The following is a 54839-nucleotide window of genomic DNA, read 5'->3' as shown; positions in this document are numbered from 1 at the left end:
ACGTCACGCTGTTTGCCGGCATCTCGGCGATCCTGCTGATGGTGCTTTACGCCTACTACATCCAGGCCAAGCGCGCCCGCGATGCCGATTCGGTCTTTGCGGAATCGAACCTGCGGGTCGAGACGGCGCTCTCGCGCGGGCGTTGCGGCCTCTGGGATTTCGACCTTGCCAACCGTCGGCTGTTCTGGTCGCGCTCGATGTACGAGATGCTCGGCATGCCCGGTGAAAGCAGCGTGCTCTCCTTCGGCGACGCCGCAAGACTGATGCATCCGGATGATCACGGCATCTACAGCGTGGCCCGCACGATCGCGCGCGGCGACGCGCGCCAGATCGACCAGGTGTTCCGCATGCGGCATGCGGACGGTCACTATGTGTGGCTACGGGCCCGCGCCGAGATCATCCGCACGGCCTCGGGCCGGGCGCATCTGATCGGCATCGCCATGGATGTGACCGAACAGCATCGTCTTGCGCAGCGCTATGCAGAGGCCGACCAGCGGCTCGCCGACGCCATCGAATGTACCTCCGAAGCCTTCGTACTCTGGGACAAGCACGACCGCCTCGTCATGTGCAACACCCACTTCCAGGAGGCCTACAAGCTTCCGGATCACGTCCTGGTGCCCGGCACCGAACGCATAGCCGTGCATACGGCGGCAGCACGGCCGGTGGTCGAGCGGCGGATCGCCGACCCGGATCACAGCAACCAATCGCAGACGAGCGAAGTCCAGCTTGCGGACGAGCGCTGGCTGCAGATCAACGAGCGGCGCACACGCGACGGCGGCCTTGTCTCCGTCGGCACCGACATCACGCTTCTGAAGCGGCACCAGGTGCGCCTGCGCGAATCCGAGCGGCGGCTGATGGCGACGATCGGCGACCTCTCGGCCTCGCGCATGACGCTGGAGCGGCAGAAGACCGAGCTCTCGGTCGCCAATTCGAACTATCAGGCGGAGAAGGACCGTGCGGAGGCGGCCAACCGCGCCAAGTCCGAGTTCCTGGCAAACATGTCACATGAGCTGCGCACGCCGCTCAACGCCATCCTCGGCTTCTCGGAAATCCTGCAGAACCAGATGTTCGGGCCCCTCGGCTCCGAGAAGTACAACGAGTATTCACGCGACATCCATGAGAGCGGCAAGCATCTCTTGAACGTCATCAACGACATCCTGGACATGTCGAAGATCGAGGCCGGGCACATGCGCATCAGCCGCGAGACGATCGACCTTGCGCCATTGATCGAGGAGACGCTGCGCTTCACCACCATACCGGCGGAGCAGAAGAACATTCACGTCGTGCAGCAGATCTCGTCGGGCCTCACCATGGTCGCCGATCGCCGCGCCATGAAGCAGGTGCTGCTCAACCTGCTTTCGAACGCGGTCAAGTTCACCAATGAGGGCGGGCGGATTTCGCTTCGGGCACGCAAGGTGACGGGCGCGGTGACGCTCACGATCGCCGATTCCGGCATCGGCATTCCGCGCGACGCATTGCAGAAGATCGGTCAGCCCTTCGAACAGGTGCAGAGCCAGTACGCCAAGAGCAAGGGCGGATCCGGCCTCGGGCTCGCGATCTCGCGCTCACTCACCCGCCTGCACGGCGGCAGCATGAGAATACACTCGACCGAGAATGTCGGGACCATCATCTCGGTCAGGATTCCGGACCGCACCTAAAGCAGCGACCCAAGCAGCGCGCGGACGTGCGCGCGCCTCCGGCTTTCCCCGCTACCCTCCCTCACCCTGAAACGACCGATTGGAACACACGGCGCACGGCTTTGGAGAGCCTGCGAACGTCCCCCTCCAAGGTTTTCAGGTCCGGATAATCCCCTGCCCGGCAGACGAGATCGATCAGGCCCGCCGGCGCTTCCTTCGGCTCGAACTCGCCCTCGATGCAGAGCCGCACGATCTGGGACAATTCGGTGAAAAGATGCAGCGCTTCCAGCGCAACATCGAGATCGTTCGGGTTCATCAGCGCATCACCAAGCAGCTTCAACGCGTCGGCGGTGTTGGTGCCTGATGTCAGCGGCTGAACGCCCTTGGCCGGCGCTACGAGCGCCAGATACTGGGTGATGAACTCGATATCGACGAGACCGCCCGGGATCAGCTTGAAGTCCCAGATGTCGCTCGGCGGTTTCTCGCTATCGATCATCTCGCGCATGGAGATCACGTCGGCGCTGACTTTGGAAACATCGCGCTTGCGCTCGAGGATCTCGGCGAAGATCCCGTTGGCCTCGGCCATCAGCCGGTCATCGCCGCAGATGCAGCGCGCCCGGGTCAGAGCCAGATGCTCCCACGTCCAGGCCTCTTCGCGCTGATATTTGGCAAAGGCGTTGATCCTGGTTGCGACCGGCCCCTTGTTGCCGGAGGGACGAAGCCGCATATCGACCTCGTAAAGGATGCCTTCCGCCGTCGGCGCGGAAAGTGCGGCGATCAGGCGCTGCGTCACCCGCGTAAAGTATCGCGTCGGATCAAGCGGCTTGGCGCCGTCGGACTCGGTTGCCGTCTCGTCGTAATCGTAGAGCAGGATCAGATCGACGTCGGATCCCGCCGTCAGCTCGTGGCTGCCGAGCTTGCCCATGCCGACAACGGCGATACGGCCTCCAGGGAAATCGCCGTGAACGGAGCGAACTTCATCCTCAACCGCCTTTACCGCCGCGGCGATGATGAGGTCGGCAAGATCGGTAAAGGCGCGGCCGGCTTGCGCGCCCGAGATCGCGCCGGTCAGGAGCCGAATGCCGATCAGGAAACGCTGCTCGGCGGCTATGATCCTCAGGCGATCGAGCACCTCCTCGTAATGGCGAGCACCGCCGACGAAGTTGGCGATGCGTGGCGCCAGATACTCCCGCGTCGGCAATTCGGCGAGCAGGCCGGGATCGAGCATGCCGTCGAAGACATGCGGGCGCGCGGCAATGATTTCGGCAAGCCTTGGGGCCGACGACATGACATTGACGATCAGCGACAGGAGGCCCGGATTGTTGCCGAGCAGAGAAAACAGCTGAATGCCGGCAGGCAGGCCGGAGATGAAATTGTCGAAACGCAGCAGCGCTTCGTCGGCGCGGCGGCTTTCGCCAAAAACCCGCAGCAGCTCCGGCGCCAGCTCTGTCAGCCGCTCGCGCGCCTCCACCGACTGTGTCGCGCGGTAGCGGCCATAGTGCCAGGTGCGGATCGTGTGGGAGATGTCCGACGGCCGCTGGAAGCCGAGTTTCTTCAGCGTCTCCAGCGTGTCCGGGTCGTCGCGCTGGCCAGTGAAGACGAGGTTGCCGGTCTCGGTCGAGAGCTTGGCTTCCTGTTCGAAAAGCTGAGCGTAGCGACGCTCGACGGTCTTCAGCACGCGCGAGAGGGCCTTGGAAAAGGCGGCTGTATCCTCGAAGCCGAGCATATAGGCGATGCGCTTCAGTTCCGCTTCGGTCTCGGGCAGGACGTGCGTCTGCTCGTCGCGCACCATCTGGATCCGGTGCTCGACATCGCGCAGGAACCAATAGGCTTCGACGAGTTCGTCAGCCGTCTCCTCGTCGATCCAGCCGGCCTTGACGAGCGCCCGCAGCATCGGCTCCGTCGCTCGCTGGCGCAGGTCCGGCATGCGGCCACCAGCAATCAGCTGCTGGGTCTGAACGAAGAACTCGATCTCGCGGATTCCGCCGCGGCCGAGCTTGATGTTGTGGCCCTTGACCGCGATCTCGCCGTGCCCCTTGTGGGCATGGATCTGGCGCTTGATCGAATGAATGTCGGCGATCGCCGCATAGTCGAGATACTTGCGGAAGACGAAGGGGACCAGATCCTTGAGGAAGTGCTCGCCAGCCTCGATGTCGCCGGCGACCGGCCGCGCCTTGATGAAGGCGGCGCGCTCCCAGTTCTGCCCCCTGCCCTCGTAGTAGAGCATCGCCGCTTCGACCGGGATCGCCAGCGGCGTCGAGCCCGGATCCGGGCGCAGGCGCAGGTCGGTTCGGAAGACGTATCCGTCGCCGCTGCGCTCCTGCAGGATGCGGATCAGGCGGCGCAACAGCCGGCCGAAAGTTTCCGAGGCATCGTCGCGATCGACGATGATGCCGGATTGCGGATCGTAGAAGACAACGAGGTCGATATCGGAGGAATAGTTGAGCTCGAAGGCGCCGAGCTTGCCCATGCCGAGCACGACGACGCCGGAACCGACGCTCGGGTTTGCGGCATCCTTGACCTTCAACTTGCCGCTCTCATGCGCGCTCAGGAGCAGGTGATCGATCGTCGCCGACACGGCCGCACCGGCGAATTCGCTGAGCCAACGGGTGGTCTCGCGCCCGTCGAAATGGCGGGAGAGATCGGCGAGAGCGACGGCGAAGGCAAGTTCGCGCTTGGCCCTTCTGAGCCGCGCCATGATCTCGGTATCCGGCAATGCCGCGCCGCCTTCATTCGGCTTCCAGGCATCGCGGGCTCCGCGCACGCGCTCGCTCAGGAAAGCCGTGAGATCGGTCGAGAGAAGCTCTTCGAGAATGGCGGGGCGACTGTCGCCGGTGTCGCGAAGAAAAGGCGAAAGGGCAAAGGCCGAGACGATGAAGGTCTTGAACTGCGTTTCGGACGCAAGCAGGCTTGCGACCTTTTCATGACCCTTGGCCATATCCTTCAAGACCGAAAGCGCTGTCTTGGCATCGGCTTGTGTCGCCGGACGGATCGGCGTCGTCTCGATCGCCCAGCACTGCTGCACCTGTTCCTGCATGCCGTCTCCCTCTGGCCGGAGCGGACGGCGCGGAACAACTGCGCGCTGCCTCACTCCACCTCGTTCTCCCAAAACCGGTCTATCAGGTTGCAGTCATCGGGAAAACCATCTGAACCGTCAGCCCCTTGGCGCCATCTTCGGCGGAAGGAACGGTGTCGGCGAGATGCAGCGCGCCGTGATGCATTTCCATGACGGCCTCGACCAGCGACAGGCCAAGGCCGGTGCCAGGCTTGGACCGGCTCTCATCCAGGCGAACGAAACGCTTGATCACCTCGTCGCGCATCGCTGCGGGGATGCCCGATCCATGATCGGCAACCGACAGCAACACATTCCCCTCACGTTTTTCGAGCGAGACTTTGATCAGAGGGTTCCCGGCGCCATCGGCATACTTGACCGCGTTGTCGATGAGGTTGCCGAGGGCCTGGCCGACCAGTTCGCGGTTGCCTGAAATCACGAGATCCTGGGCGACTTCGGCTTCAAGTTTCAGACCGCCATCTTCGGCCACCGGTTCGTAGAGCTCGACGCAATCGGCGACGATCTGCGAAAGGTCGATGTCGCTCATCTCGGCGACGGACGAGCCGGCCTCGACGCGCGAAATCATCAGAAGCGCGTTGAAGGTGCGGATCAACTGATCGGATTCGCCGATGATCTCCTCGAGCGCACCGCGCTGGCTCGTGCCCTTGCGGGAAAGTGCGGCTTCCGCCTTGTTGCGCAGCCGCGTCAGCGGCGTCTTCAGATCGTGAGCGATGTTGTCGGAGACCTGCCGCAGCCCTTCGTTCAGCTTCTCGATGCGGCTGAGCATGGCGTTTAGCGATTCCGACAGCCGGTCGAACTCGTCGCCGGAGCCGCTCATCGGCAGACGCTGCGACAGATCGCCTGCCATGATCTTGGTGCTGGCCTCCGACATGCGATCGATGCGCTTCAAAGCGTTGCGGCCGATGCCGAACCAGATGACGAGCGCGCCAAGCCCCATGACGCCGAGCGCCACCATCAGCGCCTGGCGCACAAGGGCGCGGAACTTCTGCGGCTCCTGCAGGTCGCGGCCAACAAGAATGCGCAGACCATTGTCGAGCACCAGCACATGGGCAAGCGCCACGTGGGTGTCCTTCTTGCTCTCGTCCGTATAGCGCTGATAGGCGAAGGGACGTTCGGTCCAGCCTTCGCTGTCGAGCAGGCCCGGCTCCAGGCTCGCAACGTTGCCGGCGAGGATTTCGCCGCTCGGTCCCGCAATCACGTAGAGATTGGCTCCCGGCTGGCGTGCCCGCCGCTCGAGCGAGCGCAACAGGCCGTTCATGCCGGCGCGGCTATAGACCTGCTCGATCTGCGCCACCTCGGCGGTGACCGCGTCACGGGTCTGCTGCTGCAGCAGCCGCTCCGACATGCCGGTGACGTAGAAGACGAGAAAGGCAGCACAGAGAGAAAAAAGAATGAGGTAGAGGGCGGAAAGCCGGACTGCGGTCGTTCTGAAGAGAACGCGAAGCTTGCTCATGCGGACGCCCGGTCATCCTTGATCATGTAGCCGGCACCGCGCACCGTGCGCAGCAGCGGCACATCGAAATCCTTCTCGATCTTCGAGCGCAACCGCGAGACATGCACGTCGATGACGTTGGTCTGCGGGTCGAAGTGGTAGTCCCAGACGTTTTCCAGCAGCATGGTGCGGGTGACGACCTGGCCGGCGTTCTTCATGAGATATTCGAGCAGGCGGAATTCGCGCGGCTGCAGGGGAATTTCCTTTCCCTGCCGGCGCACGGAATGCGACAGGCGGTCGAGTTCCAGATCGCCCACGCGGTAAACCATGTCCTGATCGGGCGTGCCCTTGCGGCGCCCAAGCACCTCGACACGGGCGAGCAACTCATTGAAGGCGTAGGGCTTCGGCAGATAATCGTCGCCGCCGGCGCGTAAACCCGTGACCCGGTCATCCACCTGGCCGAGCGCCGACAGGATCAGCACCGGCGTGTGGATGTCCTTGCGCCGAAGCTCGGTGATGACAGAGAGACCGTCTCGACGCGGCAGCATGCGGTCCACCACGAGAACGTCGTAATTGTTCTCGCTGGCCATGAACAGGCCACTCTCGCCATCGCTGGCGTGATCGGACACGATGCCCGCCTCGCGGAAGGCTTTCGCCAGATAGGCTGCCGCCTCGAGATCGTCTTCAATGATGAGAATCTTCATACGCGCGACCATAGTCCCGGACCCCTGTCTGTCTCAACCGGTTTCGACTTTCGACAACCGGGTTGGCGAGTGCTCTCGTGAGGGAATAGCGGGATGCGGGCGGAGAACCGCACACACCTTTTCACATCCCGCTCCAAACGGCGAGCGCCGCGACATCACTTGGAAATCGCGGCGCTCCGGTCAATCATTTGACTGCCGCGATCAGCCCTTGTCGATCGGAAGGGCCACGAAGCGGCTGCCGTTGTCGGCCTCGATCTGGAAAAGCGCCTTGCTACGGCCGTCCTTCTTGGCAGTGTTGATGACCTTCAGGATGTCGTCGGCGGACTTCACCTCCTGATTGTTCACCGAGACGATCTTTTCACCCTGCTTCAGGCCGCGATCGCTGGCATCAGAGTCTTCGTCGACCGAGGCGATGGTGACGCCCTTGCCATCATCAGACGGCACGACAGAGACGCCAAGGTCGGCCAGTGCCTGCTCGCTCGACGGCTGGGCTTCTTCGGACTGGTCGTCCTGGCTCTTGGCAGCGTCCTTGTCGTCCTTGGGCAGCGTGCCGATTTCGAGTTTGACGGTTTCCGCCTTGCCATCGCGCCACAGGGCCAGATCGACCGTGGTGCCCGGGCGGATTGCCGCAACCTTGCGGGCAAGGTCACGCGGATCCTTGACCGTGTCGCCGTTCAGCGCGGTTACGACGTCACCCTTCTTGATGCCTGCCTTTTCACCCGGCGAGCCGGTCTGCGGTTCGACGACGAGCGCGCCGCTTGCTTCCGAAAGGCCGAGCGATTCGGCGATGTCCTTGGTAACGGGCTGGATCTGCACGCCGAGCCAGCCGCGGGAAACCGAGCCGTCCTTGATCAGGTCGGCGACGACATCCTTGGCAACGGTCGACGGGATGGCAAAGGCGATACCGACGTTGCCGCCGCCCCTCGGCGAGAAGATCGCGGTATTGATGCCGACGACTTCACCGGAGAGGTTGAAGGTCGGGCCGCCCGAGTTACCGCGGTTCACCGCCGCATCAACCTGCAGGTAATCGTCATAGGGGCCGGAGCCGATATCGCGGCCACGCGCCGAAACGATGCCGGAGGTCACCGTGCCGCCGAGACCGAACGGGTTGCCGACGGCAACGACCCAGTCACCGACGCGGACCTTGCTGTCATCGGCCCAGCCGACATAGGTGAACTTGCGCTTGTCATCGACCTTGAGCACGGCGAGATCCGTTCGGCTATCCTTGCCGACCAGCTTGGCATCGAGTTCGGTGCCGTCGTTGAGGATGACCGTGAAGGCCGAACCGTCGGAAACGACGTGGTTGTTGGTGACGAGGTAGCCGTCTTCGGAGATGAAGAAGCCGGAGCCCTGAGCGGTCGGACGCAGGCGGCCTTCGCCATGCGGGCCACGGCGGTTGGGGCCGCGGTCGGCACGGTCATCGCCGCGCGGACCGAATTCCTTGAAGAAGCGCTTCAGCGGGTGATCGTCGGGCAGATCGTCGAAACCGCGACCGTTGAAATCGAAGCTGAAGTCGCCGCCATCTTCGGCCACCGGGTTGACGCGCGACTGGACGCGCACCGAAACGACGGCCGGCGAAACGGCATCAACGACATTGGCAAAGCTCGGCACCGACGGCGCTTCCACCTTCACCGGATCGGCAAAGGATTGCGAGATGCTTGCCGGCAGACCCGAGGTCAGCATGACGGCGGCAAGGCCGGCGATGGTCGAGGTTTTCAGAACGGTCTTGAGGGAGGGACGCAGGGATTTGGTCGTAAACATCCGTTTTGCCTTTTCTCTTCCTAGATGCCATCGGAGACGGCACCGAAACCTGGTTGCGAAGCCGCCTCAGGGAAGGCGGAATTCGTTTTGACTGACTGGAGGAACAGCCTATGACGAAAGATGTAACGGATGGGACCTTACTGAGTTCTGTCCGGAAAATGAATTTTTGGTAATGTTGTGAAGAGCTGGCCCGGGCTCGGCCAAAGGCCTGCCGGGGACTGCGCGTTGGCGCGAACGGCATTGCCCGCCACCGGCAGGGATCTCAAGCGATATCAAGAGATTAGTACTGAAGCCGGTCCAACGAATGCGCGTTCGGCGAGCGCTGCATTAAGGCTGAAGCAGCTTCTTCAGCTTTTCCTTCTCGTCCTCGGAAAGCGGCGTCCCTTTTGGCTGGGCGCCGCGACGGCGAGAGGCGATGACGAGGGTAATCGCCCCGACGAGAAGCAGGGTCGCCGGCATGCCCCAGAGGATCAGGGTCTTCGTCTCGAAGCGCGGCTTCAGCAGTACGAATTCGCCATAGCGGGACACGACGTAATCGATGACGGCCTTGTCGCTGTCGCCGTTCGCCAGCCGCTCGCGTACAAGCACGCGCAGGTCCTTGGCAAGCTCGGCGTTGGAATCGTCGATCGACTGGTTCTGGCAGACCATGCAGCGCAGTTCCGCCGAGATCGCCCGCGCCCGCGCTTCAAGCGCGGGATCGGCAAGCACTTCATCCGGGTTGACGGCAAAGGCCGAGCCGACAGGCGCGAGCAACAGCAGGAGTGCCAGGAGCAGACGGTTCATTCCGCAGCTCCCATAGGCACCGCCTTCGGTCGCTTGGCCTTGGCCGGCGCGCCGACGCGCAGGCGGCGGTCGCTCAAGGAGACGAAACCACCCGCCATCATGAACAGGGTACCGCCCCAGATGCACAGGATCATCGGCTTCCACCAGATGCGCACGACGATGCCGCCTTCGCTGATCTGATCGCCGAGTGAGACGTAGAGTTGGCTCAAGCCGAAGGTGCGAATGCCCGCCTCGGTCGTCGGCATGCGGCGCGCCTGGTAGAGACGCTTCGAAGACCAGACGTCGTCAATCGCAGCGCCACCGCGGCTGATGGTGAAGTGGCCGGACTCCTCGGAATAGTTCGGGCCGCTGCCATTGCGCATGCCGTCGAAGCGCAGGGTGTAGCCACCGGCATCCACCGTCATGCCGGGCTTCATCTCGACCACGGTTTCGGTCTCGAAGGCCGTGACGGCGACGATGCCGATCAGGGTGACGCCGAGGCCGATATGCGCAAGCGCCGTGCCGAAAGCCGAACGCGGCAGGCCGGAGAAGCGCCGCCAGACGACGTTGCCTGCGACCTTGCCGAGGCCGGAGCGCAGCGCCAGGTCCGTCAACGAACCGACAATCACGTAGACGCCAAGGGCAATGCCGAAGAGCGCCAGAACCGGGCCGCCATTCATGAAGTAATAATAGGTGACGCCGAAGAGCAGGCCGATGGCAACCGCTGCGAAGAGCCGCTGCGAAACGCCAGCAAGGTCGCCGCGCTTCCAGGCAAGCAGCGGGCCGAAAGGCACCGCAAAGAGCAGCGGCAGCATCAACAGGCCGAAGGTCATGTTGAAGAAGGGCGGCCCGACGGAGATCTTGTCGCCGGTCAGCGCTTCGAGCACCAACGGATAGAGCGTGCCGGTCAGGACCGTCGCGGTCGCCGTCGTCAGGATGAGATTGTTGAAGACCAGCGCACCCTCACGCGAGATCGGCGCGAAGATGCCGCCGGCTTTCAGGTGCGAGGCGCGCAGGGCGAAGAGCGTGAACGCACCGCCGATGAAGAAGACGAGAATGGCGAGGATGAAGATGCCGCGCGTCGGGTCGGTGGCGAAGGCGTGGACCGAAGTCAGGACACCCGAACGCACGAGGAAGGTGCCGAGCAGCGACAGCGAGAAGGTCATGATCGCAAGCAGCACGGTCCAGATCTTCAGCGCCTCGCGCTTTTCCATGACCAGCGCCGAATGCAAAAGCGCCGTACCCGCGAGCCACGGCATGAAGGAGGCGTTTTCGACCGGATCCCAGAACCACCAGCCACCCCAGCCGAGCTCGTAATAGGCCCAGTACGAACCCATGGAGATCCCGGCGGTGAGAAAGGTCCAGGCGGCAAGCGTCCAGGGACGGACCCAGCGAGCCCAGGCGGCGTCGATGCGGCCCTCGATCAAGGCCGCGATGGCAAAGGAGAAGCAGACCGAGAAACCGACATAGCCGAGGTAGAGCAACGGCGGATGAATGGCGAGGCCGACGTCCTGCAGGATCGGGTTCAGGTCCTTGCCCTCGCCCGGCGCGGGCATCAGCCGAGCGAACGGATTGGACGTCAGCAGGATGAAGAGCGCGAAGGCCATCGCGATCCAAGCCTGCACGGCGAGTACGTTTGCCTTCAAAGTCTCCGGCAGGTTGCGCCCAAAGGCGGCAACCAGCGCCGAAAAGAACGTCAGGATCAACAGCCACAGCAGCATCGAGCCTTCATGGTTCCCCCAGACGCCCGAGATCTTGTAGATCAGCGGCTTCAGCGAATGGGAGTTTTCCCAGACGTTGCGGACCGAGAAATCCGAGGTCACATAGGCGAAGGTGAGGACGGCAAAAGCGAAAGCGACGAGCAGAAAGCAGGCGACGGCGGCGCTGGATGCGAGTTCCATCAGGCCGCGATCGTTCAATCGTGCGCCAAGGATCGGTAAGGCGGCCTGAATGACCGCCGTCGCCAACGCCAGAACCAGAGCGTAGTGTCCGAGCTCGATGATCACTTGATGGTTTCCTTCCCGCTGAGCTCGACGCCCTGCGCCTTCAAACGGTCGGCGACATCCTTGGGCATATAGGTCTCGTCATGCTTGGCAAGAACGGAATCGGCCACGAAGACCGAGCTTCCGGCAACGAAGGTTCCCTCCGTCACCACACCCTGCCCTTCGCGGAACAGGTCAGGCAGGATGCCGGTATAGGTGACCGGCACACCGCTCAGCGTATCGGTGACGGTGAAGGTCACCGTCTTACCGTCACCGCGCTTGACGGAGCCGGTTTCGACGACACCGCCGAGGCGGATGCGGGTTCCCGGCGGTACGTTGGCCTTTTCGAGGTCGCTCGGCACATAGAAATAGGCGATCGCCTGGCTGAAGGCGAACATCACGAGGAAGGCTGCAAGCACCAGGAAGCCGACACCGCCGCCGATGATCGCCAGTCTTTTTTGTTTGCGCGTCATTGCGTTACTCCGTCGGTGGCAATCCCGAGCTCACGCGCCAGCGCCAGCAGCTGCTTGCCGCCGTCGCCATCGGCCGGGAAGGTTTTCAGGCCCTCCCTTAGCGCGGCCAGTGCCTTGTCTCGTTGATCAAGGACAACATGGGAGCGGATCAGACGCGCCCAGCCTTCGAGATTATCCGGATTTTCCTTCAGCCGGCTTTCGAGGCTGCCGACCATGTCCCGGATCATTTCCTGGCGATCGCCGGCGCTCATGCTTTCGGCGGCGGCCACGTCATCGGCACTTGGATTGCCGGGCGCTGCAGCGCTGGTGGCGCCGGCGCCCCCCAGTTCTGCCACGTGCTGCTTGACGAGCGGCAGCCAGGGCGCGTCGGCGGGTGATGTCGCGACCAGTCGGTTGAAGGCAGTCAGCGCTTCCGCGCTCTTGCCTTCCTGCTTGAGGCCGAGGGCAAGATAGAATTCCGAGCGCGGGTCATTGGGATCGAGCGTCAGCGCCTGCTTCAGCGCGTCCTGCGCCTTGCTCGTCACGACGCCGTCGGACTGCACGACCATCGCCTCGGCATAGCCGCCGAGACGTGCCGGCGTCGGGCCAAGCAGGCGGATCGCCCGGTCATAGGCATCGACCGCATCTTCGACACGGCCGTTGCGCATGTAGATCGGCGCAAGGAGGTCCCAGCCGGCGCCATCATTCGGGTTTACCGCCAGATGGTTCTCAGCCTTGGCAATCAGGATGTTGATGTCGCCATTGGGATCGGCCAGGCGTGCGGCCAGCGGCTGCGCCGGCATGCCCGGGCTGCCCGTCAGCAAGTAAAGACAGAGGCCGACGGCCGGAAGACAGAGAAGCACGAAGGCCTGGGCCAGGCGGCTGACACCGCGGCGCGGCGCGGCAGCCGCAGTCGCCTCACTGTCGCTCTCGCCAGCGGCCAGCAGCCGGCGCGCAACTTCGGCGCGCGCAAGCTCGGCGTCGTCGCCGCCGATCAGGCCGCTATCCTGGTCCCGCTTCAACTCTTCGAGCTGGTCGCGATAGACCTCGACATCATGGCTGTGGGGAGACGACGGGGCTTCCCCCGCCCGCAGCAGCGGAAGGATGAGCACGACAGCGACAGCCGCCGTCAGAGTGGCGACGAGGATCCAGAACAACATGGAAGCTCAATACTATGGCCCCCATGCCATTCCAACTCGAAAACCCCTTATGACGGAGATTTGAGGCGTTTCGCCGCAACGGCGGCTCGATCCGCCTGAGCACATCCGGGAGAGCCCGGCCGGCTACGCCTTAGGTCAGCGGTGTCCAGCTGCCGTCCGGGTTGCGGCAGGCAGCACCCCGCGCCGTCTTCGGCTGTCCCTTGACGGTAACCGTGTGGCTATACTGGCGGCAGTTCTGCGACCCGACCTGATAGGGAGCGGCCGCAACGACCGAACCGTTGACGCCGCGCCCGTCCCAGGTCACCGGCTGCCCACCGGGGGCCGCTTCAAGTGCGCGGTACTCCGCTTCCAGAGCGCGCTGACGGTCGGATGTCCCGATGTCGAGATCGGTGAGACGCGCGATCACCCCACCCTGGAGTGCCGCGATGTAATTGGTCGAGGTGGCACCACGCGTTGCCGTCGAGCCGAGGCCGGCGGCCGCGCCCTTGCTGCCCGTCGTGCCGCATCCGGCAAGCGCGACGGCCGAGGCGATCACAACGATCCTGCCGCCGACGACAATAGCCCGTGTCATTTCTGCCTGGTTCCTCATGATCCGCGACACTCAATCATCCTATCCGAAGCCGCATTCTTAAGCTCGTTCCATTCGAGCACGATGACGACTAGTCCTTGATTTTCTTTTGGCATTCCCCGCGTGCCGAGGCAACGGCGAGCCCTGCGGGTGTGACATTTTCAAGCACGGGTGTGACCCCTAAATCACGATGGATTCGCAAGCGAGCGACGCCGGACCCGCGCATTTCCTCATCACCCTCTAAACGGCCGCCGGCAAAACCAGTTCCGCACGCAACCCTCCCTCGTCCCGTCGCGACAGGGTGATGGTGCCCTGATACTCCCGGACGATCTCGCTGACGATCGAAAGACCGAGCCCGGTTCCGGGCTTGCTTTCGTCGAGCCGCTTGCCGCGCTTCATTGCCACGGCGATCTGGTCGGGATTGAGCCCCGGCCCGTCGTCGTCGATGTCGAGAACGATCCACTGCCGGCCGGGCTCCTTGGCATGAACCTCGCTCGGTGCCGGCCTGACATTCAGCCACACCTCGCCACGGGCGTGGCGGGCGGCATTTTCGAGCAGGTTGCCAACGGTCTCCTCGACGTCCTGCAGCTCCATGGCAAGAACCAGTCCCGGCGGGTTGATCGACAGATGGACCTGCTTTTCCGGATTGAGCTTGCGCATGACGCGCACGAGGCGTTCGAGCGCCGGCTGCGCTTCGGTCCGCGCCAGCACGGACTCGCGCTGCGCCGCAATCCGGGCGCGGCTCAGATAGGATTGAACCTGGGTCTGCATTGCATCGACCTGAGTGCGCACCAACTCGCCATGCGATGCCTCGAGCACCCGGGCCTCGTTGAGCAGGACCGCGATCGGTGTCTTCAGCGAATGGGCAAGATTGCCGACCTGCATGCGGGCGCGCTCGACGATGCGGCGGTTGCTGTCGATCAGGGCATTGACCTCGTTGGCGAGCGGCTGGATCTCACGCGGGAAAGCGCCGTCCAACCGTTCGCTTTCGCCGGCGCGGATCTTCTCCATCGAGCGCCGGACCTCATCGAGCGGCCTCAGGCCGAAGAGAATGGTGAGCGCGTTGACCCCGAGCCCGCCCAGACCGAAGATGGAGAGCGCGATCGTCAGGTTGCGGGTGAAGCGGTTGATATCGGCTTCGAGCACGTCGCGGTTGCCCGCCACGCGAAAGCGCGCCGTATGGCCCTGGATGTCGAGAACGACCTCGGTCTCGGAGACCTCGACCTCGTTCCCGAAGGGATCCTTGGTGGTGTAGAAGCGAACATAGCCGGTATCGAACGGCACCTCGTCGACGCTGGCGATCGGTAGCTTGCCGTTGCCGAGCGAGGTCGAGATCAGGGGCGGCGTATCGAACTCACCGATCGGATCGACGATCCAGTACCAGCCGGTCTGCGGCTGCGAAAACCGGAGGTCGCCAAGCTGCGGACTGCCCGACAGCACCGTCCTCTCGTTGACGGAGATCGAGTTGACGACGTTGAAGAGCTGGGCGCGCAGCAGGTCTTTGAAACCGCGCTCGGAGCCCTGGCGATAAAGCTCGGAAATCACTACGCCGATCACGACGAGAGCCACCACCGCCCAGACGGTGGAAACCACCAGAACGCGTGCGGTGAGCGATCTAATTGCCATTGCCCGGCGCTTGCATTCGGTATCCGAGACCGCGCACCGTTTCGATCAGATCGTTGCCGATCTTCTTGCGCAGCCGGCCGATGAACACTTCGATCGTATTGGAATCGCGATCGAAATCCTGATCGTACATATGCTCGACCAATTCTGTGCGCGAAACGACCTGGCCCATGTGGTGCATGAGATAGGAGAGCAGCCGGAACTCGTGCGACGTCAGCTTCAATGCGATGCCATCGACCGTTGCCTTGGAACCCTTGGTGTCGAGGCGGACCGGGCCGCAGACGATCTCCGAGCTCGCATGGCCGGCGGCGCGCCGGATCAGGGCGCGGATGCGGGCAAGAACTTCTTCGACGTGGAAGGGCTTGGCAACATAGTCGTCAGCGCCGGCATCGATGCCGGCCACCTTGTCGCTCCAGCGATCACGCGCCGTCAGGATCAGGACCGGCATAGTCTTGCCGTCGCCGCGCCATTTCTCAAGCACGGTGATGCCGTCCATTTCCGGCAGGCCGATATCGAGGATCACGGCATCATAGGGCTCGGCGTCGCCGAGATAGTGCCCCTCCTCGCCATCATAGGCCTGGTCAACGACGTAGCCGGCCTCCTTCAGCACCTCGGCGAGCTGCCGGTTCAGGTTGGCGTCGTCCTCGACAATCAGAATGCGCATCCGTCTTTACTTCCTCTCGCGGCCATCCTGCTGCATGCTTCGCCAAATCTGGCTGATTTAAGGATAAGAACACGCAGCCATTCAAAGTGCTACAGCGACCTTCGTACGCCTGATACGGCACGCGGCGCTGCAGGGATAGCCTACATCGGCACCTTGACGGTGACCTTCTTCGGCCTACCGCCATTGCCAGGAACAAGCACGGTGATCACGCACTGGCCATCGGACGTCGGCTGTGCCGACAGCAACTCGCCACCAGTGTCGGCAACGACCTGCGCTGCAGCCGCGCTGCAATCGCCGGACACACGAACGACAATATCCGACGGCACGCTGATCGCAGGCGGGCTGAAGCCGGCGAGGCCTGCAGCAAGCGCGGCTATGATCACTGGTGAAGACATGAACGCACTTTCGACTTGGGAAGCATCATGGCAGAAGCAATAACCGAACGAGGCTGAATGGCAAATGAATGTCGGCCATTTGGACCGGCAGGCACTACCGGGAAACGCATTACCTTCCCCGAATTCCGACCTTAGATTGCGGCGATTCTTCCCTGGTGGAAACCCGCATTGCTCATTCCCTTGCCAAGCCATAGCCGCTTCCTGCGACAGTTTTAGCGACGCGATCACGCGAGGAACACGGCCCGGAACCCAAGGCCGCCCGACGACGCCGGACAACGGTCAGCTTTCGTTAAGCATGTTTCGTTAGCATCTCTTCGCCGGCATGCGCTAACGCGAAAGAGCCCGTTCCCGATCAAGCGCGGCATGGCTGCGCACGCATTTTCTCGATTCTTTTGAATCCTTTGGCGGCTGTCGCTCGCAGCGTGAATCAAACATCTCAGAAATTGATTCAGGTCGTCGGCGCCGCTCCCGAACAAGGCTCAGCCATCGCGTCCTTCGAACCTGCCGACGCAATCCGTCATGACGGCACCGATCACGCCGCAGCACCGTTTCTCTGTTAATAAAGGGCCGCGAACCGGCTGGCCCTTTGCCGCAATCTATGCGCGCAAATTACTTCAAAAATACCTGCAACTTAAACCTGTTGACGTCCTGGCGCGATGCGTGCTGTGTATAAACGAAAAATTAATCGATTTAAAGATTTTTCAATCGTTTAAATGATTTAAGCCACTGATTTACAAAGCCTTTGCGATGTGAAATTGTCCGCCACACCATACATCATGAAACCGTCACAGAACCCGGGAGGATCGCATGCAGACGCTCGCAAACAACCAGCCCGCATCTCAGCAGTCCAAAGTACCGCAATCGTTGCTCGACCGTTTCGAGAGCGAATGGCGTGAGATGCGCGCCGCGAGCGAGGCAACGCCGAAGCCGGTCGCACCGGCCGAATGAGGCCTGCCTGATTGGCGCGCCTAGGCGTCACCGGGCCTGCACTTCCATTTCCAAAGATTGTCGTCGGACAGCGCCTGTTTTAGGCGTTTTTCGACATTCCGTAGCGAACCGGCGGTGAGCCTACCACCGCCGGTCGCGGCGTTTCCGGCCCTATGCCGCGGGTGATCGACCACTGACCGCAAAGGCCATAAAGGCAGCCCGATCAGGCTCCGCCAGCGCCCTTCTCGAGCCCGCGCTTCAAGGACACCCCTTGCATTTTTTGTAGTGATTTTCAGCCTTTTTGCCATTCGGCAAAAGCATGTTAATCTTTCTTCATGCTGACGGAAGAGATCGAAAGACTCGCGCTGAGCCTGCCTGGAACGGAGGAAAATGCGCATTTCGGAACGCGAGATTTCCGCGTTGGGAAGCGTATTTTCATGAGCCTGCCGGAAGCCGGGCGCGCCGTTTTCAAGTTCACACCGGATCAGCAGCGCATGCTTCTGGAGATGGAACCCGGCGTCTGCGCCGCGGTGCCTGGCGGCTGGGGCGACCGTGGCTGGACCTCGCTCTATTTCGTCCAGGCCGACGAGGATCTCGTGCGGCAGTCGATGGAGACGGCGTGGCGCAACGTTGCGCCGAAGAGCCTCGTCAAGAAGAACGGCGGCAGCCATTAGAGGCGTCGCGGCCGACACACTGCCAAAACGATTCCGCCGTCTCGACTAACCCCTTGTCACTCCACGTTTTCTTGCCCCACTTCCAGCGGCCAGGTGACGAGATAATCCTCATAGTCGTCGACGTCGATGCCGTCTTCCGCAACGGTGCGGCCACGGACGGAAATGCCCGCGGCGTGAACCGTTTCCGGATCGGCCGAAATCAACGGATGCCACCAGTAGAGATCGCGCCCTTCAGCCACCAGCCGGTAGCCGCAGGTCGGCGGCAGCCAGGTGATCTCGCGCACGGCCTTCGGCGTCAGCTGGATGCAGTCGGGCACCGTCGCCTGGCGGTTGGGATAGTCCTTGCAGCGACAGCTCTCGCCATCGAGAAGCGTGCAGCGGATCGAGGTCCAGGCGATCTCGCCGGTGTCCCAATCCTCGAGCTTGTTGAGACAACAGAGGCCGCAGCCGTCACAGAGGCTTTCCCACTCGGTATCGGTCATGTCTTCAAGGCTTTTCGCCTTCCAGAAAGGCATTTCGCCCATCGTCATCACACTTTCGTCAAATCGCTCGCGATACAGAAATTTCGCAGAAAATTGCCGGTTTTTTAAGGCCGGCGGCGCGATATGCAAGTAGATTGGAATTTGACGCCGTGCAAATATTACATGGCGCCGGCATGATGCCGTAGAGCCTTCAGGTGGTTGAGACCGTGCGGGAACCGAGGAAAGACGATAATCGGCCGAAGAAACGGCACATCTTTCTCAGGATCGACTCCTGGATCGATTCCTCAGTCTGGAATGCCGGTTTCAAGCTGGGGCAATGGTGGGAAGACACTACCATCTTCTTCCGCCGCTTCCGCGTCACGGGCTGGAAAAAAGCCGTCTTCGAGGTGCTCGGCGAAGGCATGAACTGGGGCACTGTCGGTTCGGTGCTGATGCTGGCGCTCGCCCTTCCTGCCTTCGAGGAAACCAAGGGCAACTGGCGTGCCCAGAGCGATTTCGCCGTCACCTTCCTCGATCGTTACGGCAACGAGATCGGCCATCGTGGCATCATCCACGAAGATTCCGTGCCGATCGACGAGCTGCCCGATCATCTGATCAAGGCGGTGCTGGCGACCGAAGACCGGCGCTTCTTTGACCACTGGGGCATCGACTTCCTCGGCCTTGCCCGCGCCATGACCGAAAATGCGCGCGCCGGTGGAGTCGTCCAGGGCGGTTCGACACTGACGCAGCAGCTCGCCAAGAACCTCTTTCTGTCGAACGAGCGGACGATCGAACGCAAGATCAAGGAAGCTTTCCTCGCCGTCTGGCTCGAATGCAACCTGTCGAAGAAGGAAATCCTCCGGCTCTATCTCGACCGCGCCTATATGGGCGGCGGCACCTTCGGTGCGGCAGCCGCGGCGCAGTTCTATTTCGGCAAGTCGATCACCGACGTGAGCCTTGCCGAGTCGGCGATGCTTGCCGGCCTCTTCAAGGCGCCAGCCCGCTACGCCCCGCACGTCAACCTGCCGGCCGCACGCGGACGCGCCAACGAGGTTCTGACCAACCTCGTCCAGGGCGGCCTGATGACCGAAGGCCAGGTGATCGCCGCACGCCTCAACCCGGCGACGGTCATCGACCGCGCCCAGGTGAAGGCGCCCGACTTCTTCCTCGACTGGGCTTTCGACGAAGTCCAGCGCATCGCCCGCCCCTTCGCACAGCATTCGCTGATCGTGCGCACCACGATCGACATGGGCCTGCAGAATGCCGCTGAAGATTCGGTGGAATCGAGCCTGCGCCAATATGGCGAGAGCTTCCGCGTGAAGCAGGGTGCGCTGGTGATGGTCGAAAACGGCGGCGCCGTGCGGGCCATGGTCGGCGGCCGCGATTATGGCGAGAGCCAGTTCAACCGTGCGACACGGGCCCTGCGTCAGCCGGGCTCTTCCTTCAAGGTCTATACCTACGCGGCAGCGATGGAAAAGGGCATGACGCCGGAAACGGTTGTCGTCGACGCGCCGATCACCTGGCGCGGATGGTCGCCGCAGAATTATGGCCGCAGCTATGCCGGCCGCATCACCATCCTGACGGCCATCGCCAAGTCGATCAACACCATTCCCGTGCGCCTCGCCAAGGACAAGCTCGGCACTGACCTGATCGCCCAGACGGCCAAGGACATGGGCATCGAGACGCCGATCCGCACGGACAAGACCATGCCGCTCGGCACCTCGGAAGTAACCGTGCTCGACCAGGCGACGGCGTACGCGGTCTTCCCAGCCGGTGGCATGCAGTCACGCCGGCACGGGATCAGCCAGGTCCTCAACTATGACGGCGACATTCTCTACGATTTCGGACGTGACGAGCCGCCGGCCCGGCGCATCCTCTCCGAAACCGCCAATACGTCGATGAACTCCATGCTGACGCAGATCCCGGTCATCGGTACGGCGCGCAAGGCCGCGCTCGACAACGGCATCGTCGTCGGCGGCAAAACCGGCACAACACAGGCCTATCGCGACGCCTGGTTCGTGGGCTTCACCGGCGACTATACGACCGCGGTCTGGTTCGGCAACGACGACTACACCTCGACCAACAACATGACCGGCGGCTCGTTGCCGGCGATGACCTTCAAGCGGCTGATGGACTACGCCGAACAGGGCATCGAACACCGGACGATCCCGGGGATCACCGCGCCGACGGCGCCGGCGAAGCAGCCGCCGCAGGTGGCAACCGCGAAGCCGGACGAAAACGCGTTGCCGCCGCTGGTGCGGCCACGCTCGCTTTCGACCGATGTCACCCGGCTGCTGCGCAGCATCGGCGAGACCTTCGAAAAGGCCCCCGCACTGAAGGCGCCCGAGAAGGCCGGCGGCAAGCTTGCCTCTCTCGGCGCGGATGAAGAACCACGGTCCGCACAGGCGCAGCCCGATGCCGCCAGCAACTGACGTTTCGGGCATGTCCACTCTTCTTCCGCTTCGCGGTTGCGGTGTCGGGTTCGGGACCGGCGACGCGGTCGCCGTTGCGCCGGGCGCGGATTTCGGCGACATAGGGTGTCAACGCGGCGGTGCTGAGCCGCAGGACCATATCCGGTAGAGTCGCCCTTGTTTCGAATCCCCTTCCTCGTCGCGCTTACCCTTGCCATCGCCTTCGGCGGCGGCATCGCCTCGGCGGTATGGGCGTTGAAAGCGACCGTCGGCTTCGGCTCGATCGCGATCGGCCCCTGGGTCGCCTTTCCCGAGGCGCAGACGGCCAATGCCGACCCCTATGCCAAGGCACATCGGGCGCGCGCCGGCGAACTGCTCTATGGCGGCGCTGAAGGGCTGATGTTCAGTGCCCAGGTCGATAGCAAGGGCGAGAAGCTTCAGGCGGCCTGCTCCTATGATGTTGCGGGGCTGACGCCGCAGGCCCGGTTCTGGACGCTTTACGCCGCAAATGCCGAAGGCCTGCCACTGAGGCCCGGTTCCGACCTCCCCTCGGCGCTCAATTCCTGGAGCGTTCTGCGCGGCGAAAACAGCAACTTCAGCATCCATGTGTCGCCGAATGCGAGGCCCGACAACTGGCTGGCCGTGCGCCACTCGGGCACGTTCCGGCTGGTGCTGACGCTGCTCGATACGCCGACGGCCGGCTCGTCCGGCCTGATCGATCTCGCCATGCCGGTTATCACCAAGACGGGTTGCGGCGATGCGTAGCGTGCTCTTCGCCACAGTTCTCGGCCTGGTCGGCGCCGCCCTGCTGCACATCATCATCGTGCTGGCGCTGCCGCAGTTCACCGGCCGCGATGCCTATACCCGCATCCTCGGGCTTTTGGAGATGGACAGCTTCTTTGCGCTGACCAGCACACCAGGGCCGACTGGCCTTGCCAATGACGATCCTTATCTGAGAACCGCGGTCTGCAGCTTCTCGATCTCGGATGGACCGGCGCGTTTCCTCGCAAGCGGCAACGTGCCGTTCTGGTCGCTCGCCGTCTTCGACGGCAATTCGAACGAGGTCTTCAGCATGAACGACCACACGGCGGTCAACGGCAAACTGGACCTTGTCGTCGCAACGCCAATCCAGTTGGTCGAGTTGCGAAAATCTCCGCCACAGGCGCTTGCACAATCGATCATGGTCGAGATGAAGGAACAGGATGGCTTTGCCGTGCTGAGAGCGATGGCGCCGGTCGACAGCTTTGAAGAGCAGGTCCGGAACTTCCTTGCGGAATCGACCTGCGAACCGTTCCGTCGCTAGACCATCCGCTATGGTCGTCGAGCAACAGGGGCAAGCTAAGAAAATCCACGCCGAGATGCGCGGCGATGATTCGATTCCGCGTCGGGCGCAGCAGTGCATGGGGGATGGGCCCGCAGAACCGGGCAAGGACAGTGTCTTGAACGCGACCGTTTGTGTCGCCTAATACGCAGGAGTGCCGCGGCTCACTGCTTCTTGATGCGGCGTCCGTCCGGCGCTGTCGGCTGCGGGTCGCGATCGAGGCGCTCGTAGCGGATGCCGGTGAACAGCAGCACTTTCGCTCCACCCGAAATGGCCGGAGGCCGGTGCGGAGGTATACGAACCTTGCGGTCCTGAATTCTGATAACGTCTGCCATGCTCGTCTCCACAAAGTCTTGAGACGGATGAACTACCGTACAGATTTCACCCTGCCCTTCTCGGGCCAGCGCATTTTCCCAGATCTTTCCTGGACAGGCGCGCCTTTCTCGTTTGCTCCTTCTTCCGGTCGCCCGGATGTTGCTGTTCTGGTTCACGACGCGACCCGATGATACCGGGTCCACTTCGATTGAGCCACAGGTTGGTTAACAGATTACTAATAAACGATCTGCAACCCCAACCTGCGTTCAGTATGTCTGTCGAACGGTCCCGGCGATGTATCCAAGGTAACAACGGCAATCCGGGCGAAGACCCGCCTCACCCGCTAGCGCCGGGACATCAAACCGAACAGGAAGGACACGCCCACAACGGCAACCAGGGTCGACAGAGGCTCTTCGCGCACACGCTCGCGCACGCGCTCAGCCAGAAGATCCGCCTCGCCCTGCACAACCGCTTTCGTGCTCGTTCCGATCGCCGTGACCGCTTCCGTCAGGCGGGCGATTTCCGCGCGCAGCTCGGCGATCTGTGCGTCAACCTCGGCGCGGGCGTCCGATTCGGCTTCACTCACGGCAACTTTTTCCACCGCTTGCAGTTTCTTTTCGACCATTACAACGCTCCCTTGTCTGCGCGGGCTCAACGCGCCGGCTGGCGTTTGGTTCCGCCAAAAACCGTTGAAAGCAGGTTCGCGAAACGCAAAACGGGCGACCAGGGCCGCCCGTTTTTTTCCCATCAGACAAGGCGCGCCGACGCGCCGTGTGCGGATCAGTTCTCGCAGTAGGGATCGTCGATCTGGCAGCGAACCATCGGAGCCGGACGGGCGCGCTCATAGACGGCGCCGTCGTCCTGCCGCACGCGCACGCCGTCGTCGCGGCGTTCCCAATCACGCCGATCCTCGCGTTCCGTGCGCTGACGGCGCCATTCGTCGTCGCGCCACTTGTCCTCGTCGCGCTGCCGGCGCTCCCAGTCGCGCTGATTGCTGCGCCGCTCACGCTCCCAGTCACGGCGGTCGCGCTCGCGCTGCCGCTCCCAATCTCGGCGATCACGCCGGTCATCGACCCAATCCGGTCCGCGGCGCCAGCGATCGCGTTCACGATAGAAATCGCGGCCGCGGTAGTTGCGGTCCCAATAGTTGTCGAACTGGAAGACAACCGTCGGAATGCCGAGCGGGCGATAATAACGCGGTTCGACATAGACGCGGTTGCGGCGATAGTCGGCCTGGACATAACGGCCGGCAACCCAGCCACGGCCGCCGTAGAACGACACGTCGCACCACGGCAGATCCGCAAGGCAGCCATGGATTTCGACTGATTCGCCCACCGGGATCATCGACACCGCCGGGTAGCGCGTGCTCGGACCCGAGCGCATGTTGACGTTGGCGGTAGCAAAACCCTCCGCAGCCTGCGCAATCGCCGGAGCCACAAGGAGCGCGCAGACCGCCGCTGCGCGCAGAATAAATTTCTTCACAGTTCCATATCTCCCATGGAGAGGCCCCTCTTCACACGGCCCCAAACGTCGGCGGGCGTCCGGGCCCTTCACCGTCGCCGCGATAACTCATGACAGCATGTGGATTTTTTATGGCTACGGCCGCGGATGTCCCCGAGATTTGCCGTGCCGGCGCGGCGATCCGTAGGCGCTCCGCCCGCCCTCGCTGTGCCGCAAGCCTGAATAAAGCTCCAACATCCATAGTTAACAGTACGCTAACGCTTTTCTTCTAATTTTTGCGACGTGTGCCGTTCCGGATCGCCGGCAATGGCGATCATGTTTTGCGTGCAGGGAATTATCGTGACGGATCGCTTTCGTGAGTTGGAAAGGCCACAGACTGGCCGCTTGAAGGACGTCGTCCTGATGGCGACCGTCACCGGTTTCGAAAGCCTGCGTTTTCCCCGCAAGTCGGACATGAAGCAATTTGCCGAGCTGTTCGAGCCGCTCTTCCTTGGTTCCAGCAACGAAGCCCGCCGGCAGGCTGCAGCCGCCCTTTCGCAATGCCAGCAAATTCCAGAGACAGTCGCAGCGCTGATCGGCGGTATGCCGATCGCCATCGCGGCAATTTTCCTGACCCGTTCGAAGGCGATCGCGGACCGGACGCTGATAACGATCATCCGTGAGCGCGGGCCGGAACATGCCGCCGCCATTGGCCGCCGCCCGAACCTCTCTCCGCTCGTCGTCGATGCGCTCGTCGAACATCACAACCCGCCGGGACTGGCAGCGCGCAGCAGCGCCGTGAAAGCGGCAGCAGCAGAGCAAGCGAGCCAGGAAGACGAAGCCGCTTCATTGCGTACAGCGCGCGAAGAGGCGCTTCGCCGCGAGATCAAGGCGCTCGCTGGCGCCCGCCCGCAAAATATTCCACAGACGCCGTCGTCCGCGGCGATGACAGACGTACATGCCGCTCTGCTCGTGCGTTTTGCGAGGAGCGGCGAGATTATCCTGTTCTCGCGTGTCCTCGGTCAGGCGCTCGGCACCAGGGATGCGCAGGTCGAGCGCATCCTGCTCGATATTTCCGGACAGATGCTGGCAACGAGCCTGGTCGCACTCGACGTCGATGTGGCCGATGCCGGCTTCGTGCTTCAGGCCCTCTATCCACATCTTCGCGAGCCCTTTGGCGAAACCAGCCATGCCGCCGCCTTGATTGGCGCCATGGACCGCACCGCCTGTCGCGCGCAGCTCGATGCCTGGCTCGAGGCGGAAGCCGAAGACGCGGCGCCCGCGGCAAGGCACGAAGCCTATTTTGCCGAAAATACTGCAAACGACACGCGCCACGTCGGCCCGCGCAAAGTTGCAGCAACGTCCGTCAACGGCCAGCCGCAGCGACTATTTGGCCGCCGCCGCGGCTGACACATGCTGCCGTTCATGCGGGCATGTCTCGCAACTTCGGCGATGGAGCCGACCTCCCCGCCCTAGAAAAGCTGCTTCATCGCGTCGATGATCCAGCTCCACTCACGACCGGTCGGAGCCTGCGGCGCCTGCCCCTGCAACACCGCCATCAATTCCTGGTAACGCGCCGAACGGGCGTGGTGCTTGCGGTACTGTTCGAGCTGCCAATCCAGGAAAACCTGATCCGGAGCCCGCTTCATCGCCCTTGCCGACTGCGCCAGCCAATCGGCAGCGATCTCTCTGCCGACGGCTGATTGTGGAGCAAGGTTGTTTTCGATCGCCGCCCTCACCCGCGCAAAGGTGGCTTCGGCGGCTTGAGCGTAGGCGGCGGGATCGAACTCTTCGGTCCACAGATCCGACATGTAGGCGCGCATCTCGGCGGCATAGGCCTTGTCCGACAGCATCTCCATCAGTTCAGCCCAGGCGTCGACCTGTTCGGCTGTCGGGTCGTCCGGCAGGTCCGGCGCACCGGCATCAATCATTTTCGTCTTCCACGCCGCATCCATCGGCGCGCCGCCGGCGACGTCATCATAGAAACGCTCGAGCGCGGCACGAAATTCCGTCTTTGAAATCCTGGTCACGGTCCACAATCTCCTGAGATCCGTTGGGGAGGGTTCATGGATCCTCAAAGCCATTCTCAAGGCCGTGGCGATCCGGCGCTTTGACCGGATTTCCGTTTCGAGCGTTCGAAGCCGCAAAGCCAGAACGTCGGTAAACGAGGTTCGGTTGGCCAGGATCTTGCTGATGTCCGCGAGGCTCACGCCCGCTTCACGCAGGGCAAGAACGAGGTCCAGCCGCGCCAGGTCGGCCCCGGAATACATACGGTAACCGCTCTCCGTCCGTGTGGACGGTGGCAGCAACCCCTTGTCCGAGTAAAACCGAAGCCGCCGGACCGGTATGCCGCTCAGCTTCGAAACTTCGCCTATCGAAAAGATTTGATCGCCCATAAACGCGTCCTACGGCCTCCACTAAGTGGAGAGTCAAGCAGGTCGGCGCATTCGGCACGACGGCGTCAGGGCCGGCCTTTTCCATCTTCGGCAACGACCTCGAACAGATCGCCGCGGTCGTCCAGTTCGATCTCCACGATCCAGCAATCCGGATCGAAGCGGATCTCGCTTGCAAGCGCCGCGTCGACCTGCTCGGCGTCGCTGTCGCTGAGCCGCACTTCGAACTTGCGGCCGAGATCAATCTCGTCGGCGAAGAAATTCTGCGGCGCCGGGGCAAAGAGCGTCTCGGTGCCCAAACGCGTCCGCTGGCGAATGAAGATCGCGCCGGCGTCCTCTGCTCCCTTGCGCAGCACCGCGGCATAGCCGCCAAGCGAAAACGCACGACGCAGCAGGGACGAGACGAAGATGTGGGACTTCAGGCGCATGGGAGGCTGATACACGCGCGGAGCGAAGGAGGCAAACCGCAGCTGAGCGACGACAGGCGCGGGGCGTGCATTAAATGCGTCAGAGCGCGCCGATTTCCTTGAGCTTCTTCAGCACCTGGGGATTGGGTTCGCCGGTCTGTGGCAGGCGGTAGTGCTTTTCGAAGTGGCGAATGGCTGCCCGCGTCTGTTCTCCGGCAACACCGTCGACCGCCACGTCCGCATAGGCGAGGTTGCTGAGACCCTTCTGGATGTTCAGCACCAGTTCGCTCGATACCGGAATTTCCGCGCGCGGAACGAAGGTGCTTTCCTTCTCGGCCGAGCGGATGGCCGCAGCGACCGGATCGATTTCCACGCCCCCGCCCTTCGTTTCGGAAAGCGGCCGTCCAGCCGGAACCGCGGCGGCCTTTTCAGCCGGTGCAGACTTCAAGGCCTGCAGCAGCTCGACGCTCGCCGCGCCGGTTCCCGTGCGACCCGCCCGCTCCTCGAACCGCAGGATCGCTGCTGCCGTGCGCGGACCGCTCCGTCCGTCCGGCGCGCCGTCATAAAGGCCGATCCGGCCCAATTCCTTCTGGATCTCGGAGACAAGCTTCGACTGCGCCGGATCCGGCACGCTCGCGACCCGTTCGGGCGACGGCTTTTCCGACGCCACGTCCGCGGAGGCAGACGCGATCACATCCTCGACGTTTTCAGCCTTTGCCTCACCCTCGCGCTCGATAACGAAGGTGGTCACCTTTCGCGGCTCGATCTCCTCGCCCTTGGCGATGGCGATTCGCTGCGCCGTTTCGGCGCTGACGAGCGGGACGCGGGTGCGCAACAGCGGCGACGGGTGCGTGCCGTGCTGATACCACATGGCATTGGCCGCAACGAAGGAGAACACGACGAGGAAGGCGGCCGAGCCACCGGACACCAACGGATGGCGCGCCATCAGACGACCGGCAAGCCCAGCACCCCGTCCGGCAAGGACCAGCCCGCGCACGGCCAGGCCGGGCGTTTGCCGCGCAGCCTTTTTCCGGTCAGGCTGTTTTCGCTTGCGCGGTGCCATATCCCCGTTCCTCGTTCAAGCTTTTCCCCTCGAACCGCCCCCCTTCGGCGGCCGGGGCGACATCACAATCCTTCAGGCGCGGCGGAAATTCCACCGTCACCGGCGTACGCGCTTCTTCCTGCTCCGCGCAGGCGATACCGGAGCCATCACGCGGCAGCGTGACGACGATGACGGTACCCTCGCCTTCGCGGCTACGGATGGAAAGCTCTCCGCCGTGCAACGCCACCAGACCCTTGACCAGCGAGAGGCCAAGGCCGGTGCCTTCGTAGCGGCGAGTATAATCGTTCTGGATCTGGACAAAAGGTTGACCAAGCAGCGCCAGCTTGTCGGCCGCAATCCCGATGCCGGTATCGCTGACGGAAAGCTTCAGCATCGCGCCGTCGGCCTCCGCATCGATCGTGACGACGCCGCCCTGATCGGTGAACTTGATGGCATTGCCGACCAGATTGATGAGGATCTGCTGGAAGGCGCGCTGGTCTGCGTTGATCTCGCCGATGCCGCGGGTGATGCGGCTTGCAAGCTTCACGCCCTTTTCCGTGGCCTGGTGCGACAACATCGCCTCGCAGGCGGAGACGGCTTCGGCCACACCGAAGCGCTCGGGCATCAGCTCGTAGCGACCGGCTTCGATCTTGCTCATGTCGAGCATGGTGTTGACGACGGAAAGCAGGTGCTCACCGGACTTATGGATCAGGCCCACATATTCGCGCTGGCGATCGTTCTCGAGCTTGCCGAAATACTCGCCGGCAAGCACGTCGGAAAAGCCGAGAATGGCATTGAGCGGCGTGCGCAGTTCGTGGCTGACGGCGGCAAGGAAGCGCGTCTTGGCATCGTTTGCCGATACCGCCTCGGCCGTTCTGGCCGCAGCTTCGGCGCGCAGGCCCGCTTCTTGCGAGACATCACGCGACTGGGCGAGGATCGCGACCAGCCGGCCGTTGTCGTCCCGCAGCGGCGCCAGCTCACAGGACATATAGACGAACTGTTCGCCTTCGATCGGCAGCGTGCGCCGCTCGATGCGGATGTCGACCGTCGCCCGGTCGCCGCCCTGGCGAAGAATGTCGATCGCGCTCAGGAAGGTGATGCGATCGGATATGTGGATCTGCTCGATGAAACCGCGGCCCGCTGGATCGCGCATCAGGGTCAGATGCTCGGCCGCGTCGCGGCCGTGCACGGAAAGCACGTTGCCGCGCAGATCATGCACAGTCACCAGACCCGCAAAGAGGTCATAGGCGGCAGACAGATCCGGAACGACCGGCTCCAATGGCGGCGCCACCTCTTCCGGCGCGCGGCCGCGAACAATCGCGCCGGCAGCCGCAAGCAGCGAGGCCGAGGCCCAAAGAGCGGTGCCCAAAGGAAGAGCCGAAGACACGGGCATGGCGAGCGACAGGGCAAGCGGCACCACCGGCAGGGCCGTCAGGGAAACCGCTGCCAGCGTGCGCAAACGCTTCGCATGGCGGAGATCGGCCGGCGAAGACGCCTCACGACGGGGAAGCCACAGGGCCGCGACCTCGTCCACACGGGACGTCCATCTGCCAGCCATGTTACGCAATACGCTCACGCTTTACCCTGCTACATTTGTTGTTCTTGCGAGGCCGACGCTCTCTGTTTTCACGACCCTTTGGATCGAGACTCAAGCCGCCTCGTGACATGTCGGAATCTCGCATCCCCGGCTTAATGAAAGAATAAACGCGGCCGTGCCGGAACCGTGCGAAACGGTCGAAAAATCCCGTTTTGAGCCAAATCGGGCGACCTTCATTTCTTGTGGTTAATGGGGCGTAAGCAACGGATTTCTGTGCATTTTCTGCACTGTGTTAACGATTGTGGCGCGGCTTTTGGCGTGCGATTGCCGCTGCGTTCGGGGTTGCCGCGCCCGGCTCTGCCACGAACCTTAACGGCGAACGCTAAAATGCGACACAAATGCCCTGCAAATCGCCGGACACCGGCATTTCATTAAAATTTGAAGCAAATGCCGCTCGATTTCGAAAAGCCGTCTTGTGATTCCCGCCGTAATGTCGATCTCAACAAGGGGCCGGGCACCAAGAGAACGCCGGCAGGCTCCAAGGATTAGAAGGTGGCGTGAACGGGTATCAGGGGATACCACGGCGCTGCGGGATGTCGAAGGTGCAAAAGCCGGCTACAAGACTGGCGGGCCGCGGCAGCCGAACGAAGGATGGGCAGAACATGTGGTTTCTCATCAAGGCGACATTCTGGTTTTCGCTGGTACTGGTGTTGCTGCCGTTCCTCGACCCTTCGAGCGCGCAGAAACTCGAACACGCCCCGAAAGTAGAACTCGGCGACACCTTCTCTGCTGCCAATGAGGCGTTCCAATACATCAGCGCCATCTGCATCCAGAAGCCGGATGTCTGCCAGAAGGGTGCCGAAACCTTCGTTGCCCTCGGCCACCGAGCCCGCGAAGGCGCCCGCATCGCCTACGAATTCCTCGACACACAGTTTGCCGAAACCGATGCCACGACGCCGGATGCCAAGGTGACGACCGGTACGGTCACGCCGGCTGCCGACGTGGCAGCTCCGGCGACCGAGGTCAGCACCCTCGACGCCGAACCCGTCTTCAAGCGCACCCCGGTTCCGGAAAAGCGCCTCGACCCCAAGGCTGCCGTTATCCAGTGACCGCGCCGCATCCTGCACATTCCTGACTTACTGCCTGACTTGCCGTCCCGTTGCGGCCGCCGCGAGGATCCCATCCCCTCGCGGCGTTTTCTTTTTTGCACCCGCAACCGCTGATTTTCTCGCCGCACAGCCACACGCAAGCCCTGCCTGCTTAGGTCCGCCGCACCGACGGCTGGAGGCAGACAATGCAGATTTATGGGCTTTTCTCGAACGCCAGCGTGACACGCCCGGCGGCGTCCGGCGCCGCCCCCGGCGCAGTTGGCGAAAGCAAGAGCCCTGCCTCGACCGCCCTGCTTCTTGGCCGCGATGACGAAAGTGCTGCGAACCGCGCCGCTGCCGCTAAAAAGAAGCTCGACGAAGTCAAGGAGCAGCTCCGCATGCTCCGGTTCTTCGCATCGGACCCGGAAACGCTTGCAAGGCTCGCCAAGCAGCTTGCACAACAGCTCGGCACGGCCGCCCAACAGCTGGCCGGCGCCGGCGGCGGGGGAGCGGCAAGCGGCGTCGCATCCGCCTCGGCCGCAGCCGTGCTTGCCGATGCCGGCACCGTGCAAGCAGATGCGTCCAGCGCGCAAACCGATGCCCCCGTGGCCGGCGGTGAGGCTGAGCCCTCTTCGGAACGGACAAGCTTTGCCGAGCGTGCCTATCGCGAATTCGGCGGGGATGACGGCGGCTCCGATCCCCTGGCGAAGGTGGCAGCCGAACTCAAATCCGTTGCCGAACAAGTGAAGCAACTGCTGCGCAAGGCGGAGCAGGAATTACGCGCCAAGGGATCCGGCCGCGATGCGGATGAGGCCCGGACCGCCGGCCAGTCGCTTTCGGCCGCCACCGGCAATATCGAGGGCGCTGGCGGCAACGTGACCGTTTCAATCAGTATCCCGACAAGCATCTCGGTCTGACCAAGAGATAGGTGCTCCGCATCCGTCGTATATTTGCCGGTTCTCAATGGCTCTGCCATCGCCTATATGAAGGCTGAAAGCTCGAGCGCGTGAAAGCGGCGGGCAAGAACAGGAATGAAAGTGTTCGCGGCAAGGACCGGCGAGCCTATAATCTCCCGACGAATGGACCGGACCATGACGACGCTCGACCAGATCATCGACGATTTCGCCTTTCTTGAAGAATGGGAGGATCGCTATCGCTATGTGATCGAGCTCGGCAAAGCGCTGCCGGAAATGCCCGAGGCCAAGCGCACGCAGGAAAACAAGGTTCAGGGTTGTGCCAGCCAAGTCTGGCTCGTCACCAATGCGGCCGGCAATCCCGAGGATCCCGTCCTTAATTTCGAGGGCGAGTCCGACGCCCATATCGTGCGCGGGCTCGTCGCCATCGTGCTTGCCATCTACTCCGGCAAACATGCCTCCGACATCGCCCGGATCGATGCGATCGACACCTTCGGCAAGATCGGCCTGATCGAGCATCTGTCGACCCAGCGCGCCAACGGTCTGCGCTCGATGATCCGCCGCATCAAGAACGAGGCGGAGCTTCGCCTGGCGGCTTGAACAGCGCGGGGCCGGACGCACGACCTTCTCCATTGCCATCGAAACACAAAGGCCGGACACTCTGGTCCGGCCTTTGTGAACATGCCCATATCCGTCATGCGCGGGGCAATTGGGCCCGCGGGACGACCAGTCTTACTTGCCGCGACGCTTGCGGCGCTGGCCGAGACCCATTTCCTTGGCGAGGCGCGAACGTGCTTCCGCATAGGCGGGCGCGACCATCGGGTAATCGGTCGGCAGGTCCCACTTCTCGCGGTATTCTTCCGGCGACAGATTGTGGTGGGTCATCAGGTGGCGCTTCAGCGACTTGAAGGTGCCGCCGCATTCGAGGCAGGTGATCTGGTCGTCCTGAACGGACTTGCGGACCGATACGGCCGGCTTCGGCTTTTCGACGGGGATGACGACCGGCGCGGGAGCCGCCGTGTTGTTCAGCGCCGAATGCACATCTGCGATCAGCGTGGAAAGCTCGGCGACCGGAACCACATGATTGCTGACGTAAGCGGCAACGATTTCCGCCGTCAGCTCAACCAGAAGTTCATGGCTCGCGCCAAGCGCTGTTTCAGTCATTTCTTTCTCCTATCGGACTTAAGCACAACCCGAAACGGCGTTTCGGGGGAGGAACGCTTGCAAGAGCCGTCAGGAAGCCTTGGCTGCCTTGGGATGGACCATCAACGCGGCAAGGAGAAACACCGGCCGCGATATCAAGAGCTGGAATTTGATTACAAAACCTGCTGCCGAGTCACCGGTGACGACCGAACTCTCAAAGCAACAATCAGCATTCACAACTCAAGCTGGAATTTCAGATCAAAGTATTTTCCACGACGACACTTTACATTTACTCGATTAACATCGATGCGCGAAAAATCCAAACATAAATTTAGCGACACTTAGCAAGTTTATCTCCAAATTGCTAAAATGGCCACACTCGATCGTAATGTTCTGAAATACAGTTTCAGAACTGTCGTCGATCAGTCGCGACGCGGCTCTTCCTTTTGCGGAAGCTGATCTATGACAGACAGCTTTGTCAGCCTGTAACCTACCTGATGTGCGGCTTTTGCCAGGAGATGAGCCGAGATCGGCGCAGTCAGAACGAAGAAAAAGAAGCCTGCGAGCGCGCGAATCAAGATGGCTGGATCGAGAGAATGCACGCCTGCGGCCAGAAGCAACAGGCCCGATCCGATCGTGCCGGCCTTGGAGGCCGCATGCATGCGCGTATAGAGATCGGGGAAACGGATGATGCCGATCGCCGCCAGCAGCGAAAAGATCGCGCCGACAACCAACAGAACGGCGACCAGCAGGGTGACGGCAATCTCGAGGACCGGGCTCATCGGCGCGCCCCCTTGCGCTTGCGCTGCGTCGATTTGCCTCTCGTCGCCGACGCGCGTTTGACCTGCACTCCGCCCCCTTCGACAGCCGCCCTCTCCGGCGACAGGCCGCGCGCGAGGACGAAGCGGGCAAAGGCGACCGTTGCCAGGAAACCGACAAGGCCGAGCGCGATGGCTATGTCGATGTAAAGGTTGAAGCCGGTGCGGATGGCAACGACAGCGATGAGGCCGATGGCGATCGCCACCAGCATATCGAGGCCGAGCACCCGATCCGGCAATGTCGGGCCGCGGATGATGCGCCAGACCGTTATCAGAAGCGCTGCGGACAGGACGACAAACGCAAAGCCGGTGGCAAGGGCGAGAATCTGCGCCGACAGGGTCATTCGAAAGCCTCCTTGATCCGGCGCTCGAAGCCATTGGCGATATCGCGCCTGAGGCCACCCGGATCGGCGCAGTCGAGCGCATGAACATAGAGCGTGCGGCGGTCGTCGGAGACGTCGACCGACAGCGTTCCCGGCGTCAGCGTGATGAGATTGGCCAGCAGCGCGATTTCGAAGTCGCTCTTGACCGTCAGCGGATAGGCGAAGATGCCGGGCTTCAACACCATCTTCGGCTGAATGACCAGCAAGGCGACCTTGGTCGCCGAAATTGCCAGTTCCTTGAAGAACAGCGCCGTCAGCAGGAAAAGCTTGATCGGGCGCACAGGGTAGGCAACCGGCTGAAGCTCGCGCCGGATGAGAAAGAGCGACAGTGCTCCGACGGCAAAACCGAGGATCAGGTTGGCCGGCGAGAAGCTGGCGCTGATGGCGCCCCAGATCGCCGTGAACACGAGATTGATGGTCAGGAACTTGGTCACGGGGCACCTCCCGGGAAGACCGAGTCCAGGTAGGCCGACGGCTCGGAAAGGCCCGCCGCTGCACTCTGAACCATGGCAAGCAACGGCTCCGGATAAAGACCGATCGCGAGCGCCAGCACAGTCAAGGCTGCAAGCGGCAGAAGTGCCGCCGGCGCGATCGTCGCAGACGCAGCGCCGCCCTCACCAGAGGCCGCATCACGCCAATAGGCGAGCAGGAAGAAGCGGCCGGTGACGATGGTCGTCAGGAAGCCGGTCAGAAGCAGGACCGCCGCCAGCCACCAGGCGCCGATATCGAGCGCCGCCTTGACCAGCATCACCTTGGGCCAGAAGCCGGAGAACGGCGGCAGGCCGGAGACGGCGAAGGCAAGCATGAGCGTCAGCGCCGCGAAACCGGCATGGCGGCGATAGAGGCCCGCCAGAGAGACAAGCGAGAAGCTGCCGCCGAGCCTCGCCGCGACACCGGACGCGAGATAAAGCGCGGTCATGACGAGCATCGAATGCAGCGCGTAGAAGATCGCGCCGCCGATGCCGCCCGGGCCGCCGACAGCGACACCCGCAAGGATCGAGCCGATGCCGGAGACGACGAGATAGCCGAGCATGCGGCGGAAATCCGTCTGCGCCAACGCGCCCAGAACGCCGACGAGCATCGTCAGCGCGCCGGCAATGGCGATGACGAAGCTCAGTTCTTCACGCTCGACCGGCAGCAGCATGACGGTAACGCGGATCAAGGCGTAGATCCCGACCTTGGTAAGCAGACCGGCAAAGAGCGCCGACACGACCACGCGCGGCGTATGATAGGACGCCGGCAGCCAGAAGTTCACCGGAAAGGCAGCAGCCTTCATGCCGAAGGCAAGCACGAACAGCGCCGTCAGCGTCATCAGCGGCGCCGTACCCGCGAGCCCCTCGGCCTTGCGGGCAATGTCGGCCATGTTGAGCGTGCCGAAGCTCGCATAGAGATAGCCGGTCGTGATCAGGAACAGGGTCGTCGCGACCAGGTTGAGGAAGCCGTATTTCACCGCTCCGTCGATCTGTTCGCGTTCGGAGCCGAGCACGATCAGGCCGAAGGACGAGATCAGCAACACCTCGAACCAGACATAGAGATTGAAGATATCGCCGGTCAGAAAGGCGCCGGAGACGCCGGCCATCAGCAGCATCAGGAACGGATAGAAGCCGTAGCGCCGGCCGCTGTCGTTGATGTCGGCGAGCGAAGAGATGCCGCCGGCAAGCGCCACGACGGAGGCCGTCAAAGCAAAGAGCGCGCCGGTCAGGTCGACGGTGAAGGCGATGCCGAAAGGCGGCAGCCAGCGCCCCATGACCATCGTTACCGGTCCGCTTGCAAGGACATGGCGAAGTAGGAGCGCGTCGATGATGACGAGCCCGGCCAGGCCGGCAACCGCGATGTAGGGATGCCAATCAATTTTCCGGCGCAGCATCACGAGCAGCGCGCCGATTGCGAGGCACCAGGCAACTGGCAGGATGACCAGCCAGTCGGCAGACGCGACGGGCTCGAGCACGAGCGCGGCGGAGAGATCTGCGGGGGGAGAGGTTGTAGCGGCCATGGGTCGGTCAGTATCCAAGCGGCGCGGCCGGCTCGTCCTTCGGCTCGGCAACGCGCATCTCGTCGGTATTGTCGGTTTGCAGCTGCTCGTATGCCCGCCACGCAAGAACCAGCAGGAACGCGAAAAAGGAGAAGGAGATGACGATCGCCGTCAGGATCAGCGCCTGCGGCAGGGCGTTGGCGGCGGGGCCGACGAGCGCATCCTTGTGGCTGGGAACGACCGGCGGGATGCCACGCGTGAGCCGGCCACCGGTAAAGATCAGGAGGTTGACGGCATTTCCGAGGATGGCAACGCCAAGCAGCACCCGGATGACATACTTCGACAGGAGCAGATAGACGGCGACCGTGAAGAAGATGCCGACGAGCAGAGCGAACCAGGCTTCCATCATTCGCCTCCCCGCTCTTCGAGCGAAAGCGCAATCGAACTGATCGCGCCGACGACCACGAGATAAACGCCGCAATCAAACAGCATCACCGTCGAGAGCGGCACTTCCAGGCCGAGCACCGAGGGATAGACCCAAAGGCCGGTCATGAAGGGAACGCGGGCGGCGATCGAGATCAGGCCGGCGACCGTCGCGGCCAGGAGGCCTGCCCCGGCAATCGCCATCGGGTGGAAATAGATCGCACGGCGCACCGTCTCGACACCGCAGGCGATGCCGTAGATCGCCAGCGCCGACACCGCGATCAAGCCGCCGATGAAACCGCCGCCCGGCTCGTTGTGGCCGCGCAACAGGACGAAGATCGAAAAAAGCACCATGAGGCTCGTCAGGAACGGCGCGACGGCGCGGAAAATCACCGACTTCATGCGCGTTCCTCCGCATCCGGATCGTTATCGGCGACGCGTCGAAGCGAACCCGCCCTCAAGCGAACCAAGGACAGGATCGCAAGACCCGTGACCATCACCACTGCGATCTCGCCCAGCGTGTCCGTGCCGCGGAAATCGACGATGATGACGTTCACCACATTGGCGCCGTGGGCGATCGACTTCGAGTAGAGATTGAAGAAGTCGGTGAGCGTCGCATCGAAGGGTACACCCGTCACCTTCAACAGCATCAGCCCGAAGCCGAGACCGCAGGCAAGGGCGATCGCGACATCCGGGATTTTTTGCGCAAGCGGACGATGGTCCGATGGCGACAACCGGAGCCGCGTCATCACAAGCGCAAGGACGACGACCGAAAGCGTCTCGATCATGAACTGGGTGAAGGCCAGATCCGGCGCGCCATAGAGCAGGAAGATGACCGCGACGGCAAAGCCCTGGATGCCGAGCGAAACGATGGCGGTCAACCGGTCGGCAGCAAGCACCACGGCGATGAGGCCGATGACCGCGATCGCCATGATCGCCAATTCATGCAGCGGCACGTCGGCGGCAAAGAACGGCGCGCGCGGGAACTCGCCATAGGCGATCGGCACGACCAAAAGCACGAAGGCAATGAGGATGAAGGTCGCGGTCATGTAGACTTCGAGGCGCCCGGATTGCAGCCGGCGGGTCAGTGTGACGGAGAAACGAACGAGCCCGCGGATGAACTGGTCGAAGCCACGATCCGGACCCCAGCCGATATCGGCAAGGATCGTCGCCATGAAGGCACGCACACGGTCGAGCTTCAGATGAAAGCCGATGCCGATGACTGCGGTCACGATCGACATGATCAAGGGCAAGCCGACGTGAGGAACGACCGAAATCGTGACCGCACGGGGTTCGCCCGCGATCGCCGACGCCATCGGCGTCGATACCAGTTCATGCGTCAGTCCGGAAAGCAGCGCCGCGGAGAGCCCCTTGGCGGCAAGCAGCGCCGGCCCGAGCCAGAGCAAGATCGGAGCCTCGTGGGCCGCCTTCGGCGTCTCGATCTTTGCACCGACGAACGGCTTGAGCGCGACGGCAAAGGCCACCGCGAACATCAGTGCATTGCCGAGGATCGCAATCGCGGCAAAGACCAGGGAACGGCGATCGAAGCCTGAGAGTGCGTAGTAGATCTCCTCCTTGGCGATGAAGCCGAAGAAGGGAAACAGCCCGCCCATCGAGAATGCCGCGGCAAGCGCTATGACGAAGGTGAGCGGCATGGCGGAGCGAAGCCCCCCGAGCCTCGTCACGTCGCGCGTGCCGGTCTCGTGGTCGATGATGCCGGCGACCATGAACAGGGCGCCTTTGAACAGCGAATGGGCGACAAGATAGAGCACCGCCGCTTCGATCGCGTGGGGTGCGCCAAGCCCTGTCAGCATGACTAGCAGGCCGAGGGACGCCATCGTCGTGTAGGCGAGCATCAGCTTCAGGTCAGTCTGGCGGCAAGCGAGCGCCGCGCCGATGACGAGTGTGGCGCCGCCGAAGAGCGGCAAAAGGATCTGCCATTCGGGTGTGCCGCCGAGCACCGGGTTCAGCCGCATCAGGAGATAGACACCGGCCTTCACCATGGTCGCCGAATGCAGATAGGCCGAGACGGGCGTCGGGGCTTCCATCGCGTTCGGCAGCCAGAAATGGAAGGGGAACTGGGCCGACTTGGTAAAGGCGCCGCCAAGTACCAGGAGCAGCGCCGCCAGATAGAACGGGCTTTCGCGCATCTCCGGCCCGAAGGCAGACAGCAGCGAGAGCTGGGTGACGCCGCTGACATTCCAGATGATCAGCAGTCCGGCAAGCAGGAACAGGCCCCCGCCTCCGGTTACGACCAGCGCCTGCAGGGCTGCGCGCCTTGCCGCCTCGCGCGAATGATCGAAGCCGATCAGCAGGAACGAGGTGATCGAGGTCAGTTCCCAGAACACAAAGAGCATCAGGAAGCTGTCGGAGACGACGACCCCGAGCATCGAGCCCATGAACATCAGGATGAAGGAAAAGAACCGCCCCTGCTGCGGGTGGCCTTTCAGATAGCCGCCGGAATAGAGCACGATCAGCGCGCCGATGCCGGCAATCAGCAGGACGAATGTGAGCGACAGGCCGTCGATCAGCCAGGAAAAGCTGACATTGAACGAGGGTATCCAGGCATAGCCGCCCGTAACCACCTCGCCCTTGGCGACTTCCGGCCAGAAGCCGATAAAATGCAGCACGATCGCCAAGGGAAACAGCGCAAGCACCCAGGCGGCGTTGTGCCCGAGAAGACGTGTCAGAAGCGGCGCGAGCAATGCCGCGACGAAAGGCAGTGCGAGGGCCAGAAATGTCAGGGCCGCAACATCCATCGTCCTGGCCTGCTCCTTTTATTTCATCGTATGATCGATCGGACTCCCGACATAAAAGAAGGGTGTTGGGGTCTCAAGCCTTATCCGGATAAAATCGGCGTTATATATCCGTCAGTTCGGCCGGACGAACCGAAGCGGAAGCCTTGCATTACCAGATTCGCGCGATTTACGCGGTGGCCGCCAACAACAATTAAAATGCTGTTAGCAAAATATTCATCGGGCGGCGGGGGATAGATCGAACATTCTGGAAACGGAACTGCAAGACGTGATAGTTGTATTTGCAGACTTTCTCAATTCAGAGCGAACCGACCACAAGCCTCAGCCGGCAGACCTTGCAACGGCTCAGAAGCGGTTGCCCGCTTCAGTATCGATAACGGCAGGCACGGAACAGAAGATCACTATCTCGAATAGGGCGGGACCCGCTTGGAACGATCTCGCATAGTCGTCATCGCCAGTATCCTGGCCGCCCTCGGCGCGATCCTGCCGATGCTTGCGGCCTACTATCTTTCCTGGTCGATCGCCGTGCGCGGCGAACAGGCCCGGCTCGCCCACCTGGCCGACTATGCCATCATGCGCGCAGACGCCGCGCTCGGAGAAGCGTCCCGGGCGCTGAAGACGGCCGACCGGTTCGACATGCCGCCATGCATGGCCACGCATATCGCAGCCTTGCGCTCCCTCGTCGTCAACACGACCGCCATCGAGGATATCGGCTACTTCGAGAACGGGTTGCTCAGATGCACCTCGTGGGGTTACCCGCCGCGTCGGCTCACCCGCTCGCCGCCTGCCGATTTCTTTGCGAGCAACGGCGTCGAAGTCATCCCGCGGATGTATCCGACAATCAGCACCGGCGCGCCCATGACGGCGTTCCGGTATCGTTCCTACACGGTGCTGACCAACCCGGTCCGGTTCGTCGACGTGATCGCCGAGCCCGGCACCCGGCTTGCAGTCGCCACCAAAAACGGCGTGCTGGTCAGCACCCTCAACGATCCTGACCCGTCGCTGACGGAACGGCTCGCCGATCTTCCGAAGACCGGCAGCAATGCCGAGGACCTGTTTGCAACATCACGGGACGCCGACTGGATCGCCGTTGCCACTGCGCCCAGCATCGCCATTCTCAGCGACATGGATCGGGAACGCCTGCTGCTCCTGCCAGTCGGGGCGCTGGTCGCGGCGCTGATGGTCGGGCTTGTCGTCTGGCTATCCCGGCGTCGTCTGTCGCCGCTTGGCGAGCTTTCGATTGCCGTGCAGCGGCGCGAGTTCATTGTGCACTACCAGCCGCTGATCGAGCTCAAGAGCGGCATCTGCGTCGGCGCGGAGGCGTTGGTGCGATGGCGGCGCCCCGATGGGCAGATGGTCCGGCCAGATCTCTTCATCCCTCTTGCGGAAGAAAACGGACTGATCGAGGAAATCACCGATCAGGTCCTCTATGCGACGATCGCCGAATTGAAGAGCGTGCTCGTCGCCGACCGCTCGCTGCACATCGCGATCAACCTCGCCGCCGACGACCTGAAATCCGGACGCATCCTGCCGGTAATGGAGGCGGCGCTTCGAAACACCGGCGTACTTACAGAACAGATCTGGCTGGAGGCAACCGAACGCGGCTTCATGGACGTCAAATCCGCCCGGGCGACGATAGAGGAGGCGCGCCGGCGTGGCCACTCCGTGGCCATCGACGACTTCGGCACCGGCTATTCGAGCCTGCAATACCTGCAGGAGCTACCGCTCGATGCGCTGAAGATCGACAAGTCGTTCATCGATACGGTCGGCACCGATTCGGCCACCAGCTCGATCACGCCGCATATCATCGACATCGCCAATTCGCTCGATCTCTACATCGTCGCCGAGGGGATCGAGCGGCAGGAACAGGCCGACTATCTCATTGGGCGCGGCGTGCAATACGGCCAGGGCTGGCTGTTCTCCAAGGCGCTGCCGGCGGCCGAGTTCATTGCCTTCTACAATGACAGCAAACGCAGGCTCGGGGCCGGGCCGGCGGTGATCCGCCGCGAAATCGCTTGAGGCCCTTCACGCGGACGCGGCCTGGTGATGTTTGCGCGCGCGGTCCTGCATTCCTATATAGTCGCCGCAACGACAGGAGACTTTCATGACGACCGTAAAGACGCCGAAGGTGGTGAAAACCGATGCGGAGTGGCGGGCACAGCTCTCGCCGGAGCAGTATCGCGTCACGCGACAGCACGGCACCGAGCGTCCGTTCACTGGTCCGTTCCTCAACAACAAACAGACGGGCACCTACGAATGCGTCTGTTGCGGCCGGGCGCTGTTTCGCTCCGACACCAAGTTCGATTCCGGTTGCGGCTGGCCGAGCTACTTCGCCGCGGTCGACGATCAGGCGATCCGCGAGATCGAGGACCGCTCCCATTTCATGGTGCGCACGGAAATCCGCTGCGCCGATTGCGATGCGCATCTCGGCCACGTCTTTCCCGACGGCCCGCCGCCGACGGGGCTCCGCTATTGCCTGAACGGCCATGCCATGACGTTTACCGAGGATTGACACCGGGGCGCGGAAGGAGTGGCATGGGTGCTGTTCCGCCGGGAACGGCACCATGGCGCAAACGGCGCTAGAAGCAATAGATCGAGCAAGCGAGAGGAGGTCCGCATGCTACGCATCCTGACTGCCCTCGCCTTGCTGCTCCCCTCCGCCCTGACGGCGGCGGCGGCCGAGGATTGGGTTCCCTACGCCAACGCACGCTTTGGCTACGTGCTCGACATTCCCCCCGGGTTCGAACTGCAGAGCCAGGGCGACAATGGCGATGGCGCGAGTTTTCACGCCAACGACAACGGCGCGACCCTTTCGGTCTTCGGCAGCACACTCATGGACGGTGACTTCGAGACCGACGTCAACGACCGCATGGGCTACGAGCGGGAGGGTGACTGGCGGATTTCCTATTCGCGTGTGACGGCCGCCTGGGCGAGTTTTTCGGGCGCGCGCGGTAACGAAGTGTTCTACACCCGCGCGATCGCGCTCTGTGACGGCAGTGCCGCCTATTTCCGCCTGCAGTACCGCAAGACCCGGCTCACCAGCTTCGATGGCGTGATTTCGCGCATGGCGGAGGCGTTGAGACCTTCAGAAGGTTGCCAGCATCCACCGGTCGCCGCGGCCGCCGGCGAAGCGCCAAACTGATCCCCGCTCAGGACGCGGCGCTGAAACAGGTCAGCACGGCCGAATAGTGTACCGCCGCTCCGGTTACGACGAAGCCATGCCAGATGGCGTTCTGGAAGCGCAGCTTTTCCCACACATGGAAGATCACGCCGGCAGAATAGATGATACCGCCGATCAGGATCAGCACGAGCGTCGTTGCCGTCAGCGCCGACAGCAGCGGGCCAACCGCGAGCACGCCGCTCCAGCCCATGGCGAGATAGAGCAGGATCGCCAGCCGGTCGAAGCGGCCGGGGAAGAAGCACTTGATGGCAACGCCAAGGCCGGCGATAGCCCAGATGCCGATCAGCATCACGAACAGGAAGGGATCATCGAGGCCGCGCTGCAGGAAGGGCGTATAGGTCGCGGCGATCAGTACGAAGATCGAGGAATGGTCGAAGCGGCGCAGGAACCACTTGGTGCGTGAAACCGGATAGAGGTTGTAAAGAAACGAGATCGAGAGCGTCGCGAGCAGTCCCGCGCCATAGACGGCGGCGGCGGCAAGCTGGCCGGTCGTGCTCCACAGCGTTGCGTAGAAGATCAGCGCGGTCACGCCAACCAAGGCAGCCGCCAGGCCGATGCCGTGGACGATGCCGTCGGCAATCAGTTCCGAACGGTCATAGTTCCATTTGACGCCTGCGAATTCCACGTCTTCCCTCTCCCCGAGCCTTTTCTTCTCCGGCGGCGCGCATGCCCCGTCGCACCGCAACGTTTCCACCATCCTGCCACAAGGCCGCGCCGCGGCAAAGAAGCAGGGACGTGGCAAAAGCATCAACTTTTGCAACGCATTACAACAATCGCATGACCAGTCTGAGAAGTTTGACGGGAGACTTGCCGAAGGCCACGGCGATGACCACATGAACGGCCGAAGGATGCGATCGGGAGGATCATCATGTCAGTCTTGCGTAGCCCTCAGCCGGATCAGGCGGCCGCGCTCAGCGACCTCTGCCTGCGATCGAAGGCCGTTTGGGGTTATGACCCCGCCTTCCTTGAGGCATGCCGGGCGGCTTTGACGCTCACCGCCGACGACTGGATGGATTCGGACCTTCAAGTCGCCATGGAGGGCGAGCGCATCCTCGGTCTGGCGCAGGTCCGCGGGAGCGGACAGGTGGTCGAACTGGACAAGCTGTTCATCGAGCCGGAAGCACGGGCGGCAGGCATTGGCCGGCAGCTTTTCGACTGGTGCGTCGCAGCCGCCCGCAAGCGCGGCGCAACGGTCATGACGATCGATGCGGATCCCGGCGCTGCCGACTTTTACCGCCGCGTGGGCGCGGTCGATGACGGGGTCGTCGCGTCGAGCGTGATCCCCGGGCGGTTCCTTCCCCGACTGAAAGTGGATTTGGCGAGCGGTCCGACCGCCTGACGTCAACGCCCGCCGCGGGCGACCTCGGCCGCGCACTCCTGACAGAGTGGCGCATGAGGCACAGCCTGCAGGCGCGCCGCCGAAATCGGCAGGCCGCAGCGCACGCAGGTTCCGAAGGTGCCGGCGGCGATCCGATCGAGCGCGGCATCGATCGCGCGGATCTCCTCCTGGCCCGCAAGGCCAAGGCCTTCGAGAACCTCGTCCCCTTCCCGCTCGGTCACCCGGTCCGGGACATCAGCGTTCATCGGCTCATCGAGATCGTGCTCGATCCTGACCAGACGCCCCTGCAGCTCCGCCTTGCGGCGTGTCAGGCGGTCGTGAAAGTCGTCAAGCCCATGTTTGTCCATCTGAAGACTCCTTGGCGGTGGCGGCGCGAAGGTCTCGCGCCGCATGCGCTCTTGTTGTTCGTGGCTTACCGGTCGACGAGAACGGCGCAGGGGCAATGGCTGACGACCCGGCTTGCCGTCGATCCGATGAAGTAGTCGATGAGACCCGGCCGATGGGACGCGATGATGACGAGATCGGCGTTTTCTTCGCTGGCAAGGGCGTTAATGGTGCCGGCGGCCCCGCCGGTGCGGATTTCGATGCGGCCCTTGATCCCATGCTTCGTTTTGAGCGCCTCGAGCGTCTTTAACGCCTGCTTTCGGGATTCCTCGACCATCTCCAGCGGGAAATCCACGATCATGTAGCCTTGCGCATAGGCGTTCAGATCCTCGACGACGTTCAGCAGGATAATCTCGCCCCCCTCATCGATCAGCTTTTCGGCAATGCCGAGCACGGACTCGCCGTGTTCGAGCTGATCCATGGCAATCGGGACGATGATCTTCTTGTACATGCTGTACTCCTTCTGTTGCCCACGCGGATCGCCAGGCTGTTGCCACAGGCCAATCCCTCGTCTCAAGATTGCGCCTCGACGGCATCTTCGGCTTTGATTGAAATCAAATCGAAAGCGCTGCGCGCGCATGGCCCCACTCGAAATGAGGTAGGGCGACGACAACCACTGTCAACGCGCGTCGAACACAACATCAAGTGACTGACAGGCTTCCGTGAACGAACGAGGCGGCCCATATTCCCAACAGTTTCGATGAAACTGAAACGACGAACCGGCCGTAGCTTCGATGCCAAGGAGACAGACATGACCTCGCAGGAGACTTTCGACATGCCAACCGACCATGCGCTTGCCATGCCCGCGCATGTCGAGCATGCGCATCTGGTCGTCCAGGATCTGCCGGCCGTGTCCGCCTGGTATCAGAAGATCATGGGCCTGAGCCCGATCGAAGCGAGCAAGAGCGGCGAGACGCTGGGCGTCAATGGCCATCCGCTGCTGACCCTGACGACCGAAGGCAACGCCGCGCGGGCGCCACGCAACGCGCCTGGCCTCTTCCACAACGCCTTTCTTGTTCCGAGCCGCGAAGAACTCGGCCGCTGGCTCGCCCATATCGCGCACAACAATATCAGGCTGCAGGGCGCGTCCGACCACCTGGTCAGCGAGGCGATTTACCTCGCCGATCCGGAAGGCAACGGCATCGAAGTCTATCGCGACCGGCCGCGGAGCGAATGGACGTTTAAGCCGGATGGGACCGTCGGCATGGATACGCTGCCGCTCGATCTGCAGGCGCTCTACGACGAAGCACCCAAGGACAATTGGGGCGGCATGGCGGACGGGACGGCCATCGGCCATATCCATCTGCAGGTGTCCGATATTCCTCAGGCCGATGCTTTCTTCCGCGACGTGCTGGGCCTGGGGCTGATGGCACGCTATCCCGGCGCGAGCTTCTTCGGCGCGGGCAAGTACCACCATCACGTCGCCGCCAATGTCTGGAACTCGCGGGGTGCGCCGAAGCGCGAAGGCCACATGACCGGACTTTCGGATTATACGATCCAGTACAAGGAGCCGGGCGAGCTCACAGCGGCGCTCGCAAAGCTCGATACGCTGGAAATCGCTGTGAGCCGCAACGGCAATGGCCACAGCCTCGTCGACCCCTGGGGCATCGGCCTCAAGCTCGTCGCCTGATCCTCTCTCCCAGGCCACAGGCGCCTTTGCGCCAGTGGCAAACTTGCCGGCCGCAGCCGCCTCAGGCGCTGCGGTCGTATTTTTGCTGGGCTTGCAGCACAGCCTCGATGTTCTCCTCCGCCCAGCGCGTCAGCGCCGCGACCGTCGAGGTCAGCGTGCGACCGAGCGGCGTGATCGCATATTCCACGGTCACCGGCACCGTCGCAAAGACGCTGCGGCTGACGAGCCCGTCCCGCTCCAGCTTCTTCAGGGTCTGCGACAGCACCTTCTGCGAGATGCCGTCGATCTCGCGCTTCAACTGGTTGAAGCGCACCGGCTGTTCATCGAGCTTTCCAAGCACCAGCACGGCCCATTTGTCGGCAAGCCTGTCCAGCACCAGGCGGGTCGGACAGGTCTGGATATAGACGTCGTACTCCATCGGGCACCCCATCGCGGTTTCCGGGCGGAAACCATGTCACCAAAAACTGCCTCCTTTACAGCATTTTCCCGGACCAATATCCAGTATCCATCCGCAACATGGTTTCATTTGGATACTTAGGAGAACGGTGATGGCAGGCAAGATTCTGGTTCTTGGATCGAACGGGACGATCGGCAGCAAGGTGGTACGGGCGCTGGTCGCGCGTGGCGAAACGGTCAGGGCTGCGTCCCGAAAGGCGACAGCCGTTGATGGCGCGGAAGCCGTCGCCTTCGACTACGAGGATGCCACGACCTTTGGCCCGGCGCTCGACGGCGTCGACCGCCTGTTCGTTCTGACACCGGCGGGATATCTCGACCCGGTCGGGCTGGTCGGACCGATCATGGCCGCCGCTGCCGCGCGCGGCATCAAGGTCGTGCTGATGACCGTCATCGGCGTCGATGCGGACGACAACATCCCCTATCGCCAACTTGAGCTGCAGCTCGAGAAAACCGGAACACCCTTCGTCATCCTCCGGCCAAACTGGTTCTCCGACAATTTCCAGAGCTACTGGATCGAGGGTATCCGCCACGGCGCGATCGCGTTTCCGGCGGCCGAAGGCAGGACGAGCTTCATCGATACACGCGACATTGCCGAAAGCATCGTGGCAGCGTTGACCAGCGAAGCCTTCAACGGCCGCGCCTTCAACCTCACCGGGCCGGAAGCGCTGAGCTACGGCGAGGCGGCAGCGATCCTGTCACGCGTGACCGTTAAGCCCATCGCCTACACGCCTATCGATGACGAGACCTTCGTCGGCGTGCTGGTCGGCGCCGGGGTGCCCGAGGACTACGCCCGCTTCCTCGCGTCGATCTTCCATCCCGTGCGCGAAGGCTGGGTGGAAAACCCTACCGGCGACGTAAAGATATTGACAGGCCACGAGCCGCGTAGCCTGGAAACCTACGCCAAGGACAATGCCGAGGCTCTCAGGGCCTGACCTAACCCGGACGATGGCCGCTCGTTCCCGCGCGGGCGGCCTGCGTCAACACGCCGCTGGATAGTTCCCAGACAACCGATCAATAAACTTGAGTATTATACTCACATATTTTAACCGCATGCCCAATCGGCCTCGCCCAAGGTCGCATTCATGCGGAGTTAATAATATGAAAAATAAGAATTTTCTTGCGGCTGCCCTGGCGAGCAGCACCCTTCTTTCGAGCCCCGCGCTGGCGGTGGATTTTCGTCCGCAGGCGGAAATCGAAGGCGGCTTCTTCAGCGGCGGGTCAGCTGCCGGCGGCGGCTTTTTCCTCCCCTTCGTGCTCGATTCGGGCGATGCGATTTTCATCGATACACGCGGGGCCATTGCCAACGATTCCGTCCGCCAGGGCTCCGTCGGCGTGGGCTATCGTTTCCGCGCCAACGACCAATGGGTCATCGGCGGCTACGGCTACTACGACTATCTGAAGAGCGACCACGGCAACGCCTTCAGCCAGCTGTCCTTCGGCCTCGAGGCGCTCAGCGGTGACCTCGAAATGCGCAGCAACTTCTATCTGCCTTTGACCGGCGCCAAGACGCTGAGCGCCTTCAATGCCGCCTATGTGCGCGACCACGTGCTCGTCTTCCAGGAAGGCAAGGAACGGGCGCGACGCGGCATCGACGCCGAAATCGGCGGGCGCCTGCCTGTCTTTGCGGAAGACTCCAACGTTCAGCTGAAGGTTTTCGGCGGCAGCTACTGGTATGGCGGCCGCAACCTCGGCGACATGTTCGGCGCCAAGCTGCGTGCGGAACTGACCTTTGCCGACCTGCCGGGCCTTTCCGAGGGATCGACCGTCTCGCTCGGCGTGACCGGCACCTATGACAACGAGGACAAGCTGAAGGGCGCCGTCATGGCACGGCTGCGCATCCCGTTCGGCGCGACCGGCTCGACCGCCGACGCCTTCGATCCGATGACCCAGCGTGTCGAGCGCGCCACCCGCATCCGCACCCATGCGGGCGCCACCGGCGATGTCGAGGCCGCGCAGCTTGCCGGCACCGGCCGTAACGCCGGCCGGGTGGTGACCGTTTCCTCGGCTTCCGGCAATGCCTCCGACATCAACGCCCTGATCGGGGCTGCCGGCGCCGACGCGCTGATCCTCGCGGACGGCAACCTCGGTCTCGACCGCACACTCGCGCTCGGCAACGACCAGACACTCCTTGGCGGCGGCGGCGCAATTGCCGTTAGCGGCGCGCGCAGCGGCGCGACCGCAACCTTCGTCAATCAGGGTGCGGCCACCACGATCACCGGCTACAACCCGGCCCAGGACGTGATTGCCATGGCGTCCGGCGGTACCATCTCGTCGCTTTCGGTCCGCGGCGGCCTAGCCGGCATTTCGGCCACGAACGCCGCAGATGTCACCGTCGACAAGGTCGACATTGCCGCCACCAACCACGACGGCATTCGCTTCACGCGCGTTAATGGCGCGCTGGTTCAGGACAGCCGCATCCACGACCTCTACATTTGCGAGAACAACACGACCTGCGAATTCTCGATCTACAACCCCAACAAGGCGCCCTATGCCGCCGTCAGCTCCGTCGGCAGCCGAAACGTGACGGTGCGCGACACTGTCATCGACAAGGTCACCTATGGGGTCTTTGCCGGCGGCGAGTTCAGGAAGGTCGGACGGACAGACTACGAACTGGTCACCGGCACGCAGAACGTCACGCTCGACAACGTGACGATCAGCAACTCCCGCCGCGAAGGCGTGCTGCTCGTCGCCGGCAAGGATGTCAGGCTCAACCGTGTAACGGTCGACAATGCCAAGCAGGACCGGGACATGGATCTCGTTGTGCTGCAGGGCACCTCCAACGTCGCGATCAACAACATGCGGCTCTTTGGCGGCATCAACGGTCTGATGCTGGTCTCGAGCCCGAACCTCGATGCGACGACCACCAACGTCAACGTCAAGGGACTGACCGTCGACGGTACCCGCAACGCCGGCATCTTCTTCAATCCCGTCTCCGGGATTTCGCTCGAGGACGTCAAGGTAACGAATGCCGGCACCTATGGCGCCTTCATCTACGGCAACGAGTTCGAGTTCCTTGGAGGACCGGTGCGCGACGTCGTGCTGAAGAACATGACCGTCGACAAAGCCGGCAAGGCGGGCCTCTACTTCTCGGGCCCGACCGAAGACATCACCGGCAATGTCAGCGTGAGCAACACGCCGAAGGATTGCCTGCTCGACAACGGCTGGTCGGCCGGGACGATCACCCAGTCGCCGGGTTCGGTGCTGACCGTCAACGGCGTCAAGCTCGATCAGGGCAACGCCGCGGCCCGTTGCCGCTGATAGCCGAAGCCACGCCCGGGTGACCGGGCGTGGCTCTTTTGTCCGGTTTGCTTCGCCGCGCGATCTATACCGGGCGTCGGCATTCGAAGGTGACGACATGGTCACCGTCCCTTGGAGCACGGCCGAAGGTATAATCGCCGGAAACGACGATATCGGCGAAACCGGCTGCCTGCAGCGTCAGCAGCATTTCCTGAACGCCCCACCAGCGCATGGTGAAGAATTCAAGCTCGCTCGACGCCAGCCGTCCCTCCTGCCAGAGGTCGTAGCGCAGGTGCGAAACGGTCGTCTGGCCGAGGATGTCGGTCCTCACCCGCTGACTGGTCAGGGTCAAAAGGTCGCCCGCCTCCGTTTGCCAACTGCGGATATTCGGCTGCAGGTCGGCGACCATGTCGCCCGGGTAAAGATCGAAGATCAACCGACCACCCGGCGCCAGGTGATCGTAAAAGCGCTTCAGCACGGCTGATGCCGCTGCATGGTCGGCGATCAGCTGCAACGAACCGGCGGGCACGACAATCGCATCGAAGCGCTTTGCATAGGTGAAGGTCTCGAAGGTCTGGCGAGACAGGGCCGGCGCCAAGTCGCGGCCGGCGCATTGGGCGAGGCAATAGTCGAGCATGTCCTGCGAGGCATCAAACCCGCAGACATCGAAACCGGCCTCCAGCAACGGGATCAGCGCTCGGCCGTTGCCGACGGCTGGTTCGAGGATCGGCCCACGATAGCCGTCCAGCCTCTGCCGATAATACTCGATGTCGCCGAAGGACCTTCCAATATATTTGTCTAAATTATAAACATGAGAGGCAAGTCTGCCATAGGTATTGTTCACGATACCTCTGCTCCCGATAAAACAAAGCAACGCTGTGCTTTATACGGGAGTATGCGACCAGGGCTGTTGTTTGCCAGCCACGCCGACGCTTTATCGTCACCGCCCAAACGTGTCAGAAGCGCGCCGGCCGGATGAACTTGCCGTAAACCCAGCCCTCCTGCCAGTTTCCGCTGCGCTGCGGATCGTGCCAGATCTGGCACCAGGTGGCCCGCACGGCCTGGCGCTGGGCGGAAGCCGACCAGCGGGCGATGCGCTTGAGATCGACGCCGTTCATGCAGCGGCCGGTCATCTGCAGTTTCGTGCCGTTGGGATAGCCGCGCGGATCGCCGAGGAGGAGGATGGCCAGGCGCGCGCGTTGAGCACGTCGTTCCAGTCGACCCCAGACACTTCCCAGGCGACAAATGTGCTTGCGGTAGCGGGAAGTGCGGCGGAGAGCGCCCCGGCCAGAATGGCGGTCTGCACCAGCTTGTTCAACATGCCCATCTCCTTGCCCCTTGATCAGACCGCCAGTCGTTGCGGCAGAAAACAGAATGCGACCCCTCGGCTGAATTGCAACTGAATGGATTTTCACGGCGAGAGCGCCCCTTATCCCATGACGACGTGGGGCGAAGCCGCCCGTCCCGGTTTTCCGGGACGGGGTCTTGTCAGCCCGGCAGGCGGCAGACGACGCCGACCAGCCGCGCGACCACGGGGCGGACCATGAGCACGCAGATGAAGGCGACGGGCATGGCGAGCGCGTAGGAACCGAGCACGCGGGCCGGGTAGCCGGCGTCGATGCCGGTGTTGACGCCGACGATGACGCAGCACATCAGGAACGCCATGATCGCCGACATGAAGAAGGCGAAGGCAACGGGGGCCGCACGCGGCGGCAGCTTGCGGCTGCGCGCGAGCCGCGGCGCCGATAGGGTGTCTTCCATCAGAAGTCTCCTGGTTTGATCGAGGGGACCACCCCCTCGTTTCTGGCCGCACTATACGGATCGCGTCGCAGCCAAGTAGGCCATTGCAGCCTTGTTCAGAAACAGGCAAAACCATCGAATAGATGTTTCTATTCGATGGTTTGGGTTATGGACACTTTGCGCGGCGTCGAGAGTTTCGTCAGGAGCGTCGAGGAAGGCAGCATCGCCGCGGCGGCACGAAAGCTCGGGATTACACCCGCTTCCGCGAGCCAGAACATCGCCCGCCTGGAGCGAACGCTCGGCAGCCGGCTGCTCAGCCGCACCACGCGCCAGTTGGGCCTGACCGAGAGCGGGCGGATTTACTACGAGAGGGTGCGCGGCGTCGTACACGAGCTGGAGCTTGCAGCCGCCGCCGTTTCGGCACTCAGCACCGAGCCGCGCGGGCCGCTCAAGATCGCCTCATCCGTCGCCTTCGGTCGTCATGTGGTGGCGCCGCTCGTCCCCTCCTTCGCCGCCCGGTATCCGGATGTCTCGATCGAGCTCGTCGTCACCGACCGCGAGATCGATCATATCGGCGAAGGCATCGACATCAGCGTGCGCTTCGGCCTGCAGCTCGAACAGGGGCTGATTGCCCGCAAGCTTGCCTCCGTGCCGATGATCATCTGTGCAGCCCCCTCCTATCTGGAGCGACGCGGCCGCCCGCAGCAACCCGAAGATCTCGTGCACCACGATTGCCTCGTCTACCGCTATGCGGGGCATGGCCGGATCTTTCGCTGGGCGTTTACCCGCGACGGCCTGCGCTTCGAGCCGGAACTGAAGGCGACGATCGTCAGCAACGATATCGACACGCTCGCCGAGATGGCGATCGCCGGCGCCGGCATCACCCGGCTCGGCGCCTTCATCGCAGCGCCGCTGATCAAACGCGGGCTGGTGGTGCCGCTGTTCGGCGAACTGCCGCAGGAGGGATTGGCCAGCACCGACCACGAGCCCTTCGATTTCTATGCCTGCTTTGCCGACCGCCAGGCGCAAACGCCGAAGGTGCGCGCGTTCATCGAGCATGCGGTGCAGAGCCTGAAGGGGCGCTGGTAGGTCTTACCCACCGGTGACCGGGACCGGAGCGGCAGCCGTTTCCTTGCGCACGACCTCGACGCCTCGCCGCTGCTTCAGCCGATAGCCGACCTCGACGATGGCATGGATGGCCGGGATGAACTCCGCGCCGAGCTCACTGAGGCTGTATTCCACGGAAGGCGGCGACGTCGGCATGATCCGCCGCTCGACAGCACCCTTTTCCTCAAGTTCCTTCAACCGAGTGCTCAGCACCTTTGCCGAAATACCGGGCACGTCGATCCTCAGTTCACTGAAGCGGCGCGGCCCGGCGCTCAAGGACCAGAGGATGTTCGGCGTCCATGCGCCGCCGAGTAGCACCATGCACTCGCCGACCGGGCAGTTCGGCGGCAAGGCCGCGGCCCGATTTTTCCGAATTTTCAAGCTCATGGGCAAAACTTTCCAGTTACCGCGGGGAAACCGGAAAGGTAGGTAACATAAGGTTATCTGATATACAAAGGTTACCGCTTCCGCTTAGGTTCCGCCGTCCTCGACAAACGGACAATCATTTCAGAAGGAACCAGATGATGAAGCTCTATTACGCCCCCGGCGCCTGTTCGCTTTCCCCCCATATCAGCCTGCACGAGGCCGGTGCCGATTTCGAGATCGTCCGGGTCGATACCAAGACTCATCGCACCGAGACCGGTGCGGATTACAAGGCGGTCAACCCCAAGGGCTACGTACCGGCGCTGGTGCTGGAAAGCGGCGAGGTCGTTACCGAAGGTGCTGCTGTGGTGCAGTACATCGCCGATCGCTTTCCGGCGGCGAAACTTGCGCCTGAAAACGGCACGCTGGCGCGCACCCGCCTTCAGGAACAGTTGAACTTCATCTCATCGGAACTGCACAAGGCCTTCTCGCCGCTGTTCGACCCGACCGCATCCCCCGATGCAAAGGAGGCAGCCACGCTGCAGGTGGCGAAACGCTTGACCCATGTCGAAAGCCTGCTCGCGGACGGGCGCCCTTACCTGCTCGGGGAGGTCTTCTCCGTCGCCGACGCCTATCTCTTCACGGTCGTCAACTGGAGCAGCGGCACCGGGATCGCGCTCACGCAATGGCCGCATCTCGCAGCCTACATGCAACGGATCGGCACACGTCCTGCCGTGCGCAGCGCAATGCAGGCGGAAGGCCTGGTCGCGGCATGAGCGCGTCACCGAAGGATCCGCAGTTCGCAGCCATCGTCCACGTCCTGCAACGCTACTTCGACGGGCTCTATCGCAGCGACACCGACATTCTCAGGCAAGTCTTCCACCCGAAGGCGCTCTATGCCACCGCAACGGACGGAACCCTGCTCGAACTCGACATGAACAGGTACTTTCCGATCGTCGAAAAACGTCCCTCGCCCGAAAGCCGAGACGAAGCGCGCATCGACCGTATTCTTTCCATTGAGTTCGCAGGCCCCGTAACCGCATTTGCCAAGGTGCAATGCGCCATCGGCGAGAAGGCCTTCACCGACTTTTTGTCCCTGGTCTTTCTTGACGGCCGCTGGCAGATCATCGCCAAGGTCTTCCATTACGACATCGCATCCGCGCAATAGGAGAAGCTTGTGCCCTACGTAAACATCAAGATAACCCGCGAGGGTGCAACCCCCGAGCAGAAAGCAACCCTGATCAAGGGCGTCACCGATCTGCTTCACACCGTGCTCAACAAGGATCCGGCCACCACCTTCGTTGTCATCGACGAAGTGGCGCTCGAAGACTGGGGCGTCGGTGGATTGCCGGTTGATGCGTACCGGCGAAAGGTCGGCGAAAAATCGTAGCAACACGCTGCCCCTACCCACCACGATGGAAGGGGCAGCAGCCCACCCGATGCCGCGGTGATCCGCGCGTAGCTCGATTGCGCTTGATCGCTTTCGACAGGGTCTCTATCTCATTGTCTCCCGCCGCATTGATCCCGGAGACGTATCTTGTCCGTATTCAGCAACCTCCCCAAAGCTCCCGTCGCCGCAAAGAAGCCGGTCAGCGACACGCGCCACGGCATTACCCGCACCGACGACTATGCCTGGCTGCGCGCGGACAATTGGCAGGCGATGTTCAAGGATCCCTCGATCCTCGATCCTGATATCCGCAAGCATCTGGAGGCCGAAAACGCCTACATGAACGCGGCGATGGATGACACCAAGGCTCTTCAGAAGACGCTGTTTGCCGAGATGCGCGGCCGGATCAAGGAGGACGACAGCTCGATCCCGGTCAAGGACGGTCCCTTCGCCTACGGCCATGCCTATGTCACCGGCGGCGAGCAGCCGCGTTACTTCCGCATTCCCCGTGATGGCGACCACAAGGACGAGGCGATCCGGCAATTGCTGCTCGACGGCGACAAGGAAGCCGAAGGCAAGGCCTATTTCCGCCTTGGCGGGCTCGACCATTCGACCGACCATAGCCTCGGCATCTGGGGCTATGACGACAAGGGTTCGGAGTATTTCACGCTTCGGGTGCGCGACCTCGCAACGGGCGAAGACCTGGCAGACGTGATCGAGAACACCGGCGGCGGCGGCGCCTGGGCGCCCGATGGCAAGAGCTTCTTCTACACAGTGCTCGACGACAACCACCGCCCGTCGAAGATCTTCCACCATATCCTCGGCACCGCCCAGACCGACGACCGGCTGGTCTTCGAGGAGACGGATCCCGGCTTCTTCATGTCGGTCGGCGGCTCGCTGCTCGACGATTTCATCTACATCGACATCCACGATCACGAGACGAGCGAATACCGACTGCTCTCGACAAAGGATCTGACGGCTGAGCCGAAGCTCGTCGCCGAGCGCGTCACCGGGCTCGAATACGCGATGACCGAAGGCGGCGACGTCTTCTACATCCTCACCAATGCCGACGGCGCCAAGGACTTCAAGATCGTCGAAGCGCCGGTCACGGCACCGGGCAAGGAGAATTGGCGCGAGGTGGTGCCGCATAAGCCCGGCACACTGATCCTCAGCCACATGGCCTATGCCCGCCACCTCGTCTGGCTGCAGCGCCGCGAAGGCCTGCCGGAGATCGTCATCCGCGACCGCAAGACCGGCGAAGAGCACGCGATCGCCTTTGCCGAAGAGGCCTATTCGCTCGGCCTTTCCGGTGCTGCCGAATACGACACCGACGTCATCCGCTTCTCCTACTCGTCGATGACCACGCCGTCGCAGCTC

60 protein-coding genes and 1 pseudogene (2 of these 61 cut by a window edge) are annotated in these 54839 nt (G+C 62.8%); 23 read left to right on the top strand and 38 right to left on the bottom strand.

Annotated elements, in window-relative coordinates:
* Positions 1-1658, top strand: partial view of a PAS domain-containing sensor histidine kinase gene (locus tag IB279_RS05565; RefSeq protein ID WP_192339122.1) — the 3' portion only. The gene continues 670 nt to the left of window position 1, outside the view; 1658 of the gene's 2328 nt are visible here — the last part of the coding sequence; its start codon lies off the left edge, out of view; the stop codon is at positions 1656-1658.
* Between the two features lie 61 nt (positions 1659-1719).
* Here IB279_RS05565 and IB279_RS05560 read toward each other — a convergent pair whose 3' ends face one another.
* From IB279_RS05560 to IB279_RS05505, 12 genes are all read right to left on the bottom strand, one after another.
* Complete coding sequence (locus IB279_RS05560; protein WP_113188865.1) at positions 1720-4674, bottom strand: bifunctional [glutamine synthetase] adenylyltransferase/[glutamine synthetase]-adenylyl-L-tyrosine phosphorylase; 2955 nt, start codon at positions 4672-4674, stop codon at positions 1720-1722.
* Positions 4675-4756: 82 nt separating this feature from the next.
* Positions 4757-6163, bottom strand: a complete 1407-nt coding sequence (locus IB279_RS05555) for a HAMP domain-containing sensor histidine kinase (protein WP_113188866.1) — start codon at positions 6161-6163, stop codon at positions 4757-4759.
* Complete coding sequence (locus IB279_RS05550; RefSeq protein ID WP_034789385.1) at positions 6160-6858, bottom strand: response regulator transcription factor; 699 nt, start codon at positions 6856-6858, stop codon at positions 6160-6162. The genes IB279_RS05555 and IB279_RS05550 overlap by 4 nt, the downstream gene beginning before the upstream one ends.
* A gap of 189 nt (positions 6859-7047) precedes the next feature.
* Complete coding sequence (locus tag IB279_RS05545) at positions 7048-8607, bottom strand: Do family serine endopeptidase (protein WP_060604088.1); 1560 nt, start codon at positions 8605-8607, stop codon at positions 7048-7050.
* 327 nt (positions 8608-8934) lie between these two features.
* Entirely contained in the window at positions 8935-9390 is a 456-nt protein-coding gene (locus IB279_RS05540; protein ID WP_034789377.1) for a cytochrome c-type biogenesis protein, read from the bottom strand.
* Positions 9387-11375, bottom strand: coding sequence for a heme lyase CcmF/NrfE family subunit (locus IB279_RS05535; protein ID WP_113188867.1), 1989 nt, complete (start codon positions 11373-11375; stop codon positions 9387-9389). The genes IB279_RS05540 and IB279_RS05535 overlap by 4 nt, the downstream gene beginning before the upstream one ends.
* Entirely contained in the window at positions 11372-11824 is a 453-nt protein-coding gene (gene ccmE / locus IB279_RS05530) for a cytochrome c maturation protein CcmE (protein WP_034789366.1), read from the bottom strand. Before ccmE ends, IB279_RS05535 begins: the two co-directional genes overlap by 4 nt.
* Complete coding sequence (gene ccmI / locus IB279_RS05525) at positions 11821-12963, bottom strand: c-type cytochrome biogenesis protein CcmI (protein ID WP_113188868.1); 1143 nt, start codon at positions 12961-12963, stop codon at positions 11821-11823. Before ccmI ends, ccmE begins: the two co-directional genes overlap by 4 nt.
* Before the next feature lie 130 nt (positions 12964-13093).
* Entirely contained in the window at positions 13094-13534 is a 441-nt protein-coding gene (locus IB279_RS05520; protein WP_034789364.1) for a membrane protein, read from the bottom strand.
* 237 nt (positions 13535-13771) lie between these two features.
* Positions 13772-15157, bottom strand: a complete 1386-nt coding sequence (locus IB279_RS05515; RefSeq protein WP_034789363.1) for a HAMP domain-containing sensor histidine kinase — start codon at positions 15155-15157, stop codon at positions 13772-13774.
* Positions 15147-15818 carry a two-component system response regulator FeuP gene (gene feuP / locus IB279_RS05510; protein ID WP_113188869.1) on the bottom strand — a complete coding sequence of 224 codons (672 nt, stop codon included), beginning with the start codon at positions 15816-15818 and terminating at the stop codon, positions 15147-15149. The genes IB279_RS05515 and feuP overlap by 11 nt, the downstream gene beginning before the upstream one ends.
* 140 nt (positions 15819-15958) lie before the next feature.
* Positions 15959-16213: a hypothetical protein gene (locus IB279_RS05505; protein ID WP_034789359.1), complete on the bottom strand. Its 255-nt coding sequence runs from the start codon at positions 16211-16213 to the stop codon at positions 15959-15961.
* A gap of 519 nt (positions 16214-16732) precedes the next feature.
* On the opposite strand from IB279_RS05505, the gene IB279_RS05500 reads away from it, so the two are divergent.
* From IB279_RS05500 to IB279_RS05490, 3 genes are all read left to right on the top strand, one after another.
* A complete protein-coding gene (locus IB279_RS05500; RefSeq protein ID WP_162741297.1) occupies positions 16733-16930 on the top strand; it encodes a hypothetical protein in 198 nt (65 codons plus the stop codon).
* Positions 16931-17020: 90 nt separating this feature from the next.
* Entirely contained in the window at positions 17021-17161 is a 141-nt protein-coding gene (locus tag IB279_RS05495; protein WP_164475066.1) for a hypothetical protein, read from the top strand.
* A 314-nt stretch (positions 17162-17475) separates the two neighbouring features.
* Positions 17476-17814, top strand: coding sequence for an MmcQ/YjbR family DNA-binding protein (locus IB279_RS05490; protein WP_034789357.1), 339 nt, complete (start codon positions 17476-17478; stop codon positions 17812-17814).
* 56 nt (positions 17815-17870) lie between these two features.
* Here the strand turns inward: IB279_RS05490 and IB279_RS05485 are convergent, their stop codons facing one another.
* Positions 17871-18338 carry a YcgN family cysteine cluster protein gene (locus IB279_RS05485; protein ID WP_034789489.1) on the bottom strand — a complete coding sequence of 156 codons (468 nt, stop codon included), beginning with the start codon at positions 18336-18338 and terminating at the stop codon, positions 17871-17873.
* Positions 18339-18490: 152 nt separating this feature from the next.
* On the opposite strand from IB279_RS05485, the gene IB279_RS05480 reads away from it, so the two are divergent.
* The 3 genes from IB279_RS05480 to IB279_RS05470 all read left to right on the top strand — a co-directional run bounded on the left by IB279_RS05480 (position 18491) and on the right by IB279_RS05470 (position 21989).
* Positions 18491-20707, top strand: a complete 2217-nt coding sequence (locus tag IB279_RS05480) for a transglycosylase domain-containing protein (RefSeq protein WP_113188870.1) — start codon at positions 18491-18493, stop codon at positions 20705-20707.
* Between the two features lie 156 nt (positions 20708-20863).
* Complete coding sequence (locus tag IB279_RS05475; RefSeq protein ID WP_060604076.1) at positions 20864-21451, top strand: DUF1214 domain-containing protein; 588 nt, start codon at positions 20864-20866, stop codon at positions 21449-21451.
* Positions 21444-21989: a hypothetical protein gene (locus IB279_RS05470; RefSeq protein ID WP_060516209.1), complete on the top strand. Its 546-nt coding sequence runs from the start codon at positions 21444-21446 to the stop codon at positions 21987-21989. Before IB279_RS05475 ends, IB279_RS05470 begins: the two co-directional genes overlap by 8 nt.
* Positions 21990-22171: 182 nt before the next feature.
* Here the strand turns inward: IB279_RS05470 and IB279_RS05465 are convergent, their stop codons facing one another.
* From IB279_RS05465 to IB279_RS05455, 3 genes are all read right to left on the bottom strand, one after another.
* On the bottom strand, positions 22172-22342 hold the full coding sequence (locus IB279_RS05465) for a hypothetical protein (RefSeq protein ID WP_164475067.1): 171 nt from the start codon (positions 22340-22342) through the stop codon (positions 22172-22174).
* Positions 22343-22665: 323 nt separating this feature from the next.
* A complete protein-coding gene (locus IB279_RS05460; protein ID WP_192339120.1) occupies positions 22666-22947 on the bottom strand; it encodes a hypothetical protein in 282 nt (93 codons plus the stop codon).
* Between the two features lie 155 nt (positions 22948-23102).
* Positions 23103-23804 carry an SH3 domain-containing protein gene (locus IB279_RS05455; RefSeq protein ID WP_113188871.1) on the bottom strand — a complete coding sequence of 234 codons (702 nt, stop codon included), beginning with the start codon at positions 23802-23804 and terminating at the stop codon, positions 23103-23105.
* A 294-nt stretch (positions 23805-24098) separates the two neighbouring features.
* Here IB279_RS05455 and IB279_RS05450 point away from each other — a divergent pair, with 294 nt between their 5' ends.
* A complete protein-coding gene (locus tag IB279_RS05450; protein WP_060584374.1) occupies positions 24099-25172 on the top strand; it encodes a DUF2336 domain-containing protein in 1074 nt (357 codons plus the stop codon).
* Positions 25173-25234: 62 nt separating this feature from the next.
* On the opposite strand, the gene IB279_RS37925 is transcribed toward IB279_RS05450, so the two are convergent.
* From IB279_RS37925 to IB279_RS05430, 5 genes and pseudogenes are all read right to left on the bottom strand, one after another.
* On the bottom strand, positions 25235-25792 hold the full coding sequence (locus IB279_RS37925; RefSeq protein ID WP_309142273.1) for a hypothetical protein: 558 nt from the start codon (positions 25790-25792) through the stop codon (positions 25235-25237).
* A 159-nt stretch (positions 25793-25951) separates the two neighbouring features.
* Positions 25952-26158 (bottom strand): annotated as a pseudogene (locus tag IB279_RS37920) (MerR family transcriptional regulator); the annotation flags it as partial.
* A 65-nt stretch (positions 26159-26223) separates the two neighbouring features.
* Positions 26224-26583, bottom strand: coding sequence for a DUF1491 family protein (locus IB279_RS05440; protein ID WP_034789344.1), 360 nt, complete (start codon positions 26581-26583; stop codon positions 26224-26226).
* A gap of 79 nt (positions 26584-26662) precedes the next feature.
* Positions 26663-27625 (bottom strand): peptidoglycan-binding domain-containing protein, encoded by a 963-nt coding sequence (locus IB279_RS05435; protein WP_060584318.1) that lies wholly within the window; start codon positions 27623-27625, stop codon positions 26663-26665.
* Positions 27597-29162 carry a HAMP domain-containing sensor histidine kinase gene (locus IB279_RS05430; protein ID WP_192339163.1) on the bottom strand — a complete coding sequence of 522 codons (1566 nt, stop codon included), beginning with the start codon at positions 29160-29162 and terminating at the stop codon, positions 27597-27599. The genes IB279_RS05435 and IB279_RS05430 overlap by 29 nt, the downstream gene beginning before the upstream one ends.
* 641 nt (positions 29163-29803) lie before the next feature.
* On the opposite strand from IB279_RS05430, the gene IB279_RS05425 reads away from it, so the two are divergent.
* From IB279_RS05425 to IB279_RS05415, 3 genes are all read left to right on the top strand, one after another.
* Positions 29804-30250, top strand: coding sequence for a DUF5330 domain-containing protein (locus IB279_RS05425; RefSeq protein ID WP_060604068.1), 447 nt, complete (start codon positions 29804-29806; stop codon positions 30248-30250).
* A gap of 185 nt (positions 30251-30435) precedes the next feature.
* Positions 30436-31146, top strand: coding sequence for a hypothetical protein (locus IB279_RS05420; protein ID WP_113188873.1), 711 nt, complete (start codon positions 30436-30438; stop codon positions 31144-31146).
* A gap of 174 nt (positions 31147-31320) precedes the next feature.
* Positions 31321-31743 carry a SufE family protein gene (locus IB279_RS05415; protein ID WP_034789482.1) on the top strand — a complete coding sequence of 141 codons (423 nt, stop codon included), beginning with the start codon at positions 31321-31323 and terminating at the stop codon, positions 31741-31743.
* A gap of 132 nt (positions 31744-31875) precedes the next feature.
* Here the strand turns inward: IB279_RS05415 and mucR are convergent, their stop codons facing one another.
* The 8 genes from mucR to IB279_RS05375 form a co-directional block, all read right to left on the bottom strand.
* Positions 31876-32307: an exopolysaccharide biosynthesis transcriptional regulator MucR gene (mucR, locus tag IB279_RS05410; protein ID WP_034789336.1), complete on the bottom strand. Its 432-nt coding sequence runs from the start codon at positions 32305-32307 to the stop codon at positions 31876-31878.
* A 401-nt stretch (positions 32308-32708) separates the two neighbouring features.
* The gene (gene mnhG, locus IB279_RS05405; protein WP_034789334.1) at positions 32709-33068 is read right to left on the bottom strand and encodes a monovalent cation/H(+) antiporter subunit G; all 360 of its coding nucleotides are present in this window, start codon (positions 33066-33068) and stop codon (positions 32709-32711) included.
* Entirely contained in the window at positions 33065-33448 is a 384-nt protein-coding gene (locus IB279_RS05400; protein WP_034789332.1) for a cation:proton antiporter, read from the bottom strand. Before IB279_RS05400 ends, mnhG begins: the two co-directional genes overlap by 4 nt.
* Positions 33445-33921, bottom strand: coding sequence for a Na+/H+ antiporter subunit E (locus IB279_RS05395; RefSeq protein ID WP_034789330.1), 477 nt, complete (start codon positions 33919-33921; stop codon positions 33445-33447). Before IB279_RS05395 ends, IB279_RS05400 begins: the two co-directional genes overlap by 4 nt.
* A complete protein-coding gene (locus IB279_RS05390) occupies positions 33918-35480 on the bottom strand; it encodes a Na+/H+ antiporter subunit D (RefSeq protein ID WP_113188874.1) in 1563 nt (520 codons plus the stop codon). Before IB279_RS05390 ends, IB279_RS05395 begins: the two co-directional genes overlap by 4 nt.
* A 7-nt stretch (positions 35481-35487) precedes the next feature.
* A complete protein-coding gene (locus IB279_RS05385; protein ID WP_060604062.1) occupies positions 35488-35865 on the bottom strand; it encodes a Na+/H+ antiporter subunit C in 378 nt (125 codons plus the stop codon).
* Positions 35865-36284 (bottom strand): Na(+)/H(+) antiporter subunit B, encoded by a 420-nt coding sequence (locus IB279_RS05380; protein ID WP_034789325.1) that lies wholly within the window; start codon positions 36282-36284, stop codon positions 35865-35867. The genes IB279_RS05385 and IB279_RS05380 overlap by 1 nt, the downstream gene beginning before the upstream one ends.
* Complete coding sequence (locus IB279_RS05375; protein WP_113188875.1) at positions 36281-38641, bottom strand: putative monovalent cation/H+ antiporter subunit A; 2361 nt, start codon at positions 38639-38641, stop codon at positions 36281-36283. Before IB279_RS05375 ends, IB279_RS05380 begins: the two co-directional genes overlap by 4 nt.
* Positions 38642-39064: 423 nt before the next feature.
* On the opposite strand from IB279_RS05375, the gene IB279_RS05370 reads away from it, so the two are divergent.
* The 3 genes from IB279_RS05370 (at position 39065) to IB279_RS05360 (ending at position 41780) form a co-directional block, all read left to right on the top strand.
* Positions 39065-40657 carry an EAL domain-containing protein gene (locus IB279_RS05370; RefSeq protein ID WP_246801854.1) on the top strand — a complete coding sequence of 531 codons (1593 nt, stop codon included), beginning with the start codon at positions 39065-39067 and terminating at the stop codon, positions 40655-40657.
* Positions 40658-40742: 85 nt separating this feature from the next.
* The gene (gene msrB / locus IB279_RS05365; RefSeq protein ID WP_060516222.1) at positions 40743-41150 is read left to right on the top strand and encodes a peptide-methionine (R)-S-oxide reductase MsrB; all 408 of its coding nucleotides are present in this window, start codon (positions 40743-40745) and stop codon (positions 41148-41150) included.
* A gap of 105 nt (positions 41151-41255) precedes the next feature.
* On the top strand, positions 41256-41780 hold the full coding sequence (locus IB279_RS05360) for a hypothetical protein (RefSeq protein ID WP_049811034.1): 525 nt from the start codon (positions 41256-41258) through the stop codon (positions 41778-41780).
* A gap of 7 nt (positions 41781-41787) precedes the next feature.
* Here IB279_RS05360 and IB279_RS05355 read toward each other — a convergent pair whose 3' ends face one another.
* The gene (locus tag IB279_RS05355) at positions 41788-42444 is read right to left on the bottom strand and encodes a hemolysin III family protein (RefSeq protein ID WP_029742916.1); all 657 of its coding nucleotides are present in this window, start codon (positions 42442-42444) and stop codon (positions 41788-41790) included.
* Positions 42445-42687: 243 nt separating this feature from the next.
* Between IB279_RS05355 and IB279_RS05350 the strand changes: the two genes are divergently transcribed.
* Positions 42688-43158 (top strand): GNAT family N-acetyltransferase, encoded by a 471-nt coding sequence (locus IB279_RS05350; RefSeq protein WP_192339118.1) that lies wholly within the window; start codon positions 42688-42690, stop codon positions 43156-43158.
* Positions 43159-43160: 2 nt separating this feature from the next.
* Here IB279_RS05350 and IB279_RS05345 read toward each other — a convergent pair whose 3' ends face one another.
* On the bottom strand, positions 43161-43505 hold the full coding sequence (locus IB279_RS05345; protein ID WP_029742914.1) for a TraR/DksA C4-type zinc finger protein: 345 nt from the start codon (positions 43503-43505) through the stop codon (positions 43161-43163).
* A 65-nt stretch (positions 43506-43570) separates the two neighbouring features.
* Positions 43571-43993 (bottom strand): universal stress protein, encoded by a 423-nt coding sequence (locus IB279_RS05340; protein ID WP_029742913.1) that lies wholly within the window; start codon positions 43991-43993, stop codon positions 43571-43573.
* A 300-nt stretch (positions 43994-44293) separates the two neighbouring features.
* Between IB279_RS05340 and IB279_RS05335 the strand changes: the two genes are divergently transcribed.
* Entirely contained in the window at positions 44294-45172 is an 879-nt protein-coding gene (locus IB279_RS05335) for a VOC family protein (protein ID WP_113188879.1), read from the top strand.
* A 61-nt stretch (positions 45173-45233) separates the two neighbouring features.
* On the opposite strand, the gene IB279_RS05330 is transcribed toward IB279_RS05335, so the two are convergent.
* Positions 45234-45590, bottom strand: a complete 357-nt coding sequence (locus tag IB279_RS05330; protein WP_034789314.1) for a helix-turn-helix domain-containing protein — start codon at positions 45588-45590, stop codon at positions 45234-45236.
* A gap of 130 nt (positions 45591-45720) precedes the next feature.
* Here IB279_RS05330 and IB279_RS05325 point away from each other — a divergent pair, with 130 nt between their 5' ends.
* Both IB279_RS05325 and IB279_RS05320 read left to right on the top strand, forming a co-directional pair.
* Positions 45721-46560: an SDR family oxidoreductase gene (locus IB279_RS05325; RefSeq protein ID WP_192339117.1), complete on the top strand. Its 840-nt coding sequence runs from the start codon at positions 45721-45723 to the stop codon at positions 46558-46560.
* A 166-nt stretch (positions 46561-46726) separates the two neighbouring features.
* Entirely contained in the window at positions 46727-48886 is a 2160-nt protein-coding gene (locus IB279_RS05320) for an inverse autotransporter beta domain-containing protein (protein ID WP_113187085.1), read from the top strand.
* Positions 48887-48950: 64 nt separating this feature from the next.
* Here the strand turns inward: IB279_RS05320 and IB279_RS05315 are convergent, their stop codons facing one another.
* The 4 genes from IB279_RS05315 to IB279_RS05300 form a co-directional block, all read right to left on the bottom strand.
* Positions 48951-49709, bottom strand: coding sequence for a trans-aconitate 2-methyltransferase (locus tag IB279_RS05315; protein ID WP_113187084.1), 759 nt, complete (start codon positions 49707-49709; stop codon positions 48951-48953).
* Between the two features lie 112 nt (positions 49710-49821).
* Positions 49822-49998 (bottom strand): hypothetical protein, encoded by a 177-nt coding sequence (locus IB279_RS05310; RefSeq protein WP_192339116.1) that lies wholly within the window; start codon positions 49996-49998, stop codon positions 49822-49824.
* Complete coding sequence (locus IB279_RS05305) at positions 49995-50186, bottom strand: hypothetical protein (RefSeq protein WP_192339115.1); 192 nt, start codon at positions 50184-50186, stop codon at positions 49995-49997. The genes IB279_RS05310 and IB279_RS05305 overlap by 4 nt, the downstream gene beginning before the upstream one ends.
* A gap of 167 nt (positions 50187-50353) precedes the next feature.
* Entirely contained in the window at positions 50354-50626 is a 273-nt protein-coding gene (locus IB279_RS05300) for a DUF2798 domain-containing protein (RefSeq protein WP_112770413.1), read from the bottom strand.
* A gap of 147 nt (positions 50627-50773) precedes the next feature.
* Between IB279_RS05300 and IB279_RS05295 the strand changes: the two genes are divergently transcribed.
* Positions 50774-51694 (top strand): LysR family transcriptional regulator, encoded by a 921-nt coding sequence (locus IB279_RS05295; protein ID WP_162741109.1) that lies wholly within the window; start codon positions 50774-50776, stop codon positions 51692-51694.
* 3 nt (positions 51695-51697) lie between these two features.
* On the opposite strand, the gene IB279_RS05290 is transcribed toward IB279_RS05295, so the two are convergent.
* Complete coding sequence (locus IB279_RS05290) at positions 51698-52099, bottom strand: helix-turn-helix domain-containing protein (RefSeq protein ID WP_060584291.1); 402 nt, start codon at positions 52097-52099, stop codon at positions 51698-51700.
* Between the two features lie 134 nt (positions 52100-52233).
* Between IB279_RS05290 and gstA the strand changes: the two genes are divergently transcribed.
* The 4 genes from gstA to IB279_RS05270 all read left to right on the top strand — a co-directional run.
* Complete coding sequence (gstA, locus tag IB279_RS05285) at positions 52234-52851, top strand: glutathione transferase GstA (protein ID WP_309139229.1); 618 nt, start codon at positions 52234-52236, stop codon at positions 52849-52851.
* Positions 52848-53243, top strand: a complete 396-nt coding sequence (locus IB279_RS05280) for a nuclear transport factor 2 family protein (protein WP_034789298.1) — start codon at positions 52848-52850, stop codon at positions 53241-53243. Before gstA ends, IB279_RS05280 begins: the two co-directional genes overlap by 4 nt.
* 9 nt (positions 53244-53252) lie before the next feature.
* Positions 53253-53465: a 4-oxalocrotonate tautomerase family protein gene (locus tag IB279_RS05275; RefSeq protein WP_060516229.1), complete on the top strand. Its 213-nt coding sequence runs from the start codon at positions 53253-53255 to the stop codon at positions 53463-53465.
* A gap of 147 nt (positions 53466-53612) precedes the next feature.
* On the top strand, positions 53613-54839 hold the 5' portion of the coding sequence (locus tag IB279_RS05270) for a S9 family peptidase (RefSeq protein ID WP_034789294.1). Its footprint extends 882 nt past the window's final position; 1227 of the gene's 2109 nt are visible here — the first part of the coding sequence; its start codon is at positions 53613-53615; the stop codon falls past the right edge of the window.

The sequence above is a fragment of the Ensifer sp. ENS06 genome (assembly GCF_014852205.1).
Classification (GTDB): Bacteria; Pseudomonadota; Alphaproteobacteria; order Rhizobiales; family Rhizobiaceae; genus Ensifer; species Ensifer adhaerens.
Note: the sequence above shows the minus strand (reverse complement) of the source record. Positions and strands in the feature narration are given on the sequence as shown.

What these genes read in the sequence shown, in the direction of transcription:
- IB279_RS05540 (WP_034789377.1), bottom strand. Translation starts at nt 9,390, where the DNA reads ATGAACCGTCTGCTCCTGGCACTCCTGCTGTTGCTCGCGCCTGTCGGC.
- IB279_RS05495 (WP_164475066.1), top strand. Translation starts at nt 17,021, where the DNA reads ATGCAGACGCTCGCAAACAACCAGCCCGCATCTCAGCAGTCCAAAGTA.
- IB279_RS05460 (WP_192339120.1), bottom strand. Translation starts at nt 22,947, where the DNA reads ATGGTCGAAAAGAAACTGCAAGCGGTGGAAAAAGTTGCCGTGAGTGAA.
- IB279_RS05375 (WP_113188875.1), bottom strand. Translation starts at nt 38,641, where the DNA reads ATGGATGTTGCGGCCCTGACATTTCTGGCCCTCGCACTGCCTTTCGTC.
- IB279_RS05515 (WP_034789363.1), bottom strand. Translation starts at nt 15,157, where the DNA reads ATGGCAATTAGATCGCTCACCGCACGCGTTCTGGTGGTTTCCACCGTC.
- IB279_RS05360 (WP_049811034.1), top strand. Translation starts at nt 41,256, where the DNA reads ATGCTACGCATCCTGACTGCCCTCGCCTTGCTGCTCCCCTCCGCCCTG.
- IB279_RS05385 (WP_060604062.1), bottom strand. Translation starts at nt 35,865, where the DNA reads ATGGAAGCCTGGTTCGCTCTGCTCGTCGGCATCTTCTTCACGGTCGCC.
- ccmI (WP_113188868.1), bottom strand. Translation starts at nt 12,963, where the DNA reads ATGTTGTTCTGGATCCTCGTCGCCACTCTGACGGCGGCTGTCGCTGTC.
- IB279_RS05280 (WP_034789298.1), top strand. Translation starts at nt 52,848, where the DNA reads ATGAGCGCGTCACCGAAGGATCCGCAGTTCGCAGCCATCGTCCACGTC.
- IB279_RS05420 (WP_113188873.1), top strand. Translation starts at nt 30,436, where the DNA reads ATGCAGATTTATGGGCTTTTCTCGAACGCCAGCGTGACACGCCCGGCG.
- IB279_RS05380 (WP_034789325.1), bottom strand. Translation starts at nt 36,284, where the DNA reads ATGAAGTCGGTGATTTTCCGCGCCGTCGCGCCGTTCCTGACGAGCCTC.
- IB279_RS05310 (WP_192339116.1), bottom strand. Translation starts at nt 49,998, where the DNA reads ATGACCGGCCGCTGCATGAACGGCGTCGATCTCAAGCGCATCGCCCGC.
- IB279_RS05435 (WP_060584318.1), bottom strand. Translation starts at nt 27,625, where the DNA reads ATGGCACCGCGCAAGCGAAAACAGCCTGACCGGAAAAAGGCTGCGCGG.
- IB279_RS05320 (WP_113187085.1), top strand. Translation starts at nt 46,727, where the DNA reads ATGAAAAATAAGAATTTTCTTGCGGCTGCCCTGGCGAGCAGCACCCTT.
- IB279_RS05295 (WP_162741109.1), top strand. Translation starts at nt 50,774, where the DNA reads ATGGACACTTTGCGCGGCGTCGAGAGTTTCGTCAGGAGCGTCGAGGAA.
- IB279_RS05340 (WP_029742913.1), bottom strand. Translation starts at nt 43,993, where the DNA reads ATGTACAAGAAGATCATCGTCCCGATTGCCATGGATCAGCTCGAACAC.
- gstA (WP_309139229.1), top strand. Translation starts at nt 52,234, where the DNA reads ATGATGAAGCTCTATTACGCCCCCGGCGCCTGTTCGCTTTCCCCCCAT.
- ccmE (WP_034789366.1), bottom strand. Translation starts at nt 11,824, where the DNA reads ATGACGCGCAAACAAAAAAGACTGGCGATCATCGGCGGCGGTGTCGGC.
- IB279_RS05465 (WP_164475067.1), bottom strand. Translation starts at nt 22,342, where the DNA reads ATGGCAGACGTTATCAGAATTCAGGACCGCAAGGTTCGTATACCTCCG.
- IB279_RS05550 (WP_034789385.1), bottom strand. Translation starts at nt 6,858, where the DNA reads ATGGTCGCGCGTATGAAGATTCTCATCATTGAAGACGATCTCGAGGCG.
- IB279_RS05560 (WP_113188865.1), bottom strand. Translation starts at nt 4,674, where the DNA reads ATGCAGGAACAGGTGCAGCAGTGCTGGGCGATCGAGACGACGCCGATC.
- IB279_RS05330 (WP_034789314.1), bottom strand. Translation starts at nt 45,590, where the DNA reads ATGGAGTACGACGTCTATATCCAGACCTGTCCGACCCGCCTGGTGCTG.
- IB279_RS05485 (WP_034789489.1), bottom strand. Translation starts at nt 18,338, where the DNA reads ATGGGCGAAATGCCTTTCTGGAAGGCGAAAAGCCTTGAAGACATGACC.
- IB279_RS05300 (WP_112770413.1), bottom strand. Translation starts at nt 50,626, where the DNA reads ATGGAAGACACCCTATCGGCGCCGCGGCTCGCGCGCAGCCGCAAGCTG.
- IB279_RS05450 (WP_060584374.1), top strand. Translation starts at nt 24,099, where the DNA reads ATGTTTTGCGTGCAGGGAATTATCGTGACGGATCGCTTTCGTGAGTTG.
- IB279_RS05325 (WP_192339117.1), top strand. Translation starts at nt 45,721, where the DNA reads ATGGCAGGCAAGATTCTGGTTCTTGGATCGAACGGGACGATCGGCAGC.
- mnhG (WP_034789334.1), bottom strand. Translation starts at nt 33,068, where the DNA reads ATGAGCCCGGTCCTCGAGATTGCCGTCACCCTGCTGGTCGCCGTTCTG.
- IB279_RS05290 (WP_060584291.1), bottom strand. Translation starts at nt 52,099, where the DNA reads ATGAGCTTGAAAATTCGGAAAAATCGGGCCGCGGCCTTGCCGCCGAAC.
- IB279_RS05350 (WP_192339118.1), top strand. Translation starts at nt 42,688, where the DNA reads ATGTCAGTCTTGCGTAGCCCTCAGCCGGATCAGGCGGCCGCGCTCAGC.
- feuP (WP_113188869.1), bottom strand. Translation starts at nt 15,818, where the DNA reads ATGCGCATTCTGATTGTCGAGGACGACGCCAACCTGAACCGGCAGCTC.
- IB279_RS05345 (WP_029742914.1), bottom strand. Translation starts at nt 43,505, where the DNA reads ATGGACAAACATGGGCTTGACGACTTTCACGACCGCCTGACACGCCGC.
- IB279_RS05390 (WP_113188874.1), bottom strand. Translation starts at nt 35,480, where the DNA reads ATGGCCGCTACAACCTCTCCCCCCGCAGATCTCTCCGCCGCGCTCGTG.
- IB279_RS05400 (WP_034789332.1), bottom strand. Translation starts at nt 33,448, where the DNA reads ATGACCCTGTCGGCGCAGATTCTCGCCCTTGCCACCGGCTTTGCGTTT.
- IB279_RS05555 (WP_113188866.1), bottom strand. Translation starts at nt 6,163, where the DNA reads ATGAGCAAGCTTCGCGTTCTCTTCAGAACGACCGCAGTCCGGCTTTCC.
- IB279_RS05430 (WP_192339163.1), bottom strand. Translation starts at nt 29,162, where the DNA reads ATGGCTGGCAGATGGACGTCCCGTGTGGACGAGGTCGCGGCCCTGTGG.
- IB279_RS05470 (WP_060516209.1), top strand. Translation starts at nt 21,444, where the DNA reads ATGCGTAGCGTGCTCTTCGCCACAGTTCTCGGCCTGGTCGGCGCCGCC.
- IB279_RS05490 (WP_034789357.1), top strand. Translation starts at nt 17,476, where the DNA reads ATGCTGACGGAAGAGATCGAAAGACTCGCGCTGAGCCTGCCTGGAACG.
- IB279_RS05440 (WP_034789344.1), bottom strand. Translation starts at nt 26,583, where the DNA reads ATGCGCCTGAAGTCCCACATCTTCGTCTCGTCCCTGCTGCGTCGTGCG.
- IB279_RS05305 (WP_192339115.1), bottom strand. Translation starts at nt 50,186, where the DNA reads ATGTTGAACAAGCTGGTGCAGACCGCCATTCTGGCCGGGGCGCTCTCC.
- msrB (WP_060516222.1), top strand. Translation starts at nt 40,743, where the DNA reads ATGACGACCGTAAAGACGCCGAAGGTGGTGAAAACCGATGCGGAGTGG.
- IB279_RS05500 (WP_162741297.1), top strand. Translation starts at nt 16,733, where the DNA reads ATGACGGCACCGATCACGCCGCAGCACCGTTTCTCTGTTAATAAAGGG.
- IB279_RS05520 (WP_034789364.1), bottom strand. Translation starts at nt 13,534, where the DNA reads ATGACACGGGCTATTGTCGTCGGCGGCAGGATCGTTGTGATCGCCTCG.
- IB279_RS05545 (WP_060604088.1), bottom strand. Translation starts at nt 8,607, where the DNA reads ATGTTTACGACCAAATCCCTGCGTCCCTCCCTCAAGACCGTTCTGAAA.
- IB279_RS05335 (WP_113188879.1), top strand. Translation starts at nt 44,294, where the DNA reads ATGACCTCGCAGGAGACTTTCGACATGCCAACCGACCATGCGCTTGCC.
- IB279_RS05505 (WP_034789359.1), bottom strand. Translation starts at nt 16,213, where the DNA reads ATGTCTTCACCAGTGATCATAGCCGCGCTTGCTGCAGGCCTCGCCGGC.
- IB279_RS05425 (WP_060604068.1), top strand. Translation starts at nt 29,804, where the DNA reads ATGTGGTTTCTCATCAAGGCGACATTCTGGTTTTCGCTGGTACTGGTG.
- mucR (WP_034789336.1), bottom strand. Translation starts at nt 32,307, where the DNA reads ATGACTGAAACAGCGCTTGGCGCGAGCCATGAACTTCTGGTTGAGCTG.
- IB279_RS05415 (WP_034789482.1), top strand. Translation starts at nt 31,321, where the DNA reads ATGACGACGCTCGACCAGATCATCGACGATTTCGCCTTTCTTGAAGAA.